The sequence below is a fragment of the Candidatus Thermoplasmatota archaeon genome, assembly GCA_022848865.1.
In the GTDB taxonomy this organism is placed as follows: domain Archaea; phylum Thermoplasmatota; class Thermoplasmata; order RBG-16-68-12; family JAGMCJ01; genus JAGMCJ01.
The window spans coordinates 1-40,385 of record JAJISE010000016.1; the positions used below are offsets into that span (position 1 = coordinate 1).

The 40,385-nt window shown below is 58.1% G+C and carries 37 protein-coding genes; 13 read left to right on the forward strand and 24 right to left on the reverse strand.

All coding sequences use genetic code 11. The features are described 5' to 3' along the window. Nucleotides 1-314 (reverse strand): hypothetical protein (locus tag LN415_04430; GenBank protein MCJ2556337.1); only part of this gene is annotated, 314 nt, incomplete at its 3' end. Between the two features lie 348 nt (nt 315-662). Between LN415_04430 and LN415_04435 the strand changes: the two genes are divergently transcribed. Together LN415_04435 and LN415_04440 are read left to right on the forward strand one after the other, a co-directional pair. Continuing rightward, entirely contained in the window at nt 663-1,295 is a 633-nt protein-coding gene (locus tag LN415_04435) for a hypothetical protein (protein MCJ2556338.1), read from the forward strand. Beyond that, a complete protein-coding gene (locus LN415_04440; GenBank protein ID MCJ2556339.1) occupies nt 1,292-2,212 on the forward strand; it encodes a nucleotidyl transferase AbiEii/AbiGii toxin family protein in 921 nt (306 codons plus the stop codon). The genes LN415_04435 and LN415_04440 overlap by 4 nt, the downstream gene beginning before the upstream one ends. A gap of 107 nt (nt 2,213-2,319) precedes the next feature. On the opposite strand, the gene LN415_04445 is transcribed toward LN415_04440, so the two are convergent. Further along, nucleotides 2,320-2,574, reverse strand: a complete 255-nt coding sequence (locus LN415_04445) for a type II toxin-antitoxin system RelE/ParE family toxin (protein ID MCJ2556340.1) — start codon at nt 2,572-2,574, stop codon at nt 2,320-2,322. Between the two features lie 4 nt (nt 2,575-2,578). Beyond that, the gene (locus tag LN415_04450; GenBank protein MCJ2556341.1) at nt 2,579-2,800 is read right to left on the reverse strand and encodes a ribbon-helix-helix domain-containing protein; all 222 of its coding nucleotides are present in this window, start codon (nt 2,798-2,800) and stop codon (nt 2,579-2,581) included. 556 nt (nt 2,801-3,356) lie between these two features. Here LN415_04450 and LN415_04455 point away from each other — a divergent pair. Beyond that, nucleotides 3,357-3,509 carry a hypothetical protein gene (locus LN415_04455; protein ID MCJ2556342.1) on the forward strand — a complete coding sequence of 51 codons (153 nt, stop codon included), beginning with the start codon at nt 3,357-3,359 and terminating at the stop codon, nt 3,507-3,509. A gap of 40 nt (nt 3,510-3,549) precedes the next feature. Here the strand turns inward: LN415_04455 and LN415_04460 are convergent, their stop codons facing one another. The 4 genes from LN415_04460 to LN415_04475 form a co-directional block, all read right to left on the reverse strand. After that, nucleotides 3,550-4,866 carry an oligosaccharide flippase family protein gene (locus LN415_04460; protein MCJ2556343.1) on the reverse strand — a complete coding sequence of 439 codons (1,317 nt, stop codon included), beginning with the start codon at nt 4,864-4,866 and terminating at the stop codon, nt 3,550-3,552. A 102-nt stretch (nt 4,867-4,968) separates the two neighbouring features. Continuing rightward, complete coding sequence (gene wecB / locus LN415_04465; GenBank protein ID MCJ2556344.1) at nt 4,969-6,045, reverse strand: UDP-N-acetylglucosamine 2-epimerase (non-hydrolyzing); 1,077 nt, start codon at nt 6,043-6,045, stop codon at nt 4,969-4,971. A 102-nt stretch (nt 6,046-6,147) separates the two neighbouring features. Further along, nucleotides 6,148-6,669, reverse strand: coding sequence for a metal-dependent hydrolase (locus tag LN415_04470; GenBank protein ID MCJ2556345.1), 522 nt, complete (start codon nt 6,667-6,669; stop codon nt 6,148-6,150). Nucleotides 6,670-6,779: 110 nt separating this feature from the next. After that, nucleotides 6,780-7,457 (reverse strand): ABC transporter ATP-binding protein, encoded by a 678-nt coding sequence (locus LN415_04475; GenBank protein ID MCJ2556346.1) that lies wholly within the window; start codon nt 7,455-7,457, stop codon nt 6,780-6,782. An 84-nt stretch (nt 7,458-7,541) separates the two neighbouring features. On the opposite strand from LN415_04475, the gene LN415_04480 reads away from it, so the two are divergent. Genes LN415_04480 through LN415_04490 form a run of 3 tightly spaced genes read left to right on the forward strand, consistent with a single transcriptional unit; the run spans nt 7,542 to nt 11,475 of the window. After that, nucleotides 7,542-8,639: an ABC transporter permease gene (locus tag LN415_04480; GenBank protein MCJ2556347.1), complete on the forward strand. Its 1,098-nt coding sequence runs from the start codon at nt 7,542-7,544 to the stop codon at nt 8,637-8,639. A gap of 26 nt (nt 8,640-8,665) precedes the next feature. Further along, on the forward strand, nt 8,666-9,838 hold the full coding sequence (locus LN415_04485) for an FtsX-like permease family protein (GenBank protein ID MCJ2556348.1): 1,173 nt from the start codon (nt 8,666-8,668) through the stop codon (nt 9,836-9,838). Further along, nucleotides 9,835-11,475 (forward strand): hypothetical protein, encoded by a 1,641-nt coding sequence (locus LN415_04490; protein MCJ2556349.1) that lies wholly within the window; start codon nt 9,835-9,837, stop codon nt 11,473-11,475. Before LN415_04485 ends, LN415_04490 begins: the two co-directional genes overlap by 4 nt. Here LN415_04490 and LN415_04495 read toward each other — a convergent pair. Both LN415_04495 and LN415_04500 read right to left on the reverse strand, forming a co-directional pair. After that, a complete protein-coding gene (locus tag LN415_04495; protein ID MCJ2556350.1) occupies nt 11,472-12,254 on the reverse strand; it encodes a hypothetical protein in 783 nt (260 codons plus the stop codon). The two genes, LN415_04490 and LN415_04495, sit on opposite strands and share 4 nt — an antisense overlap. A 63-nt stretch (nt 12,255-12,317) precedes the next feature. Beyond that, the gene (locus LN415_04500) at nt 12,318-14,633 is read right to left on the reverse strand and encodes a valine--tRNA ligase (protein MCJ2556351.1); all 2,316 of its coding nucleotides are present in this window, start codon (nt 14,631-14,633) and stop codon (nt 12,318-12,320) included. Between the two features lie 129 nt (nt 14,634-14,762). Between LN415_04500 and LN415_04505 the strand changes: the two genes are divergently transcribed. Next, on the forward strand, nt 14,763-15,578 hold the full coding sequence (locus LN415_04505; GenBank protein MCJ2556352.1) for an NAD+ synthase: 816 nt from the start codon (nt 14,763-14,765) through the stop codon (nt 15,576-15,578). On the opposite strand, the gene LN415_04510 is transcribed toward LN415_04505, so the two are convergent. Next, nucleotides 15,528-16,145: a hypothetical protein gene (locus tag LN415_04510; GenBank protein ID MCJ2556353.1), complete on the reverse strand. Its 618-nt coding sequence runs from the start codon at nt 16,143-16,145 to the stop codon at nt 15,528-15,530. The two genes, LN415_04505 and LN415_04510, sit on opposite strands and share 51 nt — an antisense overlap. Nucleotides 16,146-16,186: 41 nt before the next feature. On the opposite strand from LN415_04510, the gene LN415_04515 reads away from it, so the two are divergent. Both LN415_04515 and LN415_04520 read left to right on the forward strand, forming a co-directional pair. Further along, entirely contained in the window at nt 16,187-16,876 is a 690-nt protein-coding gene (locus LN415_04515) for a TlpA family protein disulfide reductase (GenBank protein ID MCJ2556354.1), read from the forward strand. An 8-nt stretch (nt 16,877-16,884) separates the two neighbouring features. After that, complete coding sequence (locus LN415_04520; protein MCJ2556355.1) at nt 16,885-17,361, forward strand: vitamin K epoxide reductase family protein; 477 nt, start codon at nt 16,885-16,887, stop codon at nt 17,359-17,361. Here LN415_04520 and LN415_04525 read toward each other — a convergent pair. Next, nucleotides 17,358-18,158, reverse strand: a complete 801-nt coding sequence (locus tag LN415_04525) for a GTP-binding protein (GenBank protein MCJ2556356.1) — start codon at nt 18,156-18,158, stop codon at nt 17,358-17,360. The genes LN415_04520 and LN415_04525 overlap by 4 nt on opposite strands. A gap of 226 nt (nt 18,159-18,384) precedes the next feature. Between LN415_04525 and LN415_04530 the strand changes: the two genes are divergently transcribed. Continuing rightward, nucleotides 18,385-19,425 (forward strand): deoxyhypusine synthase family protein, encoded by a 1,041-nt coding sequence (locus tag LN415_04530; protein MCJ2556357.1) that lies wholly within the window; start codon nt 18,385-18,387, stop codon nt 19,423-19,425. A gap of 4 nt (nt 19,426-19,429) precedes the next feature. Here the strand turns inward: LN415_04530 and LN415_04535 are convergent, their stop codons facing one another. Further along, nucleotides 19,430-25,648, reverse strand: coding sequence for an Ig-like domain-containing protein (locus tag LN415_04535; GenBank protein ID MCJ2556358.1), 6,219 nt, complete (start codon nt 25,646-25,648; stop codon nt 19,430-19,432). Between the two features lie 307 nt (nt 25,649-25,955). Between LN415_04535 and LN415_04540 the strand changes: the two genes are divergently transcribed. Continuing rightward, on the forward strand, nt 25,956-26,483 hold the full coding sequence (locus tag LN415_04540) for a hypothetical protein (protein MCJ2556359.1): 528 nt from the start codon (nt 25,956-25,958) through the stop codon (nt 26,481-26,483). A gap of 136 nt (nt 26,484-26,619) precedes the next feature. Here the strand turns inward: LN415_04540 and LN415_04545 are convergent, their stop codons facing one another. The 7 genes from LN415_04545 to LN415_04575 form a co-directional block, all read right to left on the reverse strand. After that, on the reverse strand, nt 26,620-28,509 hold the full coding sequence (locus LN415_04545; protein MCJ2556360.1) for a beta-propeller domain-containing protein: 1,890 nt from the start codon (nt 28,507-28,509) through the stop codon (nt 26,620-26,622). Between the two features lie 145 nt (nt 28,510-28,654). Continuing rightward, on the reverse strand, nt 28,655-29,224 hold the full coding sequence (locus tag LN415_04550; GenBank protein ID MCJ2556361.1) for a hypothetical protein: 570 nt from the start codon (nt 29,222-29,224) through the stop codon (nt 28,655-28,657). Nucleotides 29,225-29,419: 195 nt separating this feature from the next. Next, entirely contained in the window at nt 29,420-30,244 is an 825-nt protein-coding gene (locus LN415_04555) for a hypothetical protein (protein MCJ2556362.1), read from the reverse strand. Beyond that, nucleotides 30,222-31,001 carry a sulfide-dependent adenosine diphosphate thiazole synthase gene (locus LN415_04560; protein MCJ2556363.1) on the reverse strand — a complete coding sequence of 260 codons (780 nt, stop codon included), beginning with the start codon at nt 30,999-31,001 and terminating at the stop codon, nt 30,222-30,224. The genes LN415_04555 and LN415_04560 overlap by 23 nt, the downstream gene beginning before the upstream one ends. A gap of 62 nt (nt 31,002-31,063) precedes the next feature. Beyond that, nucleotides 31,064-31,990 (reverse strand): pyruvate synthase subunit beta, encoded by a 927-nt coding sequence (locus tag LN415_04565; GenBank protein MCJ2556364.1) that lies wholly within the window; start codon nt 31,988-31,990, stop codon nt 31,064-31,066. Then, entirely contained in the window at nt 31,987-33,168 is a 1,182-nt protein-coding gene (porA, locus tag LN415_04570) for a pyruvate ferredoxin oxidoreductase (GenBank protein MCJ2556365.1), read from the reverse strand. The genes LN415_04565 and porA overlap by 4 nt, the downstream gene beginning before the upstream one ends. Continuing rightward, entirely contained in the window at nt 33,165-34,136 is a 972-nt protein-coding gene (locus LN415_04575; protein ID MCJ2556366.1) for a 2-oxoacid:acceptor oxidoreductase family protein, read from the reverse strand. Before LN415_04575 ends, porA begins: the two co-directional genes overlap by 4 nt. 211 nt (nt 34,137-34,347) lie before the next feature. Here LN415_04575 and LN415_04580 point away from each other — a divergent pair, with 211 nt between their 5' ends. Further along, nucleotides 34,348-35,238, forward strand: coding sequence for a GTP-binding protein (locus LN415_04580; GenBank protein MCJ2556367.1), 891 nt, complete (start codon nt 34,348-34,350; stop codon nt 35,236-35,238). A gap of 9 nt (nt 35,239-35,247) precedes the next feature. On the opposite strand, the gene LN415_04585 is transcribed toward LN415_04580, so the two are convergent. Then, complete coding sequence (locus tag LN415_04585) at nt 35,248-35,466, reverse strand: 4Fe-4S binding protein (GenBank protein MCJ2556368.1); 219 nt, start codon at nt 35,464-35,466, stop codon at nt 35,248-35,250. 143 nt (nt 35,467-35,609) lie between these two features. Between LN415_04585 and LN415_04590 the strand changes: the two genes are divergently transcribed. Then, complete coding sequence (locus tag LN415_04590; protein ID MCJ2556369.1) at nt 35,610-36,749, forward strand: acyl-CoA dehydrogenase; 1,140 nt, start codon at nt 35,610-35,612, stop codon at nt 36,747-36,749. On the opposite strand, the gene LN415_04595 is transcribed toward LN415_04590, so the two are convergent. The 4 genes from LN415_04595 to LN415_04610 form a co-directional block, all read right to left on the reverse strand. Further along, nucleotides 36,742-37,764, reverse strand: a complete 1,023-nt coding sequence (locus LN415_04595; protein MCJ2556370.1) for an electron transfer flavoprotein subunit alpha/FixB family protein — start codon at nt 37,762-37,764, stop codon at nt 36,742-36,744. The two genes, LN415_04590 and LN415_04595, sit on opposite strands and share 8 nt — an antisense overlap. Then, the gene (locus LN415_04600; GenBank protein MCJ2556371.1) at nt 37,761-38,567 is read right to left on the reverse strand and encodes an electron transfer flavoprotein subunit beta/FixA family protein; all 807 of its coding nucleotides are present in this window, start codon (nt 38,565-38,567) and stop codon (nt 37,761-37,763) included. Before LN415_04600 ends, LN415_04595 begins: the two co-directional genes overlap by 4 nt. 2 nt (nt 38,568-38,569) lie before the next feature. Continuing rightward, entirely contained in the window at nt 38,570-39,856 is a 1,287-nt protein-coding gene (locus LN415_04605; GenBank protein ID MCJ2556372.1) for an FAD-dependent oxidoreductase, read from the reverse strand. 89 nt (nt 39,857-39,945) lie between these two features. Then, a partial coding sequence (locus tag LN415_04610; GenBank protein ID MCJ2556373.1) for a hypothetical protein occupies nt 39,946-40,385 on the reverse strand: 440 nt, incomplete at its 5' end.

Consider the following 40,385-nt stretch of genomic DNA (forward strand, 5'->3'; position numbering starts at 1 on the left):
GGAACGTATCCCTCGTTGAAGCGCTCGCTGTTCCCCACGAAGTCGAGCATGAGGAATGATCTCTTCCCCGCGCACAATCGCGTCCCGCGACCGCGTATCTGCTTGTACAGTATCTCCGAGCCCGTGGGGCGGCAGAAGACTATGTTCATGGCCCCGGGGCAGTCGAAGCCCGTGTCCAGCATGCCGACGGAGACCGCGATCCGAGGATACTCCTCCCGCTTGAAGCGCCTGATGGCGTCCTGCGGGTCCTCGCTGTCCGTCGTAATGGCCTCCGCGTATCGCCCGCCGAGTGTTCGGACACGAGGACCGAGCAATGGCCACCACTGCAATAGGCAGAGTTCTCGACTCCAGGAAGATGCCGAGATACGTCCTCGACTAGGTCATGTATCATGAGTTGCTCCATATCAAACGCGGCATCGGATATTCGGAGGGGAAGAGAAGGACGCACACGAAGGCCTTCCGAGGGGAAGGGAGGAAGTTTACCAGATACGAGCAGGCGAGGGACTGAGGTCTCATGAGATTCTTGGATGACGGGCATACAAGCCAGGGGATGGAAGAAAGATGCGTGGTGGACAGAGATACTCTTGGATACGCAATCACGAGGGCAAATTATATGTGCATTTATGTCATAACATCCCAAGAAGTGGGATATTGTGACACGAATGAAGACTCCTATGATATGGAAGAAGCTGCTGATAGACGGACATAAGATAGCCACTTCCACGAAGATTCATGAATTAGCTCGCAGACTGGAAAAAGGGGACGTGAGGAGCCTTCGGTATCTTCAAGAACAAGGCTACATCTCGAGAATCTTGAGAGGGATCTACTACGTCAAGAGCCCGGACGAGCGCGAGAGGGGTTTCTTCCAACATTCGGTCTATGAGATGGTGTCCAAGGCTCTGAAAGCCAAGGGCGTCAAGCACTGGTATTTCGGCCTGGAGACAGCTCTCAGGCTCAACGGCATGACTCACGAGTACTTCGCAGTAGACTATGTCATAACCGATTCGTACAGGAGCACCAAGGTGATCAACATCCTCGATACGAAGTTTCAGTTCTTGAAATGGAGCAAAAGGCATTTTGATTTCGGCATCGTGAGAAGGGATGGCCTGATGTGCTCGGACAAGGAGAAGACGGTGCTCGATCTGGCCTACAGGCGATACAGAAGAGGCGAGGGAAGGCTGCATGCAGTCAATCTTATCCAGGAATACATGGGGATGTTGGACAAATGGAAGTTCGAGAACTGCCTGGACCGCTACCCACAAAGATTCCAAAAGGCGGTCAAGGGGAGCCTATGAAGGACTTCTTTGAAATGCTGAACACGCTGGGAAAGCCCAAAAGGAGCGACATAATCGAGAAGGACTTTCACCTCCACAGATTACTGCATATGATATCCCAAGACGATTACCTCAGTGGAAGTCTCACCTTCAAGGGGGGAACATGCCTCGTCAAGGCCTACCTGGGGTTCTATCGCTTCTCAGAGGATATCGACTTCACCTGGCAGAGTGATGACCTCTGGAAGGGCAGGACCGTGGCCGAAACGAGAAGGCTTTGCTCCGAGGAAATCACCACCCTTGCGGGGCATTTCAGGGTCATGGCCGACACCCTCGGAATGAACTTCAGTGGCGACAAGACCATAGCAGGCGAGGTTCACATCAGCAGCGGTGGCAGGATGGTACTCTTCTTCATCGGCTACCAATCAGAGATTTTGAACATGCCCAGCAGCATCAAGGTGGAGATCAACTTCGTGGACAAGACTCTCTATCCGTTCAAAGACAGGGAATTGAGAAGCTATGTGGAGAACGTAGAATCGGAGGAACTGGAGTTTCTCTATGAGAAGCTCTGGAACGAGTACAATACAGAAATACAACTTGGCTGCTACGATCCCAGAGAGATATATGTGGAGAAGTGTAGGGCGTCATTGACCAGGATGGCATACAAGCTTCGGGATGTGATAGACATACTCTTCATGGAAGAGGAATTTGGCTACTCTGTCAATGAATACAAGGAGCAGATCGAAGAGAAGGTCAGATTCATGCTCGAGCTGTACGAACGATACAGGGAGAACATAGAGTTGATGCGGTTTCCACCTGCAGACATCCTGGGTTCGGAGGAAATGAAGCTGTTTCTGATCGAGCCACCGAAGGACTTGGGTCTTGAGGTTCTTCGGATACACAGCGAATTGGATGACATCCGAAAGGAACTGACGGCTTAATCATTCGGAGAGGTGTCAGGACCTGAGATGAATCGATGTCTTAGTCCGAGTGCCTTCCCCGCCGGTGTCAACCGAAAGCGAGGAGCGCGCCCCTTCCAAGAAGCTGCCTACTGGCGGTAGATTGTGCTCCTATGGCCCAGAGTGAGCACGTACACGACCTCCTCTCCCCAGTCGATGTCCGCTATCAGGCGGTGGTCCACCACCCTGATCTTGAACGCGCCGATGCCTCGAAGAGGTGACACGCTCCGCCTCGGGTTTGCGGCCACCTCGCGCAGCTTCCTGACTATGCGCTCCCGGACTTCCTTGTCCAGCTTACGGAACTTCTCCGCGGCCAGCTCGGTGAACTCGACCCGAAAGGGCAAGCGCTCACTTTCCCTCTAGCCCGCTCAATGGGACCGTCTTCCGCTGCCGCACCTGCCTGCGGGCCTCGAAGATCTCTTCCAGGGTTTCCACGCTGAGCTCCTCCTCCAGGGACCTCGCGATCGCATATCGTATGAACTCGGACTTCGAAGGGAATCCTCTCCTGACCGCTGTCGCGGAGATGAGCTTGTCCTGTTCGGGAGAGACCTTCAGGCTGATTGTCTTCATCCATAATAGGTATTACGCGCGTATTACTTAATGCTTGCTGCCTGAGCCATCATCGACAACCGATTCCGCATGCGAAGTACACCGAAGAGGGCCATACGAGATATGCGTCCCGTCCCTGCGGGAGAATCGCGGGAGGCGCTGAGATAGAGCCTGGGATGCATCAAGTACCGGGGGCACGCGGGACGCCGTCAGATTCTCAGCGATCCTCGCCTTTCGGGGTCATTCCGGGATTACTTAAGTCTTTGCATGGACTTGTCGGAAGTTCCCAGTAGCTTCCTTGCAGTCCGCTTGCTCCTTTCTTGCAGGTTTCTTGCTCCTCGCTTGCTTGATCCTTGCTCCTCGCTTGCTGAAACCTTGTGACATCCTAGGGACTTACCAGGGACATACCTGCTACATCCTTGCAGGATGCTTGCATTCTCCTGCAGTTCCGCCCAGTGCCCCCAGAGGCATTCGGAGGGGCTCGGGTCTCCTTGGGAACGTCCAGAGGCGGACAGGAAAAGGCATATCCTCTGAGACAACGATGTGACCTTCCGTGGCTTGGTGAGGGGACAGATACATGGACATGGACGAACGATGCTCCAAATGCGGGGAAGGATGCGAGAAGGGAAGCGACCAGTGGGACACGTGCGCCGAGCTCTCGGACGAGGAGTGGCTGGAGCTTCTGGCGGGCGGGATGTTCTTCACGGACTTCATTGAGACCATGTTCTAGAATGAGGTCAGAACCCGCGGGAACTGGACAGCGGACCGCCTCAGGCCTGGGAACGCCGCTCGAGGATGTATCCCGTCAGAACGTAGACGCCTATCCCCAGGCTGACAAGGCCTTGGCTCAACATCCAGGCGAGCGCGACCCCGATCAGACCGAACACGTCCAGAAACACGTACGCCAGTCCCACGATGACGAAGGCGTTGAACATGGGGATGGCTATTATCGGCCTCAGCCTCTTGAGAACCCGCCTCGTTGCCATGAAGATGCTGTTGAAGGTGATGAAGACGCTGGAGAGCGCGAACACCTGCAGCAGGAGCAGCCCCCCGGCCGAGTACTCCTTTCCGAAGAGAAGGAGCAGGTACTCGCCGAGGAGAAGGACAATGACCACGGCTGGTATCAGAAGAATGAATACGAACTTCAGCGCCTTCCGCACGTTGCTCTTCAGCTCCCTCTCGAAGTGCGAACCCTCCGCGAAGAGGGACAGGGTCACCGCGTACGCTATCGCGAAGATGAGACCGGAGATCATGAGCGCGAAGTAGTAGTACGCAACGTTCTCACCTGCGACCTCCAGTCCCTGCGGGCCGAAGAAGTTGAGTATGACAAGCGGGAGCAGGAAGGCGGGCATCCCGCCGAAGATCTCCGCCACGTAGTTCCCCGCCGAGTAGCGGACCATCTTACCGATCGCGCTCTTCTTCACCGTCGGCACCGGCCGATACCCGGGGTTCACGCGTGGCATCAGCACGAACAGACCGAACAGCACTGTCAGAAGAAAGGCAACGCTCATGGAGGCAAATATCCCGAATGCCCCTAGCCCGAACAGGAGGAAGAACACCGCCGGAAAGGCAATCCTGGACCCGCTGATCAGACTCCCGATGAAGACGTACTCCGCCTTCCTTCTGGCAACGAAGACCTGGTTCATCAGCGGGAAGAGGACGAAGACAACGGAGAAGAGCACAAAGGCCACGAGGAAGACCGGGTTCTCGCGGATGAAAGTGAGCTTCTCGGCCCAGATGTCCAGGCCGGCGAGGAAGACTATGGAAACGAGGATGACCATCCCGCCGCTGATCGTGAAGCAGGTGTTGATCAGGTCCTTCGAGTTCTTCCCTGCATTGGGGAGGAACCTGATCAGTCCCACGTCGAACCCCAGCTTCGAGAGCATGGCGAGGAAGACTATGGCCTGGAGCGTCACAACCGCCAGTCCCGCCTGGAACGGCTCGTAGTACCGTGCGACGACAATCCAGAAGACGAATCCGAGGCCGCTTGCGGCGACCGTGTTCGCCATCAGGAAGATCGCGTTCTTGTAGAGCGGCGTCCTCAGGAATTCAGGTAGTCTGCGAATGTACTCTCCGACGAATGCCATGATCCCACTTTCTGCGTCCGTGCCTCGATATCCGTGATCTCAAGAGCGGTCGACCAGCTCCTGACCCGCGCTCACTAGAACCGCTTTGCTTTTAAACGTTTCTCAGCTGTTCCCAAGCGCGTCAACTATCCTCGCGGAGGCCGTGCCGTCCCCGTAGGGGGATGGAGAGGTCGGGCTCTCGCCCTTCTCCGTGTAAGCGTTGATCGCGGCCAACGCTCTCTTCGAGTCGGTCCCCACGACCTCACAGTAGCCGGCCTCGACTGCTTCTGGTCTCTCGGTCGACGTCCTGAGCACAAAGACCTTTTTTCGTATGTTCGGGGAGGTCGCCTCCTCCTGGATGCCTCCAGAGTCCGTTAGTATGAACTCGCACCCTCTCATGAGGAGGAGGAAGTCGAGGTAGCCGACCGGTGGCAGGAGCTGGACGTTCTCCGATCGGGAAAGACCGTCGTAGAGGCCGAACTCCTTCAGCATCTTCACCGTCCGTGGATGAATCGGATAGACCACGGGAACGGGAGACCCTAGAAACGTCTCAACGAACTCCGAGAGAACGTCGCGGTCGTCCACGTTCTCCTTCCTGTGGGCCGTCGCCAGGCAGAATCTCTCGAACCCGATCTTGTCCAGGATGTCCGACTTCTCCGCGGCGACCTCCATGAAGGTCATGCAGGCATCGATGACCGTATTGCCCGTCACCCAGATGCGTCCCCAGACGTTCTCCTTCTTCAGGTTCTCCTCGGCTGCCGTGGTCGGAGCGAACAAGAAGCTCGAGAGGTGGTCGGTGAGCTTCCTGTTGTGCTCTTCTGGCATTCTCAGATCGTGGCTTCTGAGACCCGCCTCGACATGGCCAACGTCGATCCCCATCTTTGCGGCTGCCAACGCGCCCGCCAGGACGCTGTTTGTGTCTCCCTCAACAAGAACAACATCGGGCTCGGTCTCGCCAAACGTTCTCTCGAGCTTCACCAGGGCCTCTCCGGTCTGCACAGCCTGACTGCCCGAGCCGACATCGAGCGTGCGGTCAGGGTCCGGGAGACCCAGGTCATTGAAGAAGACCCCGGAGAGCTCCCTGTCGTAGTGCTGGGCGGTGTGTATGATGTCGAAGTCCATCTGCCTTCTCTTCAGTTCAAGCACTATGGGTCCCATCTTGATGATCTCGGGTCTTGTGCCCACAACGAGCGATATCATGACGGTCTGCGTAGGCTGGAACCCGCATAAAAGCTCTTCTACGACGGAATGTGTCACAGAACAACTTGGCAGTGGAGAGACGGCGAAGGCGACCAGCCAGACTTACGTTCCTCCCTCGGGACCCTCGACATTGAACCTGCCCAGGAACAGGAGGAGGGCGAGGTAGACGAGGATGATCGCGCCCACGACCTCTCCCGCCATGGCGTAGGGGCTCGCGGTGAGGTGCCCCCAGCTGAACTCTCCGGTGGGGAAGCCGAGACCGTAGGCGGGCCAGAGGAGTATCTCAGGGTCTTCCCACATGAGGTCGAGGAGGAGATGTATCCAGACGGCGAGGGTGAAGAGCAGGGGCAGGAACGATGTCGCCAGCTCCCTGCGGGTCGCCCAGCGCCACGCGACGAGAGAGACGGCCATGACGATGACGGAGAACAGGAGCGTGTGGGCGAACAGCCTGCCGCCCCCCTGAAAGCCGTAGAGCAGCCCGATCGGCTTGTCGATCAGGTCTGGGAGCACTGCCGCCACTCCGACGATTATGACGAACGTCTTCGGGTCCGGGCTCTTTTTCAGAATGCGCACGAGGGCGAACGCGACGCCCAGCGCTATCCCGACGTGACCCAAAGGGAACATTTCGCCACTGGAAGAGCGACTTAGCAGAAATCGTTTGTGTTCGAGGGCCCACGCGCATGCATGTTCTGTGCGCCCTCCGTGATTCGAAGCGCCTCGGTCGGAGATGCAGCCTACGCGCCGTCGTCGGGACCCGTCTTCAGCCGCCCGTCGAAGAGGAAGAACTTCTTCTCGATGTGGTCGTACAGCAGCGGGTCGTGCGAGGCGACTATCACGGTCGCATCGAAGCCCTCCCTTATCCTCCTGAAGGCGTCCAGGACCATCTCGCAGCTCTTGGAGTCCAGCGACGCGGTGGGCTCGTCCGCGAGCAGTATCGCCGGGTCGTTCGCCAGCGCCCTCGCGATGGCCACCTTCTGGCTCTCGCCCCCGCTGATCTCCCCCGGTCTTTTCTTGGCGAGGGTGTCCAACTCGAAAGCGGCCAGCAGGCTCTTCGCCTTGGCGTCCGCCTCCCCGTCCCGGGCGATCTTGAGCGGGAGCAGCACGTTCTCCTCCACCGTGAGGTCGTCGATGAGGTTGTGGTGCTGGAAGACGTGCCCTATGCTCGTCAGCCTGAGCCTGGCCAGCTGCCTCGGGGAGAGCTCGGACGTGTCCTTGCCGGCGACGATGACCTTCCCGCTCGAGGGGACGTCTATGCACCCCACGAGGTTCAGGAGGGTCGTCTTCCCGCTGCCGTTCCTGCCCCAGAGGAGGACCATCTCGCCCTGCGCCACTTTGATGTCGACGTCCTTGACGACGTCCCTGACGCCGTCGTAGCTCTTGGAGACCTGCTCCACAACAACAGGGAATTCCATCGTTTCCACCGATATTTCTTTAAATTGGCAGGTGATTGACGTGTCATTCATCCAGATGGTATTAAATGTTTCCCGGAGGCCAGGATGAGGGATGTATTTCTGAAGATGGCCACGAGGACTAACTGGAGGACCCTCGTTACCGTTGTCGGAATAGCAGCGTGCGTGATGTACATGGCGGGAACGACCGCCATGGTGGAGGGGCTCGACTCGGGGACGGACGCTCTGGCGGCCAGGGTGCAGGAGGGCCCGTACATCGCGCTCGAAGGCTCGAACCTGGCGGACAGCACGGTGCCGATGAGCGTCCTGGACCTGATCGAGGGGAACCGCACGCTCTGCTGGGCCTCCTGGGTCGACGTTGAGATTCAATCCGTTCACGTAGGCAGCACGTACGCGATCGCGTGCAACGACACGAGCGGGATGGTCGTCCCGGACCTCGCCCCCCTGAGCGGGTCCTCGCTGTGGATGGGAACCCGCCTGAAGGACGACGCGGAGAGGATGAACATCACCCTCTCGAGCGGCACCGAGGTCGTCCTGGACACCGCGCAAGGGAACGTGACCCTCGAGTACGAGAGGACGCTCAACTACGGCGCGTTCTTCTCCACCGACTGGGTACTGGTGTCGGAGGACGTCCCCCCGCCGATCGCGCCGAGCGTGGATTCCGTCTCGTTCATACTCATACCGAAGGAGAGCACCGAGGACCTGGAGAGGCTGCGGGAGGAGGGGCTCATGCTCATACCGATGACGGGAACGATCGCCTTCTTCAAGGGAGGGATCGAGCAGGTGCAGTCGAGCCTGTACGTCGTGTCGCTGTCGACGTCGGTCGTGATAGCCGTCCTGGTCGCGAGCCTGATGAGCGTCGAGGTCCACTACAGGAGGAACGACATCGAGGTCCTCAGGCAGATAGGCGGAAGCCCCTCGCTGATAGCGGGGATATTCACCCTGCAGACGCTCTACGTGTCCGTCTTTGGCGGGCTTTTGGGAGTCACGCTGGGATACGTGGTCACCAACTTCATCACCTCTTTCGCGCCCCTGATGGGGTACGCGAGCTTCGTCGTCCCGCAGGCCACCCTGAGCTCGACGTTGCTGCCCTTCATCCTCGCACTGGTGTTCGGGATCATTGGCGGGCTGCCTGTGGCAATTCTTGCATCGAGAAAGCTGAAGAAGGAGGGACCGCCACGCTGATCAGGAAGAGGACCGCCGTAGGGCTGGTGCTCTGCATCGCCCTCCTCAGCGGCTCGATCCCGCTGCTCCTCGCGATAGGCTCACTGCCGCAGGAGCAGTTCTACGGCGAGAACGTGTACGTCGTGTCCCAGATAACCAACGACGAGCCGCTGCCGCCCGAGCTCCTTGAGGACCTCAGGGACCAGACGTGGATCGACGCCATCAGCCCGGAGACGTATGCCTTCTGCGTGGTGAAGGGCGAGCCCGTGGTCGTGAGGGGCATCGACAGCGAGGGCTTCATCGCGATCGACCGGGGCGAGGTCACGTCAGGCTCGGCGGACGGCGTGTTCCTTCTGGCGGGCGAGCGCCTCAGCTCGAGACTTGACATCAACCTGGGCGACAGGATCATACTCACCGGATCGACGCACCCCTACCTGGAGGAGATGGAGGTCACGGGAATCTACGAGAGCGGCGGCCCGCCGAACGACGAGATACTCATCCCGCTGAACCGCTCGTGGGGCATATCCCCCGTGGGAAAGGACGGCCTGCTCGCCATCAGGGTGAGGACGGACGAGTATGACACCCTGAAGGATCACCTGAACGGGACCGGTGTCCCCCTCGTCCTCGGGGACGGGACGAAGAGCGTCGTGCTGAACAGCGACGAGAGGTTCGACGCGAGGCTGGCCACCCTCCTGTTCCAGCATCCCGAGCTGGGCGGTGAGAGGGGCGTGGCGCACACGAGCGTCTTCGTCCAGCAGGCGGGAAGCAGCGTCCAGATCGTCGTCTGGGGATTCCTCGTCCTCAACAGCGCCCTCATCACATTCGGGATCGTCGCCGTGCTGGCCAAGGCCGTGGTCGAGAAGAGAAGGGACTTCGGCGTGCTCTCGGCGATCGGTGCGAACCGAGCGCAAATGGCCAGGATGCTCCTGCGGGACCTGGTCATCCTCTCCGTGCCGGCGGTCCTGGCGGGGATCCTCCTCGGGTATCTCCTCGCGACCGCCCTCGGTGCAGGGGACGTCATAATCCTCTTCGGCCATTCCATCCAGCCCTCGTACGATCTCGTGCTTCTTGTCCAGCTCGCGGCTGCGGGACTCGTCCTGTCGATCGTCCTGGGCACGGTGATCTACCACCTGATAAGCGGCGAGAGGCCCGTGGAGATGATGCGCGGCGTCGCTGCGAGAGAGGAGAGGAAGACGCTGGAGGAGGTGCTCTCGGATTGAGGAGACACGCCCTTCCCATCATGCTCATCTTCTTCGTGGCGCTCACCATCAGGCTGGTCCCGCTCCTCTTCTCCCCGCTGCCGTACAACATTGACGGCTTCCCGCAGGCGAGGATAGCCGAGGACATCATGGACACGGGGAGGTGGTACGACGGCGGCCCGCTCGTGGAGCTGGAGTACAACGAGAAGCTACCCATCCTGCCGCTGTACTTCGCCATCAGCTCCCTCGCGGCGGGAGAGGAGCCCCTCTACTTCATCCAGATAGCGATGGTCCTGCTCACGTCCCTCTCAGCAGTGTTCGTGTACATCCTGGCGTTCAAGATCACGGACTCCAGGGTCGCGGCCATCTTCGCGGGGCTGTTCATGGCGCTCTGCGGCACGTATGTCTTCCTGACGGCATCGATAATGAAGCAGAACATAGGCCTGGTCCTCCTGCCGATAGTGCTCTACCTGTACCACGAGAGGCACAATCCCAAGTACAGGGCGCTGGCGGCGTTCCTGCTCCTCTTCATGGGCCTGGCGCACCACCTGGCGACGCTCATCGCCTTCGGGATGATTACGTACATGATGGCGGCCCAGAACGTGGAGAGCCTGAGGAGGGGAGAGTGGAGGTGGAGGTCCTTCCTGCTGGACGTGCTCCTCGGGCCCGCTCTGATCCTCGCGATCGTTGCGTACTACCTCGCGGTCGAGATGCCCTTCTTCATGGATGCCATGGACGTGAACACGATCTTCCTCTTCATGTCCGTGTACTTCCTCGTAGCGCTGCTGGCGGTCCACCTGTCATCTCCCAAGACGCTGAAACCTTGGTTCACGAACACCAAGAGGTCGCTCCCCAAGTACATCGACCAGAAGGTGCTGTTCATCCTCGGCGCCGCATCCCTGCTCGTTCTGAACCACTACACGAACGTCTTCACTGGCACGATAAGGACGAAGGGCGACTTCCTCATCATCGCGGCCCCTTCCATCGCGCTCCTGTTCGTTGCGCTCGTGGGCTTCAATGTGATGCGGAACTCGGAAACGCGGTTCAGACCTCTCATCACAGCGGCCTTCATGGCCCCGATCGCGGTGATGCTGTTCTCCTTCCTCTGGGGGCTGAACCCCGAGTCGTTCGTCGTCCTCTACAGGACCTATGACTACATGGACGTCGCTTTGGCCGTCTCGATAGGCATCGCCTTTGCGGTGGCGCTAAAGAAGTCCAGGTCCCCCGCCAGAAAGGCCGTGCTTGCCGCCTCCTTCCTGGGGCTCATCCTTCTGACAACGCCGCTCGCGTACGGGAGCGAGGATTTCTACGATGTGCAGAACACGACCTATCCCGCGGAGTTCAGTGCGATGGAGCACATGAATGCGCTCAACATAAGCAATCTAGGATCGGACCAGAGGCTCCACGACACGTACAGATACTACTTCGGCGAGGACGAGGGCGATGGACTCCTCCCGTTCCGTATGGCGACAGGCAGTGACATCACCATGTACGACTACCTCCTCCTCGAGTCGAAATGGACGACGAAGGGCGCCCAGGAGCACCCGCTACCGAGCGTGGTCATTGAGGACAGCATCTTCAAAAGAACGGTGGCGGAGGCCGACCTCATCTACAATTCGGGGCCGGGAGAGACCGAGATATTCATCGTGGCCAACTAGAGCCGTGAGACCATTCTGCCCACGTCATACCGCTTCGGAGAGGCCCAGAACCTGCGGTCCTTGAACTCGAGAACGTAGTACCCCGGGTCGTGATTGACCTCTCTCATCTTCGTGCACCTGAGGACCCTCGAGAGGTTCAGCTCCGCGGACGTCTCCATGAGCAGGTGGAGGATGCCGTCGGCCATGAAGTCGCTCTCGCGCACGATCTTCTCGTCCGGGGGGTTCTCGGATATTATGAACGTCGTGGTCCCCAGATCGTGAAGCCACCTGAAGAGTCTGAAGAGGCCGTACCTGCTGTTCCTGATGCCGCACACGATCTCGACAAGGGGCAGGGAGTCTATGACCAGGAGATCGTAGTCGATCACCTTCTTCTGGGTCTCCAGTATGTTCCTGAACTTCTTGAACCAGGGGGATTCCCTTCTCCCGTCCTCGCCAGAGTCGCCCATCCAGTCCTCCTCACCCTGGCGGAATACGGAGAGATCGAGGATCTCGACGCCGAACTCCCTGCCGACGAACATCCCCAGCTTCTGCATCTGCCTGATCAGGCTCTCCCTTGTCTGCTCCAGGGTGACGTACAGACCGCTTGCCAGGTCCTCCCTCGCGTTGTTGTAGAGGATGCTGAACGCCAGCGTGGATTTCATCGTCCCGGGCGCACCGGAGACCAGGACTATGTGACCCTGTGGGATCCCATCACCGAGATGGCTGTCAAAGCCCTCGATGTAGGTGCTGTAAGCCTTCTCCATCTTCTCAGGGCTGGGCTGAGCTTCTGAGATAGACATCGCCTATCGATTCTGGAAAGCGATTATAAGCTGTTTGCCGTGATTATCAGTGTTGATAGCGGACTAGCTGGCCAGCCTGTGCATCCTCGTCAGGTCGTCCTCGAAGGGCTTCAGCTCGCCTGGAATCGAAACCCCGGATATATCCTCGCGCAGGCTGAGCCCGCTCTCCTTCTTCAGCTTCCAGACCTCGGAGTTGAAGTCCATCAACTGCTGCGTGAGCTCGGTCAGCGGGCTGCTCCGATCCTCCCGCATGGAGGGCATCTCCTCCCTGTGGACGTCCCCGCCGTAGATCTCCTCCCAGATCCTGGCGGTTATGAACGGCGTTATCGGTGCCATCAGCCTCAGCAGGACCCTGAGGACCTCGTGCAGAGCGTAGAGCGAACCTGTCTGGCCCTCGTAGGCCCTCCCCTTGACCATCTCAACGTAGTGGGGCGCGAAGACGTTCCACAGGAACTCCCTCACCCTGTTGGAGGGGACGAAGAAGTCGAAGTCCTCGTATGACTCCCTGCACGCCTCCGTCAGGGCGTTCACCTCCGCCAGTATCCACTCGTCCGCGGGGCTCAGATCGCCCTTCTCCCCGGCGGGGAACGAGGATATGAACCGCGCCACGTTCCAGAGCTTCGTGAGGAACTTCTTGGCCCCGCCGATCCTCTCATCGGATATGCGGAAGTCCGCCCCGATGGCGCAGCCGGCAGCGGACCAGTAGCGGAACGCGTCGGCGCCGTGCTTCTCGATCACCGGACCGGGGTCGATCACATTGCCGAGCGTCCTGTGCATCGCCCGCCCGTTCTCGTCCAGTCCCATCCCGTGAATGAAGACGTGCTGGAACGGCTTCTTCCCAGTGACGAGGAAGCTCTTCAGGTGCGTGTAGTGCAGCCATGTGCGCACGATGTCCCGCCCCTGCGGCCGGAGCGAGCAGGGGAAGTTGTCCTTGAAGAAGCCCTCGTCCTGCATGTACTTGGTGACAATGAGATTCGAGTTGCTCGAGTCCATCCAGGTGTCGAACACTCGGTCCTCGCCGGTGAAGCTGCTCCCCCCGCACTTGGGACACGACTCGAGCGGCGGCGGGTCCTTCCACGGCTGGTAGTACTCCCCCGGTGGCGGGACGATGACCTCCCCGCAACCGTCGCAGTACCAGAGCGGGATCTCGGTGTGGTAGTAGCGCCTCCTGCTCACGGGCCAGTCTATCGTTATCGCATCGAGCCACGTGTCGAGGTACCGCTTGGAATCGGACGGGTGGAACTCCATCTCCCCCGCCAGCTTCCTGAGCTCGGGGACGAACTCAATCTGCTTGACGTACCACTCCTCCATTGAGATGAACTCGACCGACGTCCTGGAGCGGCTGCACATCGGGCTGACGTGCATTATGGACTCCTCTTTCACGACGAGCCCCTGCTCGTGTAGGTCGTCGGTGATCGCCCGCCTGGCCTCCTCGGTGGTCATCCCCGCATACTTGCCGGCGGCCTCGGTCATCCTGCCCTCCACGTCGATCCCCTTCACCGCCTCCAGGCCGAGCTCCCTGAAGAACTGGACATCGACCTGGTCACCGTAGGAGCACATCATCGCGGCGCCGGTACCGAACTCGGGCTTCGCGTAGTGATGCGGGTAGATGTTGACCTCCGTCCCGTATATCGGGACGATGGCCTTCTTGTTCTGGATGTGCGCGAACCTCTCATCGCCCGGATGCACGATGACGGCCTTGCACGCGCAGAGGAGCTCCGGGCGGGTCGTCGCGATGGGCAGGTCCTCGCCCGTGTCCTTGACCTTGAAGTTGACCGTCGTCATCGTGGACGGCTTCTCGACATACTCGATCTCCGCCTCCGCGATGGGCGTCTTGCAGGCGGGGCAGTAGAAGCTGGGCCTCTCGCCCTTGTAGACGAGCCCCTTGTGCCACAGGTCGATGAAGACCGCCTGCGTTATCCGCCTGTACTCGGGAGTGTCGGTCTCGTAGTAGCTATCCTCCCAGTCCGCGGACATCCCCATCCTGTGGGAGAGGTCCAGTATGCCCTCGGAGATCTTGCCGATCTCCTCCCTGCAGATGTCGATGAACTCCTGGCGGTCGAACTCGTGCAGGCTCTTCTTGTGCTTCCTCTCGACCGTCAGCTCGATGTTTATGCCGTTCTTGTCCAGGCAGAAGGGGAAGAGGACCTCGTACCCGAGCATCCTCCTCGAGCGGGCGATCATGTCGATGAGCGAGTAGCCGGCGACCGCCCCGATGTGCCACGTGCCCGAAGGATACGGCGGCGGGGTGTCTATGACGAACACGGGCTTCCCGGAATCGGGATCGAAGGGATGCAGGTCCTCCTGGGTCCATCTGTCCAGGAGTTCCTCCTCGAACTTGATTTCCCATCGTTTTTCCGTGATCTTGGGAGCAGCCATGCGACCTCCCTTCACGATTCACTTCTGCTATAAAAAGAGAAGCCCCGCCGATGGTATGACTGGTAGCGCTGAACGCTCTTCCCTCGCTCCTCGGGTATCGGAAGCGAAACGCTTTTTATCGCTGAGCCCTTGGCAGGGCTGATGGCGCTCACGCCCAAGTTCAGGAAGGAGCTCGTCACGGTCATAGAGATGTTCCTGCGGGACTACCTGAAGAAGTCGGGAAGGAAGGGCATCCTCGTCGGGATGAGCGGGGGACTGGATTCCGCCATCGTGGCGGCGCTCTGCGCTCGTGCTGTGGGACCGGAGAGCACCGCTTGCATCCACCTTCCGGACAAGGACTCGCCCAAGCAGGACGAGAAGGATGCGAGAGAGCACGCGGAGTCGCTGGGGATATCCTACATCGCGATCCCGATCGACGGCTTCGTGGAGTCGTTCCTCTCCCTGGAGGATACAGACGACAGGGTGAGGCTGGGCAACATCAAGGCGAGGTGCAGGATGGTCGTCCTCTACCACGCCGCGCATTCGATGGACCATATAGTCGCGGGAACGAGCAACAAGAGCGAGCTCCTCGTCGGGTACTTCACGAAGTACGGTGACGGGGCCTCGGACATCGCTCCCATAGGGGACCTCTACAAGACGCAGGTCAGGGACCTGGCGAAGGAGATAGGCATCCCGGACCGCCTGATGGAGAAGACGCCTTCGGCCGCCCTCTACCCCGGCCAATCGGACGAGGAGGAGCTGGGGATCTCCTACGCGGAGCTGGATTCGGTCCTGCTGGGCATCGAGCTGGGCTTCACTGCGGAGGACATCGTCGAGCGGACGGGGACGGACCTCGCGAAGGTGCACGACGTCTTCGAGCGGGTGAAGAAGAGCGCCCACAAGAGGCGGCTTGGGCTAGTGCCTAAGCTTGGCATAAGCACGGTCGGACTCGACTGGCGGGAGTAGTCCCATTCTCTCCCGCACTGCGTAGACGAACCTCTCCGGCTCGTCCACGCTGACGATGAGCTCGGTCGCCGACTTGCCCAGCACGAGAAGGAAGCGGATGGGGTTCCTCAGCCTTATGGAGACGAGCCCGTGTTGCGATGTCGCGATGAAGACCTTGTCCTTGACCCAGGAGGACTTCACACCGTACTTGGCGACCTCGTTGGTCATCCCGATGGACTCGATCTCGGCGTAGGGGATGGACACCTTGAAGTACAGCCCCTGTCTCAGCACGAGCATGGCCAGTGTGACCCAGTGATTGGTGAAGAACGGGGAAACGCCCACGACGATGAGATACACGGCCAGCATCACGATGAGGAGGACCGACCAGGCCCCGAAGACGGGGAACAAGGATACCAGCATGAGCACGAGCCCCACGACCATCAGTACCAGGATCAGCCTGAGGACGAGGTACCCCTTCGGATAGGTGAAATCCAGCCTCCTGGACGAGTGCTCCATCGTTGCTCTCAAGAACCCGGTCCCTATTGATATTTTCCCCTTGGTTATGCAGAACAGTTCCGAAAGCTTCATTATCGTTCCCTGGTATTGTATCAATACAGGACTGAAGCCAGATGACCAAGATGAGTAGATGCCCCATTTGCGGCAGCCCCGTGAAACCCGAGAACCTACCAAGGCATCTCAAGAAGGTCCACCCTGAAGAAGACGCGGAGAGCCGCATATCCAAGGCCCAAGGGAGGAGGGCCAAGGCGCGAGGGGGCGTCAGGAGGCGGGAGGGTGTCGTGTTTGCGGGTATAGCCATCGCGATCGTGGTCATCATCGTTCTAGCCATAGCCTACCAAGGACCCGCAGACTCGATGGTCGGCGAGGAGGCTCCCAGTTTCTCCATTGTGGACGTCAGAACGAGGATTCCCTACACGGTCCCGACTTCCTTCCACGGTGAGCTGGTCTTCTTGGAGTTCTTCTCACCAAGCTGCGGCGCCTGTATCGACTTCATACAGACGATGGTGGAGCTCACGCAGACTTTCGGTTCGGACGCTGTGAACTTCATCTCCATTGACGTCAGGGCGGGTGACACCGACGCCATCCTCCTGGATTTCCTCAACCAACATCCTGAGGCTCAGTGGACACACGCAATCGATACGTCCAACATGGCGAGTGCCTACAACGTCGGAGGAACCCCCAAGTTGTTCATATTGGACCTGATAGAGGAGCCTATGAACGGCATCGTGAAATACGACCATGTCGGCACTGATACGTACAGCAACATCGCTTCCATTCTCAACGATCTACTGGGCAAATAGGGATTATCATGTACACGCGAATACACAAGGAGGGGACCGTCCTCAGGCTGATTCTCGTTCTCTCCCTCTTGGGAATCGCTCTCTCGGGCTACCTCACCTACGTCCACTACAACAGATCGGAGGGCTGGTGCCCGATAGGCGGCGGATGCTACGATGTCTGGGATAGTGAGTACAGCGTGGTCTTCGGGATCCCCGTCGCCCTCATCGGACTCCTGGGCTACATCGCACTGTTCGGCATGTCCTACCTGAGGCTCTACTACCCGGAGATGGGAATCGCAGAGAACTTCCCCACGTACATGCTCATCATTGCGATCATAGGCGCCGGGTTCTCGACCTACCTGACGCTTATCGAGATATTCGTCATCCAGGCCGTATGCGACTACTGCCTCTCCGCCTTCGTGGTCATGATGGCGATCCTCGGGTTGATAGCCTACGGCATCTTGAAAGGTAAGGATGAAGCTGCCGCGGAGCCCGTGGCGGCCTAGGCCCTGACATTGCAGAGCGCGGCCATCTTCTCATCGCCCAGTTTGCTGAAAACCTCTGCCTTGAGCCCCCAGACGTCGGGGTAATCCGTATCCAATCTCGTCACCTCGTGGAGGACGGCTATGGCCTCATCATACCTCTCAAGGATCACGAGTGCCTCTCCCTTGATGTAGAGGGAGTCTATGTCTTCAGGACTGGACTCGAGCGTCTTCTCCGCCTCGTCCAGACCGGCCTGAGCGTCATCATATCTCTTCTGGACTATCCTGGTAGCAAGGTTCAAGAAGATCTCCTCGACGAACTCACCAGTCTTTGCGCTCGTCATCTGGTACGGGCAGTCGTAGGTCCCTGCCATCTCTTTCATCTCCTTCTCCTCGAATGACACGCTGCCGAGGTCGATCTTGTTCGCGATGAGGTACTGCGGGATGTCCCCGGTTATCTCGGTGACAGCCTCCACCCAATGGACCAGCTTGTCGAAGGTCTCCCTCTCGCCGGAGTCGCACACGACTATGACGCCCTTCGCTCCGAAGAAGTAAGCGTCCCTCAGAAGGTCCCGGAACTGCTTCTGCCCCATTATGTCCCAGACGATCATGTCCACGTCCAGCGTGCTGTCGTTCAGCGGATGGGTCAGCTGGAGCTTCTTCTTCCAGATGTTCGTTCCTATCGTGGAGAAGTACTTGGGGTCGAAGGTGTTGAAGACGAACCGCCTCACGAGGCTCGTCTTCCCCACGGCGGGTTCCCCGACGAGACAGATCTTCATCTTCATCGAGATTCTCTGAGCGAGAGTGGACTTGCTAGCCATTGACGTTCCCAGAATTCGCATGGCCTTCATATAGGGCTTTCCGAGAGATTATCAGGTATGATAATCTTCAGCGGTCCGACACCGCGCTGTCCCGCCCCTCCAAGAAGGACACTGAGCGGTGAGGGAAAGGGCTCGACGTGTACGATCGCCGCCAGGGATTGATCCCGCTCCGAAGGCGCAAACGAAAACATGAATACCACGCAACGAATAGGCCTTCCTGATGGCGATGGAATCCGTTGTTGAGACTCTGGACGTGAAGCGGAGGAGCGTTTCCGATCTTGTGAAGGCGATGGGGAGGACGGCCTATCAGGGCAGGACGCTGGGAAGAGCAGTGGACATAATCGAGAGCATGATACGCGATGAATCCGTGACCATCATGTTCGGATATGCAGGCTCACTCTCGACCGCGGGGCAGTGGAGGACGATCAAATGGTTCATCGAGCAGGGCTACATCGATGTGCTGGTGTCCACAGGCGCCAACATCTCGGAGGACATCGTCGAGGCGATGGGCTTCAACTACTACCATCTGGACGATCGGATCGGCTCGACGGATGCCGGGCTGTTCGAGGACGGCTACAACCGGTACTATGATGTTGCTGGAAAGGAAGGCGACTATTTCGAGATGACGAGTCTGATTAGCGATTTCATGATGGGGTTGGAGGCGGGCCACAACCACTCTTCAAGAGAAGTCCTGGAGGGCTTCGGGAATTGGCTCGCGGACAAGGGGATTGACTGCATCGTCTCGTCGGCGGCGAAGCACGCCGTCCCGGTGTTCTGTCCTGCAATCGTGGACAGCCCGTACGGGGATGCCGCACTGATCGCTCACTCCAAAGGGCACGGCGTGAGCATAGACAATGTGAAGGACTATGTGGAGTTCATGAAGCTCGCGGAGGAAGTGGAGGACACCGGGGCCATCTACATAGGGGGAGGTGTGCCGAAGGACTTCATCCAGCTGTTCGCCGCAACATCGGACCTCCTGTACGAGGACCTGAAGGTTCCCGGCAAAGCAGAGGGGCTCAAGAGGAAGGGGACGGATGAGTCGTACTACCCGCACAAGTACGCGGTCCAGATCACGATGGATTCACCGCAATGGGGAGGTCTGAGCGGAGCGACCCTCGAGGAGGCGATCTCCTGGGGAAAGGAGTCCGCTGAGACCAGAATGGGCGTTTGCTACTGTGACGCGACGATCGCGCTGCCGCTCATAGCACATTCGCTCTACGAACGTCTGGAAGGGTACGAAAGGAAACGACGCGCGCTGTACCGGTGAGAGCCTAGTAGACTGGGACTTCCCCTTCGGAGGGGGGTTCCGCCGGTGCTGGAGGCTCATCGGGTTCAACAGGCTCCTCAGGAATGATCTCCTCGAGTTCGGGGATCTCCTCCTCCATTGGCACGTCCTCCTCGAGCACTGCTGGCTCCTCGACCGGGGCGGGCGGCTTCCTCTTCATCAGGAGGAGGAGCACCACGATGACTATCAGGATGATTATGATGAGGATGAGCCACCAGGCCTGTGCTATGTCGAATTCAGCTGACGGTGCGGGTGGTCCTTCTGGCTCGACCACTGTTGTGAAGTCCACTACCTCCTGGGACAAGGAGTTCCCCGCGAGATCCTCAGCTCCTGAGCCAATGGTCAGCGTATAGTCAGTGTCGTAGATGGCATCCCGCAGCTCGATCGTGACTGCCGAGGAGTCTGCGTTCCAGTAGAAGTCGTGAATCGTTCCGGCCGAGATGTCGGTCGCGGTCTCGACGGATGCCTCATCCATGGGTTCACTGAAGACGACCACGATCGTGATCGTTCCATCGACCATTGGGATATCGTTGTCTCCGTCATCTGGATACGTCAAGATAACCTCTGGAGGCGTGGTGTCGACTGCGGGCTCTGCCTCGGTGTGGAACAGTACGAGATAGTGTTCGAATATCGTGTTCCCAGCCAGGTCCGCTGCAGTGTCGGTGATATTGACGAGGTAGGACGTGGAGTAGGCCAGAACCGGCAGGATCACCGTCACGGTCGTGTCTCCAGACCAGGAGAAGCCTGTCGGCGTTACACCGCTGATGATGATCGCCGCCTCGACGGATGCTGTGTTCATGGACTCGCTGAACACTATGACCAGATTGGCGTTCACGTTGATGTCCGTCTCTCCGTCGTCCGGGGAGGTGAACCGTATCACTGGTCGTGTGATATCTGCGCCGGGGGCGAAGGTCGTGAAGTGGAGGGTGAAGTCAGCTGACATGGGGTTCCCCTCCACGTCCTCCGCCACGGTGGTTACAGTGACCGTGTATAGTGTGCCTTCCAACAGACCCACAAACTCCACCTCCAAGACCGTGTCGTTGTAAGTCCAGTAGTAATTGGTCGCACCCACGACCGGGCTTATCGATACTGCTGCCTCAACAGAATCTGTGCTCATCGGCTCGCTGAAGACTATGTAGACGCTGGCGGTTATCGGAACGCCCAGTGCACCTTCCTCAGGATCGGTGAATATGATCTCAGGCGGTATGATATCCACGACTGGAGGATCCTCCGTCGTGAATGCGGCACTGTATGCTGCGCTGAGCGGGTTGCCCGCTGCGTCTTGGGCGGTCACGGAAACCGACAGCGTGTAGGGTGTTGAGTAGGAGAACGGAGCTGTGGTAATAATCTCAACGAGTGTGTTGTTGGAGAACCAGCTGTAGCTCTGAATTGCGGCTCCTGATATCGTTATGGCCGATTCCGTCATTATGGTGTTCATGGGCTCGCTGAAGACGACCTTCAGGATGACATCTATCGGGACGCCGGTGGCCCAGTCCTCGGGATATGAGTATATCACTTCGGGCGATATGATGTCGGGTCCTGCCGACGCTGTGGTCATGAAGTTGAAGAAGTATGCGCTGGTCATCGGAATCCCTGACGCATCGGTGGCCGTTGCGTTCACGTTGATCACGTACATCGAGCTGTACGCGAGGTTCGACAGACTCAACGTAACAATGTCGTCCTGGAGGTTCCAGTTGTAGGCCGTGATTACGGCTCCGCTGCTTATTGTGATTTCTGCCTCCACAGAGGCCGTGTCCATGGGCTCGCTGAATCCTATGACCACCGATGTGCTGAGCGGCTGGTCCGTTGCGCCATCGTAAGGTGATGTGAATATCACGGTTGGCGGTGTTGCATCCAGTACGGTCACGGTCATCGTGTCGATACCTGCCCATCCTGCACCGTCCCAGACGGTCAATGTGACTATGTAGCCTCCTGGCTCTGTGAAGACGTAGGTGGGCGATACACCGATCAAGGCGACCACGTTCGCACCTTCTATGAACGTCCACCTGTAGTCGACCACTCCCACATTGTCAGTGGAGCCTGAGCCGTTGAACGTCACCACTGTGTCCTCGTTGACGATCTGATCTGGACCTGCGTCCGCAATTGGGGGATCGGCGTCAAAGACTGTCACGACCATGTTGTCCGCGCCGCCGTTTGAGGCGTTGTCGCGAACGTTCAGGATCGCTGTGTAGTCTCCGGGTGTCACGAATGTGAATGTTGGATTCACACCGTACAGTGTGATGAGTGTGGCGTTGTACGTGAATGTCCACGTGTAGTTGACCACGCCCACGTTGTCCGTGGAACCGGAACCGTCGAACTGGACCAGTGTCCCGGAAGGAACGTTCCGATCGGGCCCGGCGTCCGCGGTTGGTGGTGTCACATCGAGCACGGTTATCTGAACTGTGTCCGTGGCTGGAGGATTCGCCCAATCATCGACTTCCAGCGTGATCGTGTAGACCCCTGGCTCGGTGAACACATACGTCGGTGTTGGACCTGGGAGACTCTGCGGAACACCTTGGTCAATGAATGTCCATGTGTAGGATTGGATTTCGACGTTGTCTGTGGAGTTGGTTCCGTCGAGCAGCACAACGGTGTCCTCGTCAACGATCTGATCGGGGCCCGCATCTGCGATGGGTCCGTCCACATCCCAGATTACCAGCTGGAGGTGCACATATGCGTAGAAGCTGTACGTCCTCAAGGCAGTCCCCACTCCGGGCGCATTGGCCGTTATGTCGTACGGATTGTAGTGTACGGCAGTCATGGCATTCCGCCACTGATCGTCCACGAAGTTCAGTCTGAGGAAGCCGTCCGCGCCTGTTGTGCCATTTATGTACGGCGTCCCGAAAGTGTCGCTCGTATCGACGAAGGCCCCTGCAAGAGGAGAAGCTCCGTTGGTCATCACCTCGATGTCTATGTACCAGCTTCTCTTGGCCCACGAAAGCGCATCGAGGAACATGCCGTTGTTGATGTTGAACGTGGTGTTTATTCCCCAGAGTGTGGAGTTCCCGTCCAGTACAAAGTCGACTTGGGATGCGCTATCAAGCGAAGAGTTGTACACCACGAAGTGAGCGCCGGATGGCAGATTGAGAGATTGGTTGTTCATGACGATCTGGCTACTCTCCACGATCGCATCCGAGCTGATTGAGTAGATGCCAGCCTGGTGTCCCTGAATCAGGGCATCCGAGATCCTGGCGTTCACCCCGAACATCACGATCCCGAACTCACCATTTCCCACGGCCGTGATGTCACGTAGTGTGACGTTTGCAGCCGGAGATGCGCTGAAATCGAGCATCGTTCCGGAGCACCATCCGCCATTCTGGCAGTTCGCGAAGAAGTCTGAACCGTCGATGTCGACATCAGACACTCCGAAGGCGCCCAGATAGAGTCCGTCCCATCCATTGAGGGCGAAGGTGTCCGATCTCCCTGTGTAATTGAGATTCCCGAAGCCGAAGGCGTTAATGCCGTATCCGGCGTTGTTGCTGAATTCGTTTGAGCTGGTGACCAGGGTCAGGTTGGACATGGCGAAGACGCCCAAGCCATAGTTCATGGTATTCACGTTGAATTCCGAAATCGAGATGTCGATTACGGCATCGTTGTTCGAGGAGACATAGAGACCCGCCTGGTTCTTACGGAATGCTGAATCGATAACGTCCAAGGTCAGCTGCCCGTTGTAGTGGAATATCATCCATCCGGTCGCGTCGTTGCCATTGATCCAACCGCGCCTGATCGTCACGTCGGCGGACCGGTTCAGCTCGAAGAGGATCTCCCGGTCGTTTCTCAGGGAATACATGTAATCCCATAACATGTCCGAGGTCCCCTCAGCATAGACTCTTGCGGAGTAGCTGCCGACGGAGTCCACGGAGAAATCGAAGTAGGAGTCGATCATCAGATGACCGTACGGGTCCGTTGCCGTCAGGTTGAAGTTGACGCGGCTCTGGATGAAGCTGTTCCATTCCGTTACTAGGTTTGCCGACGGGGCTTCCAGATGGAACCCATCGTGCGCTGCATTGCCCATGCGGTTGTTCAGCATCGTCAGATTGGCCTGACCGCCAGTGACAATGTAGACCGAACTATCGAAGTTGCTCTGCTCGAACCTGTTGTTGTCAAGAATGGCATCCAACCAGCCGCCTATGTTGACGTAGAGGGAGTTGTAGTCCCCGAACCTGACGTTGTTGAAGTGGGCGGTCAGTGTCAAATTGCCTGATGGGAACTCCAGCCAGATTCCATCCACGTAGTTGGAGAACACATTGTTGCGAAGCGTGACTGTCGCATCCCCTCCCATGCTGTCGGAGTATATTCCTCCCCAGATGTTGCCACCAGTGTTGTTGCTGCTGTCTATGTCAACGGCGCCGTCACCCGCGACGGCGTAAATCGACCAAAACCCGATGTTCAGGAAGGAATTTCCAGAGACACTGCCTCGTATCCCCGCCCATGCCGCTGAGACAATTCCGAAGTCGGGTGTTGTCTGAACCGTGTTGTTGAGTATGTCGAACTGCGCGGTTCCCGTATTGGCCAAGACGAGGATGCTGGCGGGAAAGAACATGGGCATAAGGCCGGTATCGATGAGCCTGTTATATTGGATGTCGGCGAGGACGCTACCAACGTCCGACAAAGCAAGGATGCCAACGTCATTGCAGATGTCGATCGAGTTCTCATAAGCATAGACCTCAACATCGCCTCCGAACGAGTAGAAGTACATGGCGCCGCAGGTGTTCGGACCGCAGTCGGTCGACGAGTTGGTTATGGTGTTATTGTGCGACCAAGCAATGATGTACGCATCCAGACCTGAGTACACGGCGACCCCTGGGCCGCTGACGTTCGTGATTGTGTTGTTCGCGACACGGACATCGGCGAACTGCTGTGACTCAACGTACATGCCATGGCTGCCCGAACCGTACGTGTTGTTGATGGTGTTCAGCTCCATGTTCACGGTTGCGGAGACGCTCGAGAGGATGTACACGGCGTCTCCTGAATGGTCGTCGAAATCGTTCCTGGATATGTCCATGTCGACCGTCTCACCGTCGACCACGATCCCGCTGACGCCATTCCACAGAGTGTTGCCAGCAAAGTTGCCAGTGATGTTCAGTCCGGTGACGAACGCGCCTCGATTGTAGATTGTGATGTCGTTCCGCCGGAATTCGATGTGCGAGTCTGCCGAAGCTAGAGCAGGGCTGACCCGCAGTGCGACAGAGTGATCCTCTATCCAGTTGTCAGCTGCCACCGCGATGATATCGACACCTGGGGGGGAGCCCCAGGCAAGTCCGGCCCCTCCGTTCTGGTATATCCATGAGTTCGTGACCACCATAGTGGAGTCGGAGGCGAATGCGCCGTTCCCTGCGTTCTGCATTATGGCGCAGTAATCCATGAGAAGCGTGGAGCCGCGGTAGGCGTACAAACCATCCACTCCCGGACCCCAGCCGTTTCGAGCGATGAAAGAATCGTTCAGATACATCCTCGAGCCATTGAGGAAGACGCCCTGTGAGGCCGCCCACACGATCTCGACATCCGTGAATTCGAGCAGGGCGTTCTCCGCACCTACGACACCGTATTCGCCATTGTAGATCCAAGTCCTCCTGACAATTGCCCTGCTGTGATTTGCGATAAGCCCAATGGAATTCATGTCCAGAATCGAGTCCTCGATAACCGTCAGATCGGACTCGGAGTATATGCCGAAGTCGTCACCATAAGTGGGATTGCCCACAGGGGGCAGACCACAATGAACGACCCTGCTGCGGTTCAGCAGGAAGGTCCCGCCCTGTCTTATGTAGAACCGGTATCGCTCTACGAGTCCGGGACCCTGTATCGTGCTGGCGTCGCTGTCACCCATGTCCAAGGGCGAGAGGCCGTCGCCGCCATCGTAGACCAGGAATGTCCCACCGGGTTGAACCTCGATGAAGAACTCGCCCGGAAAGGTGCTGTTGATCTGCAGGACCACGTTGAACAGCACCAGTGTGCCTTGACCTTCGATTATGAGGTTGCCGTTCACGTAGATCGTCTTGTTCCCGTGGACCACGTAGTCCCCTGCTTCGATGGTCCACGTCCCAGATGTCTCCCAATAACCGGGAGAAATCATGGTGGGTGGATTCAGCTCGGCCTTTGCCGACGGCACGAGTGCCGAGAACATCGAAGCCAGAAGCAGCACCATCACTGCCACAACCAGATACCTACCGCTCACTCCATTACTCATTCTCTCCCATATCGCCACAAGAACGCCTCCTCTGTGATGGCGGGTAATCCACATCGGCTTATAAGAATGTTGACGACGGAGCTGATGGTGGCCATTGCGGGCCTCACAGGGCCTCGGAGACTCGGTGAGGTTCATTGAGATGCGGCCCACTGAGTACGTGAAGGACTGGTGTTTGGCTCAACTCCTCCCGCCACACCCGGGTCCTCGATCCTGTATCTCCCCTGAATGACAAACGAGAGTTCATAACCATCGGCATCCCAAGTACTACACAGCGACGCCGAGGTGGGGCGTCTAACAAGTACCAATGTTTAAAGGAGGTAAATATATGAAAACAATATTCGCCACAGCTCTGACCGCGTTGGTCGCCTTCATGATGGTCTTTTCCTTTTCGGCTTCGGCCATGACCGTCGAGAAGATCCCCAAGGGATTCGAACAGGAGCCCATAATCGAGGTCGACGGTGTCGACTACTACTTGGCTGGCCCGCCGTTCCTCAACGACATACCTGGACACTACTGGAACGTCAATGGAAACCACATAACCGGTCTGCACTTCAACGAGGGTCCGATGCCGAACTTCTGGGCATCTGACATCGACGAGGGCGCCCTGCTGTTCAAGATCGATGCGATCATCGGCTACAACGATGGGAGCATGGTCCCGACGCAGCCCGGCTACGTTCACTGGCACGAATTCGCTCCAGTCGATCCGAGTATGCCGTACGATCCCGACATCGGGCTCTTCCTGAAGCATACAGCGGTCGACTACTTCTTCTTCGAAGCTGGACCTATGCCCATGAACGCACATTGGGTAGAGCCTGGTATAGACTACAACTTCATGAACAATGTGGTCTACTAGGCAGGACGACTAATACGAAGAGGACTCCTGGAGTCCTCACTCTTCCCTTTTTCTGAACTAGTGATTTCCTCACTGATTGTTGACTACTTAGGAATCCCTGCAAGTGGTTGGAGCAAGCATGTCCGAGATAGGTCTCTCATAGCTCCAATTCTCCAATCTCTGCGAGATCGTCCATTCGGTTTATCTTCACCAGGCTTTCGGAGATTGTGTAGATGAGCTCTTCGATGTACAGCGACCTGCGAACGCTGTAACGTGACCATCCCCCGTAGTCCCCTTCCAGAATGTCGTTGGCGTGTGATATCCCACCTCGTGGTTGAAACCCACCCTCAATGGTGAGGGAGAAGACGCACGCACCAGTCCACACAATATCTCCTCGAGTGTTGGGCGGAATGCCATTTGGGTACTTGTCGGGGTCAATCTTGGCTAGGGTTATCGGGATTATCAGGAGGTTGTTCGACCTGCTGAACAGGAAGGCCTTGTGGTCGTAGAGGGCCTCCGAAGTGGTTCCCCGGTCTCCAATCACATACTTGGACAACTCGACCGGATTCGTCACTTCAGTCACGTCGAACAGAGAGAGCTTGACGCCTTGATACCAGGCGAAGTTGCCTTCCTCAGCCTCGACTGTCTCCTTCCCCAGGCCAATCATATGGTTCTCGTCGTACGGGTGCAAGTAATCTGAGTATCCTGGTATCTTGAGCTTGCCGAGGACCTGGGGATTAGTGGGGTTCGATAAGTCAATGACGAAGAACGGATCGATCTTCTTGAACGTCACCAGATAGCAGCGGTCTCCCATGAACCTCGAGGAGTATATCTTCTCTCCAGGAGCTAGGTTCTCAAGTCGGCCCACAATCGCGAGGTTCTGATCAAGCACGAAGACGTGGTTCTTCGAATCGGAGGTCATTCTCCCCAGGCGGCCTTCGGTTGTGGCAATCCTGAAGTAACCCTCATGCTCGTCCATGGAGAACTGGTCGTTGATCTTTCCAGGGACTTCTCCTCTGGCGACGTACTCGATGACGTCCCCCTGAATCGATATCTTATGGACGGTTGTCGCCTCGGATCTTTCGTTGTTGGGATCGCTAAACCAGTAGCTGTAGTAGAGCGACGCAAGGTACACGTTCTCCTGAGAGACATAGACCTCCCCAGCGCTATCGGTCAGGAAGACGCCGTAGCTGACTTCTTCAGTGTTGATGTTTATGGAGACGATCGTTGTGTACACGAAACTCGGGGCAGGTTCATCGAAGAAGCAGATGTCCCAGGGCTCTACTGAATGGGTGGAGCCCCCGCTTGATATTTCTGGTAGTCTGAAGATATACTCACCCATGGCGTAGTACTTGACTCCCTGGGAGGCGATAACGTAGACGAATTCGCCAATCATGCGGGAGTCGACGAACCTCCCTGAGATGGACACGTTGGTGACGTAGGCTGGCGAGGATCTCGATGAGATATCGAATATGTGCACATTGGTTCCTCCCCGAGAGGCTCTCTCAAACAGAATGAGTCTTGAGCCGGACACAAATATCTCCGAGACGTCGTTCTCAACTGATATTCGGGAAAGAATCTGAGCGTCCTCCCCAGGATAGGCCTTGAGTACTGCCACCTCACCGTTGGAGACCACGTAAAGATGTTCCCCATCAGTCTTCACGATGTCGGGCTCATCAACACCTTCAACCTGAATGTTCGTCGTTGAGTAGTCCAGAGACCCTTCGTCCGCGAAACCGAGCAGCATTGTGCCCCCCCAGAATCCTCCGACTATCTCAGCGAAGCCCCCACCAGAGTAGTAGTCATAATACGTGGTCGTCGCGTTTTCCACGAAGAGTTCTAGCTCCTCTTGGCTTGAGAATCTATTCGGACACGTGCAGTTCGCTCCCACGTCAAAGCTCGTGCCTTCCGAAGGTGTCACTACTTCAACGTCTTCGTCGTCTTCAACTTGGACCACATCCTCGACGTCATCCCAGACAGAATCGTCAAACCAGACGACGGGAGTGATTTGAGCGGTTCCGGGAAGGTACAGCAGAATCGCTATCATTATGACTCCCGATGTTAACGCACTTCTCCTCCACATATTGCCCACCGTATCACCTCCTTATAGAATCTGTTGCCCGACTGACATAAGCTTTCTGGTACAGTTTTTGTACAGATAGGTGGACTCGTCCGGAGCGCGGCGTCTTGATCTATGGTCCAGGCAGCGGGACGGGGATTCCAGAAACAGGCCCGTTCGACTGAGGAGTGTGCGGGGAGTTGAACCCTTCAGCTATAGTAGCCGTGGTATTGCACATACCCCACATGTAGTCGTCATCCCAGACAACCAAGAGGACGCTGAAGGTTGCGGGCCACCAATATGTCCATTCAGGATTCGAACCTCCTCCGAAGTCTCCATCACCGAAGTCCCAGTAGTATGTCACATCTGTGTGGCGGATGGTCGCCCTTCCGGTGGCATTCACCTGCAGTCCATTCCAATCACCAGGGGAAGGCGTAGAGGGGTTGGATGTGTAGTCTATCGCTGAGGCGGGCGTTCCCACTGAATAGAGGACTCCCTCCAGGTAGATCGTGTAGAGGCCATTCAAAAGGACCTCGACTCCTGGTTCGACTGTCAGGTTCGCGGGACTGAGGACGACGACGTCGACCTCGACCCAGTATGGGCTTCCGTCCACGGTCCAGCTCGTGTCTGTTGAGATTGGCCCCTGGACTGGAGTCCCTGCGGTTGCTCGGTTTGGGCTGATGAGAAGGCTTGTGATGACCAAGACTCCCACGACGAGAACTGCTTGAATGCTTGACCTCGGGGTTCTCATTCGCCACAACATACTATCTCTTCCTGGCCGTACTTATCCTTTCTAGACCGGAACACTCTGAGTGTATTCAGAATTTACTCATGGACTAGCACAGGAGATTGCATATTCATTGCGATCTGGACTCTCAGGGTCCGTTAAGAGCAAGTCTCACCGGTCAGAGATCCACCGGATCAAAGACGCGTGCTCGTCGCAGAACTCCTTGTCTCCGAGCTGAGAGGCGAGCACCTCCTCCTGCCAGTGAGAGTTGTACAGCCTGCATTCCGGGTCCTCACAGAAGGGTTCGTGCGTGATCGCGTAGAAGAGCGCCTGAAGCGAGTACCCCTTCATCACGTCGGTCAGGCGGGGATCGTCGTAGTCCAGAAACCTCCCTTGGATCTGCTCTTTCAGGACCTCGGCGGGGACGTCCTCGCCCAATGCCCTGAGCTTCTCCCTCATCAAATAGTACTCCCTGGGCTTCGCGGGTGCTTCCACGATCCCGCTGGTGGAGATGATGCTCGGATATCCGCACAGGATCACCCGCGCGTGATACCTTCTGTCTGCGTCATCGAAGGTTCCGAAAAGCCTCGACGTGAACGCCGCGTGGACAGCTCTGAGACTCAACTCCTCTTCCGGTATCATCTCCCGCAGGACGAGATGAAGTCTGGCCGCATCGTACAGGACGCCGGAAATCCCACTCTCTGGCCTTTCGAGAAGCCTCTCCTCGAATCTGATCTCGCCGAGAAGGGGATCGAAGCTCTCGAAGGGGTCGCTGATGTTCCTGACCTTCGTGCGCGCGATTCTCTCAGCCAGCTCCTCGGTGCTTCCGTGGTAATGGTGAGATACGAAATCGCCTCTGACCTCCACCCTCATTCCGGGGAAGAGTCCTCGAATGTGTGAAGCGATCTCCTCGATGACGAGCGTCTTTGCGGACGGATCGTTGTAGACGAAAACATCGGTTGGGATGTTCCACTCACTTGAGTAGGTCGAGGGCAATTTCTGCACCTTTCTTTCCGGAGAGGAGCATCCCGCCGAATGTCGGACCCATCCTAGGCAGGCCGTAGGTGGCTGCCACTGCCATTCCCAGTGCCATCAGCCCCGGATGAACCTCGCCTGTGTGCTCGACGACAAGGTCCTCGGATTTCTCCACCCACATCCCTCCTTCGCCGACCTTCTTGAGGATTCCCCTCTGCTCGAGCTTTGTCACCACTTCGGCCTCGTGCCCGGTCGCGTCCATCACGAGCTTGGACTCCAATGCGATGGGGTCGACGCATGTGATCTCCCGCGGAAGCGCGCTGACGGGTGTCCAGTTCACGACGACACCGCCCACCCTGTTGTTCTCCCTGAGGACCACGTCATCGAACTTCGTCATGTTGAGTATCTTCGCCCCCGCATCGCAGGCCGCCGCGATGAGCTTGGAGCATGCATGCGGTCCCGGTGTCACGAAGAGGTTCTTCGAGAACTCCTTGTACGGGACGCCCAGTTCGTCCAGGACCAGATGAGCCGGCGCCCTGACCGTGATCGTGTTCATGAGGTAACCGCCAATCCAGAAGCCACCGCCAAGGTAGTTGTTCCTCTCGATGATCAGAACGCGAACGCCTTTCAAGGCGAGATCCCTGGCGGCCATGAGCCCGCTCGGCCCGCCACCGACTATGATGACCTCCCCCTCCGCGAACTTCTCTAGATCTGCGGCAAAACCGCTGATGATGGCCCGCGTGACTTGACTCTCAGTTACCTTCTCAAAGGTTGTCATGAGTTCACCTCGCGAGAAATAGCTGCAACCAGTATATAGGATTTGGGAATCCCGGGCCCGCTTCACACGGAGGCTTCGGAGCCGCTGTAGAGCCGCTGGGTGAGATCGGCGTAGCCCTTGTAGAACTCCCACTTCCTCTCGATGCTCTCCTGCAGCTCGGCGATCTGCTTCTCGTCCATGTGCCTGAAGCGTCCCTGCATCTTCAGGTATGTTTCGAGGTTCTTCATCTTCGGCTCGCGGTTGATCTTGAGCCGCCCGTTCTCGCACTCTAGAAGGAACCACATGCCGCATTCGACGGCAAGCTTCCCCACCTCGACCGTCTTGGACTGCTCGTACCTCCATCCTGGGACACAAGGAGCGTAGACCTGGAGGTAGCGGAAGCCCTTCGTCTCCTTGGCCTTCTTCACCTTGTTGATGAGGTCGAGCGGAAAGGACGCGCTTGCGGTAGCCACGTACGGGACGCCGTGAGCCATCATGATGAGCGGGACGTCCTTCTTGAAGTCCTGGTTTCCCTTCGTCAGCTTGCCGACGGGCGTGGTCGTCGTCGACGCCCCATGAGGCGTGGACCCGCTCCGCTGCACGCCGGTGTTCATGTACGCCTCGTTGTCGTAGCAGATGTAGATGACGTCCTCGTTCCGCTCCGCCGCTCCGGACAGTGCCTGAAGGCCTATGTCCGCCGTCCCGCCATCACCGGCGATTCCCACGACGGTCACGTCGTCGAGGCCCTTGCGCTTCATCGCCCGCGAGAGCCCCGATATCGCTGCACCGGTGTTCTCAAACACGGTGTGGTGATAGGGGACCGTCCACGCGCAGTTCGGGAACAGGCCGTTGAAGACGCTCAGACAGCTGGCGGGGACGTAGATGATGACTTCCTTTCCCAGAACCTTCGCGATGTTCCGGACCGCCATTGCCGCGCCGCAACCAGCGCAGGCGGTGTGCCCGCTCGAAAAGATGTTCTCCTCAGGGAGGTCCTTCAGCTTGAGCCTCATCCCAGGGCCACCCCCCTCGTGCTCACCCATTCAACGTTCCTCTTCGCCTTCCCGGTCTTGGCGGCCTCTAGAAGGACCTCGTATATCGACCGGACGTCGGCCTCGGTGACGTCCCTCCCGCCGAGACCACCTATGAAATCTATCACCGGAACATCGGAGTCGAAGAGAGCATTCCTCGCCTCCAGGTAATGGGGGCCTCCTACCCCGAACGAGACGGACCTGTCGTAGACCCCGACGGCCTTCACATCACCGCAGACCTCGGCGATTTTCTCTACCGGATAGGGTCTGAACGCCCGGACCTTGACCAGACCGACCTTCTTTCCCTTCTCTCTCAGCTCGCGGACAACCCCTCGTGCTGTTGACGTCACGGTTCCGAGGGTCAGGAAGGCCGCATCGGCGTCGTCCATGAATTCGGTCTCGACGAGGCCGCTGTGGTCCCGCCCGAACGCGTCGGCGAAGTCGCGGTTGACCTCCTCGATAACGTCCTTCGCCTCGAGCATCGCCCTATGTATCTGGTATGCAAACTCCTGCCGGTATTCTCTAGGTGTGACTATCCCGGAACCGATCGGGTCCTTCGGATCAAGGTAGGAGTGCCTCGCCTCGTACTTGGGAAGGAACTCATCGACCTCCTCCTGCTCAGCGAGCTCCACGGGCTCGACCGTATGGGAGAGGATGAACCCGTCGCTGCAGATCATGATCGGGAGAAGGACACGCTTGTCCTCGGCGATCTTGTAGGCCTGCAGGATCATGTCGTGGACCTCCTGGTTGGTCTCCACGTACATCTGCAACCATCCGCAGTCTCTCTGTGGCATGGAGTCGTTGTACTCCACCCATATCCCGCCGGTGCTTCCAACGCTTCTGTTGACAACGCCCATGACGATGGGGAGCCTGAGCCCCCCGGCGCTGAAGAGAAGCTCGTGCATGAGCGCGAGTCCCTGCGAAGCCGTGGATGTGAACGACCTCACGCCGGCGGCCTGGGAGGCGATGACCGCGCTTATCGAGCTGTGCTCGCCCTCCACCTTGATGTACTCGCAGTCCATGATGCCGTCGTTGATGAACTTGGCTATGTGCTCCACCATCTGCGTTTGGGGCGTTATCGGGTAGGCCGCGATGACCTCGACCCGGGCCCTCATGACGGCGTGTGCTGTGGCATAGTTCGACCCGACGACCCGCCTCATCCCTCCACCTCCCTGACCATGGTTATGGCATCCACGGGACAGACCTCAGAGCATATGCCGCAACCCTTGCAGTAGAAGTAGTCGACGCTGACCGATTCCTTGTCGGGGACTCTTCCGATGCAGCCGTCCGGACAATGGAACCAGCACAGCATGCAGTAGGTGCATTTCTCGTCGTCGACGATTGGGTGGAACGTCCGCCAGGAGCCCGTCTCGTTCTGAACGGTCGACCCGGGACCGAGCCTTCCGTATTCGGTGTCCTGCGATCTGATTGCACACCCTGGTGGGAGTTCATCGACGTCCGGCAACCATTTCTTCTGAGCGGGGAATTCTCTCCCTCCGCTGCACATTCCGACCTCGGTCCTCTCGAATCCCAGCTTTGCCGCCTTGACGTTCTTCTCGGCGATGCCTTCTCCGAGCCTCTCGCCGAAGACGTCCATTATTCCCTTCTCGATCGATCCGATGCTGACCTCTTCCGTGGTCTTCGCAAAGGCGCCGAGCATGCAACTGTTGGTCGCCGGATGCCCCAGCGTCTCCAGGGCTATCGTGGTGGCATCCACCGTTCCCACACAGACCTCAAGGCTCAGCCGCACTTCGTCGGGCGGGCGGGCGGTGTTCAGGACTGCCGCTCCCTTCTTGTTCAGGCCCTGGCAGATATCCGTCTTCACGCTTCCCATGGGGACCCCTCCTGACGTTCCCTCGTGTCCCTCCATCCCTTTCGCAACGTCCACCAGCCCGGCAAGCCAGGGGTCCAGAACGATCACGTAGTCCGGTTTGTAGATGTGCGCCTTCGTGAGTATGCGTCCCTCTGCTATCCTGGCGAATGCAGCAACGGGAGCTCCTCGTCTCTCAGCTCCGAAGTGCGGGAAGGCCATCGCGTACTTGTCCTCGAAGACGGCCGCGCTCGCGAGTGCCTGCGCCGCCAGTACGGCTCCCTGTCCGCCTCTGCCGTGGAATATTATCTCCTTCATCTAGGTTACCACCAATGTGTCAGATGAAAAGTTGGACGATTCGATTCTGATAAACAGTTGGATGATATGAATATTGGCACAGCCACGAAAAGGTGCGCAGGCAGAGCCATCGCTGAGGCACGTTCTTATCGCAAATGAGAATCAGAGCGTGGGGTTGAAAATCTAAGGGGGGAATGGAACCGTTGACGAGTTTAGTCGAGAGGAGAGCCATTTGCGGTCGAAGAAGAGAAGGAAGATACTGTTGGAGGGTGTTTCCAGCGGGAATCTCGTCGACGTCAATAAGGAAAGCAGGATAATCTTTGAGATTCTTGTGAAGGGGTCGCCCTATCGTCTGCAGACTATCTCGACCGTGCTCGAGGCGGATGGCTGGCTTCATGATGAGGATCGGATCTTCCTAACGGTCCCGAAGAATGCGTTCTCCCAGCCCGAGATGATAAGAGCGGTCCACGACGCCGTGAAGAGAGTGCAGTACCTCCTGAAGACAAGCGGGATAGAGTACGAGATGAGAATCGTGTCGGAGGACAGGCCCAGGCCGACAGGGAGCGTCCTCAAGGCCAAGATCGGCCTGGTCGGGGATCAGAAGGTCGGGAAGACCAGCCTCATCCGAAGATACGTTCTGGACCAGTTCAGTGACAAGCACATAAGGACGATAGGAGCGAAGGTCTCGAAGAAGCAGGTCTATCTCGACTTCCATGAAGGCAAGGCGGTCAGAGTGGACATGATGATCTGGGACATCATCGGGGAGAGGCACCTGGCCGAGCTGCACATGAAGGAGTACTATGTCGGTGTGCAGGGAATCCTCGTTGTCATTGACATAACTCGAAGGAAGACCCTCGCGGGCGTTGAGGACTGGCTTTCATCCGTTCTAGAGGTCACGGGGGACGTCCCCATACACCTGCTCGTCAACAAGTGCGACCTGGAGGACAGGTTCGACATGGAGGGGGGAGAGATCGCTGCTCTCTCCACGAAGATTCGTTCTCCTTTCATTTTCACAAGTGCCAGGACCGGGAAGAACGTGGAAGGCGCTTTCGCGGACCTTGCCATGAAAATCGCAGTCAAGACCGGGGAGTCTTCCAGGGAAGCCCTTAGGGCAACAGCGTGAGCACCGCCCTCAGCACGACGTATGTTTTATCGCCTGAGTTGGACAGGCCTCCACGCATGCACAGCACTCGATGCATTCATCGATGTTCGGAGCGGTCGACTTGCCGTCCACAAGCTCGTAGACCTCGGTAGGGCACACGTCGACGCACTCCCCCGCGCCTATGCACTTGTCGCGATCTATCTCTATTGTGAATCCGAGGGCATCGCTCTCATACTTCTTGACCGTCAGGTTCCCAACGTTCGAGCGAATGCGCATCCAACTATTACACGTCTTCCTCGCCTTGTGGAGCGTGTCGACAGAATGTGGGCGGGCCTTCATGCGAATGTTTATAGACGCCGAAGTTTTCCCCCTTCTGCGTAGGGGGTAGGACAATGGATTTTGACTTGAGTGATGAACAGAAAATGCTGAAGAAGACCGTCCGGGACTTCGCGGAAAAGGAGATCAAGCCGACTCGGGCGGAGTTTGATGAAAATGAAGAATACCCAATCGAGATCCTGAGAAGGCTGGGCGAGATGGGAATAATGGGCATGGCGGTCCCGCCCGAGTACGGCGGCTCGGGTGCGGACGTGATAAGCTATGCCATCGCCATCGAGGAGCTTTCCAAGATAGACCCATCCGTGGGTGTGGCGGTCTCGGTCCACAACTCGCTCGGATGTGATCCGATAGTCAAGTTCGGAACTGAAGAGCAGAAGAAGAAGTGGCTTCCAGGCCTCGCCAGCGGGAAGAAGATCGGATGCTTCTGCCTGACGGAACCAGATGCGGGCTCGGATGCGGCAGCCATAAAAGCCACAGCGAGGCTGGAGGGTGACGAATACATAGTCAACGCGAAGAAGCAATTCATCTCGAACGCGGCTGGTGCGGACCTTTCTTTGGTCTTCGTCATGACGGACAGGGAGAAGGGGTACAAGGGAATAAGCGGGTTCCTTGTTCCGACCGATGCGCCTGGGTTCTCGAGAGGAAAGAAGGAGAAGAAAATGGGAATCCACGCGTCCGTGACGATGGAGATGAACTACGAGGACTGCAGAATCCCGAAGGAGAACCTGCTCGGAGAAGAGGGTGGGGGGTTCGGGATAGCTCTGTGGGCCCTCGATGCGGGGCGAATCGGAGTCGCCGCTCAGGCGGTCGGAATAGCCCAGGGCGCTCTGAACGAGGCAATCGCCTACTCGAAGGAGAGAGTCCAGTTCGGCAAGCCCATATCTTCGTTCCAGGCTATCCAGTGGATGGTAGCGGACATGGCCACGGAAATCGATGCTGCGCGCTTCCTCGTCTACCACGCGGCGTACGTGAAAGACAAGGGAGGGAAGTTCTCCAAAGAGGCGGCAATGGCGAAGCTGAAGGCCTCGGACGTCGCCGTGAACGTCAGTCGAGATGCGGTACAGATTTTCGGCGGGTACGGATACATGCGCGAGTATCCCGTCGAGCGGTACTACAGGGACGCGAAGATCACGGAGATATACGAAGGGACAAGCGAAATCCAGAGGCTCGTGATCGCCAGGGCGCTGCTCAGGTAGGATTCTTGGCGGGACGCCTTTCCCTGATCTGGCGGATCACTTCCGGGACTATCTCGAAGAGGTCCCCCACGATGCCGAAATCGGCGATCTTGAAAATCTCCGCCTCGGGATCGTTGTTTATGGCGATTATCTTCTCGGACTCCTGCATCCCCGCGAGGTGCTGGACCGCTCCTGATATCCCGATCGCCACGTAGATGTTCGGCCTTACGGTCTTGCCCGTCTGCCCCACCTGCCTGTCCTTGGAAAGCCACCGGAGATCCACGACCTTTCTGGACCCGGCCACCGTGCCGCCGAGAACGTCTGCGAGTTCCTGCAGCGTTCCGAACGTGTCCGCCTTTCTGATACCGTGACCGCCGGCCACTACAACGTCCGCGTCGGCGAGCCTCGTCGCCTCGTCCTCCATGTGGGCGATGAACTGGACCATCTTGGCATCCACATCCTCGGGGCCGAGCTCGATGTCCTCTTTGATGATTCTGCCCTTCCTCTTCGGATCCCTCTCGGGCTCGGGGAAGACGTTCGGGCGGGCGGTCGCCATCTGGGGTCGCGTCTTCTTGCACATGATGTGAGCTAGGCTCTTCCCGCCGAACGCAGGGCGAATCATCACGAGGTTCTTCCCCTCGCTGACGCGGAACGCGGTGCAATCCGCTGCCAATCCCGTCTGGAGATGGACGTAGAATCTGCCACCGAGCTCTCTTCCGTTCTTCGTGGCGGCCAGGAGCAGGATCTCCGGCTTGTACCTCTCGACGAGCTCGACCATGACCTTCGAATAGGGGCTCGCGGCATAGCTGGCGAGAATGGGATGTTCCACGAGGTGGACCTCGTCGAGGCCGTACTGCATCGCCTCCTTGGCGTACTCCCCGACACCGTGGCCGAGAAGCGCCCCGCTAAGTTTGACGCCGAGAATGTCCGCGATCCTCCTTCCCTCGCCGATGAGCTGGATGGACCCCCGCCGGATATGGTCCCGCCTGAACTCGATGAAGACCATCACTCCCTTGGATTTCTTGGCCCCGCTCATATGATGCCCTCCGCCTCGAGGTCGTCGAGGAGCTTCCTCACGGCCTCCCTCGCTTCTCCGCTGTAAATCCTCCCGCTTCTGTCCGGGAGCTCGACCGTCTCGATCCTGTCCACGACCGTCGGTGAGCCGCTCAGGCCTATCCTTTCCTTGTCCAGGCCGACGTCGTCGGCGTTCAGGTCATCAATGACCCCTATCGTTCTCGCCTTGATCTTCCCGAGAAGGGTCGGTTCCCTGGGATGATTGCATCCGTGATTCACTGTGATGACGAGCGGAAGCGTGGTCTCCCAGACCTCGAACCCGTCCTCGACGGCCCTCTTGGCCCTGACGTGCCCGTCCCGGACCTCGACCTCGACGACATAGGTCAGCTGGGGCAGGTCCAGGTTCGCGGCCATTCCCGGCCCGACGTGCCCCGTGGAGCTGTCCGTCGTCTCCTCCCCGCAGAAGACAATATCGAAGTGCCCGAGGTGCTCGACCGCCTTCGAGAGCGCATAGGACGTGGGAAGAGTGTCGGAACCGCCCAGGGCTCTGTCCGAGAGGAGGATGCCCTTGTCGGCGCCCATGCCTATCGCGGTCTCCAGGGCCTGTATGAACCTTGGCGGGCCCATGCTCAGCGCGAGGAGGGAACCGCCGTGCTTGTCCTTCAGCTGAAGAGCCATCTCGAGCGCGTGCAGGTCCGAGGGATTGATCTCGCTCTCCACGCCCTCCCTCACAAGGGTCTTCTTGACCGGGTCTATCTTGAGCTGCTCGGCCTTGGGGACCTGCTTGATGCAGACGACCATTCTGAGTCCACTGGGTTCGGGCATGCTCACATCGACCTCGTTCCGCCGAGAAGGTCCTGCATCAGCTGCATGAGTGAGATCTTCCCCTTCATCTCCTCTTTCGCAATGTGGAACATCTTCTCCTTCTTTGTCCCATCGACCGTGTACATCCTGTTGAGGATCCCGCAGAGGAGCTGAGGATACGCCCTGTATATCCTCGGGTTCATTAGGAACGACGGCGTCCTGCCGAACTCCTCCAGCTCGCTGAGGACCCCGAAACTTCGAAGGTCGTGAAGGTATCTGGAGAGAGAGCCCGCCGAGTAGTCGTTCGCTGCGCGGGCGGCCTTCACCGTCTCCGCCGCCGCCATCCCGGAGAGGATGGCCAGGTCGACGCCTCGGTACGTGTACCCGTGGCTGAGGACGAAGCCAGCGGCATCGCCCACCGCGAGGAACCCGTTGGCGTAGGGCCTCGGGATCATGCGGGTCCCCAGCTCTGGGATCATGTGCGCCGAGTACTCGACGACTTTTCCTCCCTCGATGTACTTCTGAATGGATGGATGAAGCTTGAATCTCTCCATGAGCTCCTGGATCTCCGTTCTGTGGCTGGACAGATCTTCGGACTGTACGACGACGCCGAGGGACACGGAGTCCTCGTTCGTGTAGAGGAAGCCGCCCCCGCGGAGGAAGTTCGTCACCTGTCCCATGTAAGCATTGGCCACGCCCTCCTTCTCGCCGACGTTGAACCTGTCCTCGATCCTCTTCTTCGTGAGCTTGATCGTCTCTTTGACCCCGACGGAGATCTCCTTTGGAATCAGCTCCGGTCGTATCCCGGCCTTCTGGGCGAAGATCGATGCGACACCGTCCGCCGCGATGATTACGTTCGCCTTCACCTCGTCGCCGCCCGCCCGGACACCGAAGACCGTGCCGTTGGAGACCAGCAGATCGTCGACCCTGGTCCCACTTATGACCATGGCCCCCTCTTCTCCCGCCCTCTTTGCCATCCACTTGTCGAACTTCGACCTGATCGCCGTGAAGCTGTTCACCCGCGAGCTCCCCGTTCGCAGTGAGTCGTACTGGATCGTGACCGCTGTGTCCTTGGAGAGCATGGAGATGTTCTCCTGGACAACATAGCGCTCGATGGGCGCCTCCCGCCAGTCATCCGGAAAGAGGCGCTTGAGTGGGTAGGTGTAGATCCTCCCGCCATAAACGTTCTTGGAACCTGGGAACTTGCCCCTTTCGATGATGAGGACGCTGAATCCCTCTTTCGCTAGGGAATATGCCGCCGAGCTTCCCGCGGGACCAGCTCCTATGACTATCACATCGAACCTGTCCATGGTCATCCTTCTGTGGCTCGGTGCAAGGTAAAACTCGGGCGATTAAGAACCTTACCATCTGCTTGCTGACAGAGAGGGTGTTCGTACTGCTAGTTCTCGACTATCCATGCCTGGGGGACGTCCACCCAAATCCAGTAGCCCTCTCCTGCGGTCATGATGTCTGCGGGACTCAGGTGCCTCAGGTGATACGGAGGCGTATCGCTGTATCCATCAATCTTCGTCCAGTCTATCGCGGACAGGGCTCCAGCCACGGTGTCATCAAAGAAGCACGGATAGCCCACGAAGTTCCACTCGTGGCCGAGCCGAATCTCCGTGACCGCAGGAACGAGTCCCGCAACAACGAGATGATCGTCCTTCGTTATCTGGATCCAGAATCCCATGTTGTGGTTGATCTCGAAGAGCGTGCGATATGTCTTGAAGGTCCAATATGACTTCCAATGATCGCTCTGGTCCGAGGACCTGTAATAGCGGACGTGGTTGTAGCTGCCCGTCAGGGATTGCAGGACGGTCTCGAGCGTCTCGTCGTCCT

What these genes read in the sequence shown, in the direction of transcription:
- LN415_04435 (MCJ2556338.1), top strand. Translation starts at nt 663, where the DNA reads ATGAAGACTCCTATGATATGGAAGAAGCTGCTGATAGACGGACATAAG.
- LN415_04440 (MCJ2556339.1), top strand. Translation starts at nt 1,292, where the DNA reads ATGAAGGACTTCTTTGAAATGCTGAACACGCTGGGAAAGCCCAAAAGG.
- LN415_04450 (MCJ2556341.1), bottom strand. Translation starts at nt 2,800, where the DNA reads ATGAAGACAATCAGCCTGAAGGTCTCTCCCGAACAGGACAAGCTCATC.
- LN415_04455 (MCJ2556342.1), top strand. Translation starts at nt 3,357, where the DNA reads ATGGACATGGACGAACGATGCTCCAAATGCGGGGAAGGATGCGAGAAG.
- LN415_04460 (MCJ2556343.1), bottom strand. Translation starts at nt 4,866, where the DNA reads ATGGCATTCGTCGGAGAGTACATTCGCAGACTACCTGAATTCCTGAGG.
- wecB (MCJ2556344.1), bottom strand. Translation starts at nt 6,045, where the DNA reads ATGATATCGCTCGTTGTGGGCACAAGACCCGAGATCATCAAGATGGGA.
- LN415_04470 (MCJ2556345.1), bottom strand. Translation starts at nt 6,669, where the DNA reads ATGTTCCCTTTGGGTCACGTCGGGATAGCGCTGGGCGTCGCGTTCGCC.
- LN415_04475 (MCJ2556346.1), bottom strand. Translation starts at nt 7,457, where the DNA reads ATGGAATTCCCTGTTGTTGTGGAGCAGGTCTCCAAGAGCTACGACGGC.
- LN415_04480 (MCJ2556347.1), top strand. Translation starts at nt 7,542, where the DNA reads ATGAGGGATGTATTTCTGAAGATGGCCACGAGGACTAACTGGAGGACC.
- LN415_04495 (MCJ2556350.1), bottom strand. Translation starts at nt 12,254, where the DNA reads ATGTCTATCTCAGAAGCTCAGCCCAGCCCTGAGAAGATGGAGAAGGCT.
- LN415_04500 (MCJ2556351.1), bottom strand. Translation starts at nt 14,633, where the DNA reads ATGGCTGCTCCCAAGATCACGGAAAAACGATGGGAAATCAAGTTCGAG.
- LN415_04510 (MCJ2556353.1), bottom strand. Translation starts at nt 16,145, where the DNA reads ATGAAGCTTTCGGAACTGTTCTGCATAACCAAGGGGAAAATATCAATA.
- LN415_04515 (MCJ2556354.1), top strand. Translation starts at nt 16,187, where the DNA reads ATGACCAAGATGAGTAGATGCCCCATTTGCGGCAGCCCCGTGAAACCC.
- LN415_04520 (MCJ2556355.1), top strand. Translation starts at nt 16,885, where the DNA reads ATGTACACGCGAATACACAAGGAGGGGACCGTCCTCAGGCTGATTCTC.
- LN415_04525 (MCJ2556356.1), bottom strand. Translation starts at nt 18,158, where the DNA reads ATGGCTAGCAAGTCCACTCTCGCTCAGAGAATCTCGATGAAGATGAAG.
- LN415_04530 (MCJ2556357.1), top strand. Translation starts at nt 18,385, where the DNA reads ATGGAATCCGTTGTTGAGACTCTGGACGTGAAGCGGAGGAGCGTTTCC.
- LN415_04540 (MCJ2556359.1), top strand. Translation starts at nt 25,956, where the DNA reads ATGAAAACAATATTCGCCACAGCTCTGACCGCGTTGGTCGCCTTCATG.
- LN415_04545 (MCJ2556360.1), bottom strand. Translation starts at nt 28,509, where the DNA reads ATGATAGCGATTCTGCTGTACCTTCCCGGAACCGCTCAAATCACTCCC.
- LN415_04560 (MCJ2556363.1), bottom strand. Translation starts at nt 31,001, where the DNA reads ATGACAACCTTTGAGAAGGTAACTGAGAGTCAAGTCACGCGGGCCATC.
- LN415_04565 (MCJ2556364.1), bottom strand. Translation starts at nt 31,990, where the DNA reads ATGAGGCTCAAGCTGAAGGACCTCCCTGAGGAGAACATCTTTTCGAGC.
- porA (MCJ2556365.1), bottom strand. Translation starts at nt 33,168, where the DNA reads ATGAGGCGGGTCGTCGGGTCGAACTATGCCACAGCACACGCCGTCATG.
- LN415_04575 (MCJ2556366.1), bottom strand. Translation starts at nt 34,136, where the DNA reads ATGAAGGAGATAATATTCCACGGCAGAGGCGGACAGGGAGCCGTACTG.
- LN415_04590 (MCJ2556369.1), top strand. Translation starts at nt 35,610, where the DNA reads ATGGATTTTGACTTGAGTGATGAACAGAAAATGCTGAAGAAGACCGTC.
- LN415_04595 (MCJ2556370.1), bottom strand. Translation starts at nt 37,764, where the DNA reads ATGAGCGGGGCCAAGAAATCCAAGGGAGTGATGGTCTTCATCGAGTTC.
- LN415_04600 (MCJ2556371.1), bottom strand. Translation starts at nt 38,567, where the DNA reads ATGCCCGAACCCAGTGGACTCAGAATGGTCGTCTGCATCAAGCAGGTC.
- LN415_04605 (MCJ2556372.1), bottom strand. Translation starts at nt 39,856, where the DNA reads ATGGACAGGTTCGATGTGATAGTCATAGGAGCTGGTCCCGCGGGAAGC.